The organism is Thermoanaerobacterium xylanolyticum LX-11 (assembly GCF_000189775.2).
In the GTDB taxonomy this organism is placed as follows: domain Bacteria; phylum Bacillota; class Thermoanaerobacteria; order Thermoanaerobacterales; family Thermoanaerobacteraceae; genus Thermoanaerobacterium; species Thermoanaerobacterium thermosulfurigenes.
Genome location: NC_015555.1, coordinates 2,405,831 through 2,463,501, shown reverse-complemented (window position 1 = coordinate 2,463,501; position 57,671 = coordinate 2,405,831). Strand labels below are relative to the sequence as shown.

59 protein-coding genes, 1 pseudogene and 2 CRISPR repeat arrays (2 of these 62 running past the window's edge) are annotated in these 57,671 nt (G+C 35.5%); of the genes and pseudogenes, 39 read left to right on the top strand and 21 right to left on the bottom strand.

The features are described 5' to 3' along the window. Window positions 1–3,019: a CRISPR direct-repeat array (repeat unit 30 nt; unit sequence GATTTAATCTAACCATAGTGGAATTGAAAC); it reaches 6,213 nt to the left of the window's first position. A 159-nt stretch (window positions 3,020–3,178) separates the two neighbouring features. From THEXY_RS11825 to tnpA (THEXY_RS11810), 4 genes are all read left to right on the top strand, one after another. After that, entirely contained in the window at window positions 3,179–4,552 is a 1,374-nt protein-coding gene (locus THEXY_RS11825) for an IS4 family transposase (RefSeq protein WP_013787204.1), read from the top strand. Between the two features lie 98 nt (window positions 4,553–4,650). Beyond that, window positions 4,651–5,509: a CRISPR direct-repeat array (repeat unit 30 nt; unit sequence GATTTAATCTAACCATAGTGGAATTGAAAC). A gap of 9 nt (window positions 5,510–5,518) precedes the next feature. After that, window positions 5,519–5,773, top strand: a complete 255-nt coding sequence (locus tag THEXY_RS11820) for a DUF6883 domain-containing protein (RefSeq protein ID WP_013789069.1) — start codon at window positions 5,519–5,521, stop codon at window positions 5,771–5,773. A 52-nt stretch (window positions 5,774–5,825) separates the two neighbouring features. Continuing rightward, entirely contained in the window at window positions 5,826–6,005 is a 180-nt protein-coding gene (locus THEXY_RS11815) for a DUF4926 domain-containing protein (protein WP_013789068.1), read from the top strand. A 184-nt stretch (window positions 6,006–6,189) separates the two neighbouring features. Continuing rightward, window positions 6,190–6,630: an IS200/IS605 family transposase gene (tnpA, locus tag THEXY_RS11810; RefSeq protein ID WP_013786953.1), complete on the top strand. Its 441-nt coding sequence runs from the start codon at window positions 6,190–6,192 to the stop codon at window positions 6,628–6,630. A gap of 117 nt (window positions 6,631–6,747) precedes the next feature. Here tnpA (THEXY_RS11810) and THEXY_RS12860 read toward each other — a convergent pair whose 3' ends face one another. The 3 genes and pseudogenes from THEXY_RS12860 to ytaF all read right to left on the bottom strand — a co-directional run bounded on the left by THEXY_RS12860 (window position 6,748) and on the right by ytaF (window position 8,646). Then, window positions 6,748–7,053: a copper amine oxidase N-terminal domain-containing protein gene (locus tag THEXY_RS12860; protein WP_268257789.1), complete on the bottom strand. Its 306-nt coding sequence runs from the start codon at window positions 7,051–7,053 to the stop codon at window positions 6,748–6,750. A gap of 360 nt (window positions 7,054–7,413) precedes the next feature. Further along, window positions 7,414–8,010 (bottom strand): annotated as a pseudogene (locus THEXY_RS12855) (metallophosphoesterase); the annotation flags it as partial. Between the two features lie 24 nt (window positions 8,011–8,034). Further along, entirely contained in the window at window positions 8,035–8,646 is a 612-nt protein-coding gene (ytaF, locus tag THEXY_RS11800) for a sporulation membrane protein YtaF (RefSeq protein ID WP_013789067.1), read from the bottom strand. 139 nt (window positions 8,647–8,785) lie between these two features. Here ytaF and THEXY_RS11795 point away from each other — a divergent pair, with 139 nt between their 5' ends. Further along, window positions 8,786–10,228, top strand: coding sequence for a M1 family metallopeptidase (locus THEXY_RS11795; protein ID WP_013789066.1), 1,443 nt, complete (start codon window positions 8,786–8,788; stop codon window positions 10,226–10,228). Here the strand turns inward: THEXY_RS11795 and THEXY_RS11790 are convergent. After that, window positions 10,225–11,205, bottom strand: a complete 981-nt coding sequence (locus THEXY_RS11790) for an ATP-binding protein (protein WP_013789065.1) — start codon at window positions 11,203–11,205, stop codon at window positions 10,225–10,227. The two genes, THEXY_RS11795 and THEXY_RS11790, sit on opposite strands and share 4 nt — an antisense overlap. Further along, window positions 11,198–12,169 carry a DnaD domain protein gene (locus THEXY_RS11785; protein WP_013789064.1) on the bottom strand — a complete coding sequence of 324 codons (972 nt, stop codon included), beginning with the start codon at window positions 12,167–12,169 and terminating at the stop codon, window positions 11,198–11,200. Before THEXY_RS11785 ends, THEXY_RS11790 begins: the two co-directional genes overlap by 8 nt. A gap of 181 nt (window positions 12,170–12,350) precedes the next feature. Here THEXY_RS11785 and THEXY_RS11780 point away from each other — a divergent pair, with 181 nt between their 5' ends. The 11 genes from THEXY_RS11780 to rlmH all read left to right on the top strand — a co-directional run bounded on the left by THEXY_RS11780 (window position 12,351) and on the right by rlmH (window position 22,774). Then, entirely contained in the window at window positions 12,351–13,556 is a 1,206-nt protein-coding gene (locus THEXY_RS11780) for a peptidoglycan DD-metalloendopeptidase family protein (RefSeq protein ID WP_013789063.1), read from the top strand. 133 nt (window positions 13,557–13,689) lie between these two features. Further along, a complete protein-coding gene (locus THEXY_RS11775) occupies window positions 13,690–14,505 on the top strand; it encodes a peptidase MA family metallohydrolase (RefSeq protein WP_013789062.1) in 816 nt (271 codons plus the stop codon). 6 nt (window positions 14,506–14,511) lie between these two features. Then, the gene (locus THEXY_RS11770) at window positions 14,512–15,207 is read left to right on the top strand and encodes a response regulator (RefSeq protein ID WP_013789061.1); all 696 of its coding nucleotides are present in this window, start codon (window positions 14,512–14,514) and stop codon (window positions 15,205–15,207) included. Further along, on the top strand, window positions 15,197–16,894 hold the full coding sequence (locus THEXY_RS11765) for an ATP-binding protein (RefSeq protein WP_013789060.1): 1,698 nt from the start codon (window positions 15,197–15,199) through the stop codon (window positions 16,892–16,894). Before THEXY_RS11770 ends, THEXY_RS11765 begins: the two co-directional genes overlap by 11 nt. Before the next feature lie 144 nt (window positions 16,895–17,038). Next, entirely contained in the window at window positions 17,039–17,434 is a 396-nt protein-coding gene (locus tag THEXY_RS11760) for a hypothetical protein (protein WP_013789059.1), read from the top strand. 12 nt (window positions 17,435–17,446) lie between these two features. After that, the gene (gene yycH / locus THEXY_RS11755) at window positions 17,447–18,691 is read left to right on the top strand and encodes a two-component system activity regulator YycH (protein WP_013789058.1); all 1,245 of its coding nucleotides are present in this window, start codon (window positions 17,447–17,449) and stop codon (window positions 18,689–18,691) included. Between the two features lie 15 nt (window positions 18,692–18,706). Next, entirely contained in the window at window positions 18,707–19,525 is an 819-nt protein-coding gene (locus THEXY_RS11750) for a two-component system regulatory protein YycI (protein ID WP_013789057.1), read from the top strand. 123 nt (window positions 19,526–19,648) lie between these two features. Then, window positions 19,649–20,899 (top strand): UDP-N-acetylglucosamine 1-carboxyvinyltransferase, encoded by a 1,251-nt coding sequence (gene murA / locus THEXY_RS11745; RefSeq protein WP_013789056.1) that lies wholly within the window; start codon window positions 19,649–19,651, stop codon window positions 20,897–20,899. A 124-nt stretch (window positions 20,900–21,023) separates the two neighbouring features. Further along, window positions 21,024–22,100 carry a S1C family serine protease gene (locus THEXY_RS11740; protein ID WP_432416178.1) on the top strand — a complete coding sequence of 359 codons (1,077 nt, stop codon included), beginning with the start codon at window positions 21,024–21,026 and terminating at the stop codon, window positions 22,098–22,100. 13 nt (window positions 22,101–22,113) lie between these two features. Further along, window positions 22,114–22,281, top strand: a complete 168-nt coding sequence (locus THEXY_RS12465) for a CxxH/CxxC protein (protein WP_013789054.1) — start codon at window positions 22,114–22,116, stop codon at window positions 22,279–22,281. 13 nt (window positions 22,282–22,294) lie between these two features. Continuing rightward, a complete protein-coding gene (rlmH, locus tag THEXY_RS11735) occupies window positions 22,295–22,774 on the top strand; it encodes a 23S rRNA (pseudouridine(1915)-N(3))-methyltransferase RlmH (protein ID WP_013789053.1) in 480 nt (159 codons plus the stop codon). A gap of 6 nt (window positions 22,775–22,780) precedes the next feature. On the opposite strand, the gene THEXY_RS11730 is transcribed toward rlmH, so the two are convergent. Next, entirely contained in the window at window positions 22,781–23,404 is a 624-nt protein-coding gene (locus THEXY_RS11730; protein ID WP_013789052.1) for a GGDEF domain-containing protein, read from the bottom strand. A gap of 158 nt (window positions 23,405–23,562) precedes the next feature. Between THEXY_RS11730 and THEXY_RS11725 the strand changes: the two genes are divergently transcribed. Next, a complete protein-coding gene (locus tag THEXY_RS11725; protein WP_013789051.1) occupies window positions 23,563–23,919 on the top strand; it encodes a helix-turn-helix domain-containing protein in 357 nt (118 codons plus the stop codon). A 172-nt stretch (window positions 23,920–24,091) separates the two neighbouring features. Beyond that, the gene (locus tag THEXY_RS12460) at window positions 24,092–24,226 is read left to right on the top strand and encodes a type II toxin-antitoxin system VapB family antitoxin (protein ID WP_083815345.1); all 135 of its coding nucleotides are present in this window, start codon (window positions 24,092–24,094) and stop codon (window positions 24,224–24,226) included. On the opposite strand, the gene THEXY_RS11720 is transcribed toward THEXY_RS12460, so the two are convergent. Next, the gene (locus THEXY_RS11720) at window positions 24,174–25,247 is read right to left on the bottom strand and encodes an ERCC4 domain-containing protein (RefSeq protein WP_013789050.1); all 1,074 of its coding nucleotides are present in this window, start codon (window positions 25,245–25,247) and stop codon (window positions 24,174–24,176) included. The two genes, THEXY_RS12460 and THEXY_RS11720, sit on opposite strands and share 53 nt — an antisense overlap. Before the next feature lie 520 nt (window positions 25,248–25,767). Here THEXY_RS11720 and THEXY_RS11715 point away from each other — a divergent pair. The 4 genes from THEXY_RS11715 to THEXY_RS11700 all read left to right on the top strand — a co-directional run bounded on the left by THEXY_RS11715 (window position 25,768) and on the right by THEXY_RS11700 (window position 31,397). Further along, window positions 25,768–26,430 (top strand): hypothetical protein, encoded by a 663-nt coding sequence (locus THEXY_RS11715; RefSeq protein WP_230197675.1) that lies wholly within the window; start codon window positions 25,768–25,770, stop codon window positions 26,428–26,430. A 122-nt stretch (window positions 26,431–26,552) separates the two neighbouring features. Beyond that, window positions 26,553–30,815, top strand: a complete 4,263-nt coding sequence (locus THEXY_RS11710) for a 2-hydroxyacyl-CoA dehydratase (RefSeq protein WP_013789048.1) — start codon at window positions 26,553–26,555, stop codon at window positions 30,813–30,815. A 46-nt stretch (window positions 30,816–30,861) separates the two neighbouring features. After that, window positions 30,862–31,068, top strand: a complete 207-nt coding sequence (locus tag THEXY_RS11705) for a hypothetical protein (RefSeq protein ID WP_013789047.1) — start codon at window positions 30,862–30,864, stop codon at window positions 31,066–31,068. 158 nt (window positions 31,069–31,226) lie between these two features. After that, on the top strand, window positions 31,227–31,397 hold the full coding sequence (locus THEXY_RS11700) for a zinc-ribbon domain-containing protein (RefSeq protein WP_014757372.1): 171 nt from the start codon (window positions 31,227–31,229) through the stop codon (window positions 31,395–31,397). Between the two features lie 40 nt (window positions 31,398–31,437). Here THEXY_RS11700 and THEXY_RS11695 read toward each other — a convergent pair whose 3' ends face one another. After that, window positions 31,438–31,875 carry a DMT family transporter gene (locus tag THEXY_RS11695; protein ID WP_013789045.1) on the bottom strand — a complete coding sequence of 146 codons (438 nt, stop codon included), beginning with the start codon at window positions 31,873–31,875 and terminating at the stop codon, window positions 31,438–31,440. A 142-nt stretch (window positions 31,876–32,017) separates the two neighbouring features. Between THEXY_RS11695 and mgrA the strand changes: the two genes are divergently transcribed. Further along, a complete protein-coding gene (gene mgrA / locus THEXY_RS11690; protein WP_013789044.1) occupies window positions 32,018–33,007 on the top strand; it encodes an L-glyceraldehyde 3-phosphate reductase in 990 nt (329 codons plus the stop codon). Between the two features lie 141 nt (window positions 33,008–33,148). Then, a complete protein-coding gene (gene hcp / locus THEXY_RS11685) occupies window positions 33,149–34,789 on the top strand; it encodes a hydroxylamine reductase (RefSeq protein WP_013789043.1) in 1,641 nt (546 codons plus the stop codon). 63 nt (window positions 34,790–34,852) lie between these two features. Here hcp and adhE read toward each other — a convergent pair whose 3' ends face one another. Beyond that, on the bottom strand, window positions 34,853–37,432 hold the full coding sequence (gene adhE / locus THEXY_RS11680; protein WP_013789042.1) for a bifunctional acetaldehyde-CoA/alcohol dehydrogenase: 2,580 nt from the start codon (window positions 37,430–37,432) through the stop codon (window positions 34,853–34,855). A 309-nt stretch (window positions 37,433–37,741) separates the two neighbouring features. On the opposite strand from adhE, the gene THEXY_RS11675 reads away from it, so the two are divergent. Genes THEXY_RS11675 through THEXY_RS11665 form a run of 3 tightly spaced genes read left to right on the top strand, consistent with a single transcriptional unit; the run spans window position 37,742 to window position 40,091 of the window. Further along, window positions 37,742–38,368: a tropomyosin gene (locus THEXY_RS11675; protein WP_013789041.1), complete on the top strand. Its 627-nt coding sequence runs from the start codon at window positions 37,742–37,744 to the stop codon at window positions 38,366–38,368. A 58-nt stretch (window positions 38,369–38,426) separates the two neighbouring features. Further along, window positions 38,427–39,404: an SPL family radical SAM protein gene (locus THEXY_RS11670; RefSeq protein ID WP_013789040.1), complete on the top strand. Its 978-nt coding sequence runs from the start codon at window positions 38,427–38,429 to the stop codon at window positions 39,402–39,404. A gap of 51 nt (window positions 39,405–39,455) precedes the next feature. Further along, window positions 39,456–40,091 carry a DUF438 domain-containing protein gene (locus THEXY_RS11665; protein ID WP_349265824.1) on the top strand — a complete coding sequence of 212 codons (636 nt, stop codon included), beginning with the start codon at window positions 39,456–39,458 and terminating at the stop codon, window positions 40,089–40,091. A 46-nt stretch (window positions 40,092–40,137) separates the two neighbouring features. On the opposite strand, the gene THEXY_RS11660 is transcribed toward THEXY_RS11665, so the two are convergent. Further along, the gene (locus THEXY_RS11660) at window positions 40,138–40,326 is read right to left on the bottom strand and encodes an H-type small acid-soluble spore protein (protein ID WP_013789039.1); all 189 of its coding nucleotides are present in this window, start codon (window positions 40,324–40,326) and stop codon (window positions 40,138–40,140) included. Window positions 40,327–40,506: 180 nt separating this feature from the next. Between THEXY_RS11660 and THEXY_RS11655 the strand changes: the two genes are divergently transcribed. The 3 genes from THEXY_RS11655 to tnpA (THEXY_RS11645) all read left to right on the top strand — a co-directional run bounded on the left by THEXY_RS11655 (window position 40,507) and on the right by tnpA (THEXY_RS11645) (window position 42,040). Next, entirely contained in the window at window positions 40,507–41,082 is a 576-nt protein-coding gene (locus THEXY_RS11655) for a glutaredoxin domain-containing protein (protein ID WP_013789038.1), read from the top strand. Between the two features lie 37 nt (window positions 41,083–41,119). Continuing rightward, window positions 41,120–41,404, top strand: coding sequence for a co-chaperone GroES (locus tag THEXY_RS11650; protein ID WP_041592273.1), 285 nt, complete (start codon window positions 41,120–41,122; stop codon window positions 41,402–41,404). Window positions 41,405–41,599: 195 nt separating this feature from the next. Further along, window positions 41,600–42,040 carry an IS200/IS605 family transposase gene (tnpA, locus tag THEXY_RS11645; RefSeq protein ID WP_013786953.1) on the top strand — a complete coding sequence of 147 codons (441 nt, stop codon included), beginning with the start codon at window positions 41,600–41,602 and terminating at the stop codon, window positions 42,038–42,040. On the opposite strand, the gene THEXY_RS11640 is transcribed toward tnpA (THEXY_RS11645), so the two are convergent. The 11 genes from THEXY_RS11640 to THEXY_RS11590 form a co-directional block, all read right to left on the bottom strand. After that, complete coding sequence (locus THEXY_RS11640; protein ID WP_013789036.1) at window positions 42,021–42,602, bottom strand: DUF5673 domain-containing protein; 582 nt, start codon at window positions 42,600–42,602, stop codon at window positions 42,021–42,023. The two genes, tnpA (THEXY_RS11645) and THEXY_RS11640, sit on opposite strands and share 20 nt — an antisense overlap. Before the next feature lie 236 nt (window positions 42,603–42,838). Next, complete coding sequence (locus tag THEXY_RS11635) at window positions 42,839–43,273, bottom strand: RDD family protein (RefSeq protein ID WP_013789034.1); 435 nt, start codon at window positions 43,271–43,273, stop codon at window positions 42,839–42,841. Between the two features lie 35 nt (window positions 43,274–43,308). Further along, window positions 43,309–43,491: a hypothetical protein gene (locus THEXY_RS11630; protein WP_013789033.1), complete on the bottom strand. Its 183-nt coding sequence runs from the start codon at window positions 43,489–43,491 to the stop codon at window positions 43,309–43,311. A 103-nt stretch (window positions 43,492–43,594) separates the two neighbouring features. Beyond that, window positions 43,595–44,158: a histidine phosphatase family protein gene (locus THEXY_RS11625; protein WP_013789032.1), complete on the bottom strand. Its 564-nt coding sequence runs from the start codon at window positions 44,156–44,158 to the stop codon at window positions 43,595–43,597. Window positions 44,159–44,371: 213 nt separating this feature from the next. Continuing rightward, on the bottom strand, window positions 44,372–44,638 hold the full coding sequence (locus THEXY_RS11620) for a hypothetical protein (protein WP_013789031.1): 267 nt from the start codon (window positions 44,636–44,638) through the stop codon (window positions 44,372–44,374). Further along, window positions 44,635–45,054, bottom strand: a complete 420-nt coding sequence (locus tag THEXY_RS11615; protein WP_013789030.1) for a TNT domain-containing protein — start codon at window positions 45,052–45,054, stop codon at window positions 44,635–44,637. Before THEXY_RS11615 ends, THEXY_RS11620 begins: the two co-directional genes overlap by 4 nt. Before the next feature lie 34 nt (window positions 45,055–45,088). Beyond that, complete coding sequence (locus tag THEXY_RS11610) at window positions 45,089–45,361, bottom strand: hypothetical protein (RefSeq protein WP_013789029.1); 273 nt, start codon at window positions 45,359–45,361, stop codon at window positions 45,089–45,091. A gap of 18 nt (window positions 45,362–45,379) precedes the next feature. Then, window positions 45,380–45,586 carry a hypothetical protein gene (locus tag THEXY_RS11605; RefSeq protein ID WP_013789028.1) on the bottom strand — a complete coding sequence of 69 codons (207 nt, stop codon included), beginning with the start codon at window positions 45,584–45,586 and terminating at the stop codon, window positions 45,380–45,382. 54 nt (window positions 45,587–45,640) lie between these two features. Then, window positions 45,641–45,958, bottom strand: a complete 318-nt coding sequence (locus tag THEXY_RS11600) for a hypothetical protein (RefSeq protein ID WP_013789027.1) — start codon at window positions 45,956–45,958, stop codon at window positions 45,641–45,643. Next, window positions 45,925–46,122 (bottom strand): hypothetical protein, encoded by a 198-nt coding sequence (locus THEXY_RS11595; RefSeq protein ID WP_041592147.1) that lies wholly within the window; start codon window positions 46,120–46,122, stop codon window positions 45,925–45,927. Before THEXY_RS11595 ends, THEXY_RS11600 begins: the two co-directional genes overlap by 34 nt. Before the next feature lie 289 nt (window positions 46,123–46,411). After that, complete coding sequence (locus THEXY_RS11590) at window positions 46,412–47,629, bottom strand: IS110 family RNA-guided transposase (RefSeq protein WP_013789026.1); 1,218 nt, start codon at window positions 47,627–47,629, stop codon at window positions 46,412–46,414. A 1,117-nt stretch (window positions 47,630–48,746) separates the two neighbouring features. Here THEXY_RS11590 and sufC point away from each other — a divergent pair. The 9 genes from sufC to THEXY_RS11540 all read left to right on the top strand — a co-directional run. Beyond that, window positions 48,747–49,499, top strand: a complete 753-nt coding sequence (sufC, locus tag THEXY_RS11580) for a Fe-S cluster assembly ATPase SufC (protein ID WP_013789024.1) — start codon at window positions 48,747–48,749, stop codon at window positions 49,497–49,499. A gap of 13 nt (window positions 49,500–49,512) precedes the next feature. Beyond that, a complete protein-coding gene (gene sufB, locus THEXY_RS11575) occupies window positions 49,513–50,916 on the top strand; it encodes a Fe-S cluster assembly protein SufB (protein WP_013789023.1) in 1,404 nt (467 codons plus the stop codon). A 13-nt stretch (window positions 50,917–50,929) separates the two neighbouring features. After that, window positions 50,930–52,096, top strand: a complete 1,167-nt coding sequence (sufD, locus tag THEXY_RS11570) for a Fe-S cluster assembly protein SufD (RefSeq protein ID WP_013789022.1) — start codon at window positions 50,930–50,932, stop codon at window positions 52,094–52,096. Continuing rightward, window positions 52,096–53,322: a cysteine desulfurase gene (locus tag THEXY_RS11565; protein ID WP_013789021.1), complete on the top strand. Its 1,227-nt coding sequence runs from the start codon at window positions 52,096–52,098 to the stop codon at window positions 53,320–53,322. Before sufD ends, THEXY_RS11565 begins: the two co-directional genes overlap by 1 nt. Beyond that, window positions 53,319–53,732, top strand: coding sequence for a Fe-S cluster assembly sulfur transfer protein SufU (sufU, locus tag THEXY_RS11560; protein WP_013789020.1), 414 nt, complete (start codon window positions 53,319–53,321; stop codon window positions 53,730–53,732). Before THEXY_RS11565 ends, sufU begins: the two co-directional genes overlap by 4 nt. A gap of 167 nt (window positions 53,733–53,899) precedes the next feature. After that, complete coding sequence (gene csx20, locus THEXY_RS11555) at window positions 53,900–54,295, top strand: CRISPR-associated protein Csx20 (protein WP_013789019.1); 396 nt, start codon at window positions 53,900–53,902, stop codon at window positions 54,293–54,295. After that, entirely contained in the window at window positions 54,295–55,590 is a 1,296-nt protein-coding gene (csx2, locus tag THEXY_RS11550; RefSeq protein ID WP_013789018.1) for a TIGR02221 family CRISPR-associated protein, read from the top strand. Before csx20 ends, csx2 begins: the two co-directional genes overlap by 1 nt. A gap of 9 nt (window positions 55,591–55,599) precedes the next feature. Continuing rightward, window positions 55,600–57,570: a Cas10/Cmr2 second palm domain-containing protein gene (locus tag THEXY_RS11545; protein WP_013789017.1), complete on the top strand. Its 1,971-nt coding sequence runs from the start codon at window positions 55,600–55,602 to the stop codon at window positions 57,568–57,570. A 15-nt stretch (window positions 57,571–57,585) separates the two neighbouring features. Next, a protein-coding gene (locus THEXY_RS11540; protein WP_013789016.1) for an RAMP superfamily CRISPR-associated protein crosses the window boundary here: on the top strand, window positions 57,586–57,671 show its 5' portion. Its footprint extends 466 nt past the window's final position; the window shows 86 of its 552 coding nt (coding positions 1–86); it begins with the start codon at window positions 57,586–57,588; its stop codon lies beyond the right edge, outside the window.

The following is a 57,671-nucleotide window of genomic DNA, read 5'->3' as shown; positions in this document are numbered from 1 at the left end:
AGACCAGATTTAATCTAACCATAGTGGAATTGAAACCTTTTTCTTTTAGAAATGGATGTTTTTTGTATACTTGGATTTAATCTAACCATAGTGGAATTGAAACAACAAAGCAGGTAGGCGGTACAATTTATATTGAATTGATTTAATCTAACCATAGTGGAATTGAAACGTATGTAAAACATGAACTGAAACTGCATTACTATATCGATTTAATCTAACCATAGTGGAATTGAAACGCATTTCCTTGCTTCTAAGTATGATTGATACAAATTGATTTAATCTAACCATAGTGGAATTGAAACAATTTATATTTTATAAGTCGTTCGTTTACGCCAAAAGATTTAATCTAACCATAGTGGAATTGAAACCAAATCCAATCCCCAAGTCGCTGTATCTACAAAACAGATTTAATCTAACCATAGTGGAATTGAAACCTACCATTATTGACGGCATACCTAAATCATCGAATAGATTTAATCTAACCATAGTGGAATTGAAACAATGTCGCAAGGCCATATTGTGCCAGTTCTGCTCCGGATTTAATCTAACCATAGTGGAATTGAAACTATGGTAGAGAAAAGCACAGAAGAATTAAACGAGGAGATTTAATCTAACCATAGTGGAATTGAAACGAAAAAATTCAAAAGCTGAAAAACAGTATAGCAGTTGATTTAATCTAACCATAGTGGAATTGAAACCAAATCCAATCCCCAAGTCGCTGTATCTACAAAACAGATTTAATCTAACCATAGTGGAATTGAAACAGCGAATTTAGACACCATCCCCTCGTTTTTAAAGGTAGATTTAATCTAACCATAGTGGAATTGAAACAAAAACTTTACAAGAGGCTTTGAATTCTCTGACGTAAGATTTAATCTAACCATAGTGGAATTGAAACAGTTCAACAAATGTTTCTCTAAGTTTGCATTTCGTAGATTTAATCTAACCATAGTGGAATTGAAACAAATAATCTACAACATTTTTTGCACCTAAATTATTAGATTTAATCTAACCATAGTGGAATTGAAACAAGAAGGTTATAGCTTATATACTTCCGACAGATGCAGCGATTTAATCTAACCATAGTGGAATTGAAACGCATAAGTGAGGCATTTCAGAAAAGAACTTTTAAAAGATTTAATCTAACCATAGTGGAATTGAAACCGTCAAATGTAGTAAAATCAGCTTTATCTTTATATTCGATTTAATCTAACCATAGTGGAATTGAAACAAGCCCATGTACATCGCTTTTTAATTCAAGCGTTCCGGATTTAATCTAACCATAGTGGAATTGAAACGCATAAGTGAGGCATTTCAGAAAAGAACTTTTAAAAGATTTAATCTAACCATAGTGGAATTGAAACATAGCCATGACGGCGGTTTCGCCGCTCTTATATATGGATTTAATCTAACCATAGTGGAATTGAAACATAATTTATCTCTTCCAATACCAGAGCATTTTGCTGATTTAATCTAACCATAGTGGAATTGAAACTTTGTTGAATTTATAAGTGTAACTGCTTCAGATTCTGATTTAATCTAACCATAGTGGAATTGAAACAATTTATACCCATCATCAATATTTCTCTTTTCCAAACGATTTAATCTAACCATAGTGGAATTGAAACATGCTGTAGTAAAATCTATTGCTGTTGCTGCCAAAGATTTAATCTAACCATAGTGGAATTGAAACGCAGATCTCATAAAAGTTGATACAGTAAAACCATTAGATTTAATCTAACCATAGTGGAATTGAAACTTGTATAAGTCATCAATCAACAATACTGTTGCATTTGATTTAATCTAACCATAGTGGAATTGAAACAAAACTTTATTTTCGCCTGTCCGCACACAATATCCGCGATTTAATCTAACCATAGTGGAATTGAAACACTTAAAGCTAAAGATGTACTTGCACAGGCGTTTTTAGATTTAATCTAACCATAGTGGAATTGAAACTGTAAAAAATATAATCTGATGTATAGCCATAATGGCGATTTAATCTAACCATAGTGGAATTGAAACCCAGTTGCATAATTAGGTTGTGCTGCACCCAGCGCAGATTTAATCTAACCATAGTGGAATTGAAACTACGATACAGTACATCACATAGAACCTATTAAGGTTAGATTTAATCTAACCATAGTGGAATTGAAACTTTTTCATGCAAATTTTCTAATGTCTCATAGAAATTGATTTAATCTAACCATAGTGGAATTGAAACTGTTACAGATCAAAATGGTCAGGTCATACAAGAAGGGATTTAATCTAACCATAGTGGAATTGAAACGAAAAGTACATGAGATCACGTCAGAAATTTTCGGTAGATTTAATCTAACCATAGTGGAATTGAAACATGCTTGCTACTGGTGCTACTATTGTAACTAACCAGGATTTAATCTAACCATAGTGGAATTGAAACTACGATACAGTACATCACATAGAACCTATTAAGGTTAGATTTAATCTAACCATAGTGGAATTGAAACTTTTTCATGCAAATTTTCTAATGTCTCATAGAAATTGATTTAATCTAACCATAGTGGAATTGAAACTGTTACAGATCAAAATGGTCAGGTCATACAAGAAGGGATTTAATCTAACCATAGTGGAATTGAAACGAAAAGTACATGAGATCACGTCAGAAATTTTCGGTAGATTTAATCTAACCATAGTGGAATTGAAACATATGTTAACGGTAGTAATTACTTATTTTCAGGAAGATTTAATCTAACCATAGTGGAATTGAAACTAGAAAAGGCAGGTGGTTAGTTTGGCAAAAGTAATAGGATTTAATCTAACCATAGTGGAATTGAAACAAAATGTTGTAATGGCTGTCGAACAACAAATAGGTAGATTTAATCTAACCATAGTGGAATTGAAACTTCATCGTTTAATTCTGCTTTCGCTAATGCAATATATGATTTAATCTAACCATAGTGGAATTGAAACTTGAAAAAAAAGAAATTACACCATTTATAATATTTACGATTTAATCTAACCATAGTGGAATTGAAACCACAAAAAAATTATTATACATAAATTACTCAAACTTCGCACTTATAAAAGTAGCTCTGTACCTTGATAATTCAATATTATTTGGCTATAAAATAGCATGAGACCTCCATTTTTGGTATAATTGAATTATCAAAAAATAAACCAATTGGAGGCTCATGCTATGAATAGTATAACACAAAATTACCAAATTGATAATAAGGTTTCTACTTCGATTAAAAGTTTCTTCAAAAAATATAGAATTTCGGCTGCTTTAAGGTTATCGAATGCTTACAAAAGCAAGGGTATTCCCGTTATTTCTATTTTCGAGTACTTATTCTGTATGATCTTTACCAATAGATCTATGTATATGAATATGCTAATGGGTACAAATCAGGTTGGTTTTAAGAAAGACACGGTTTACAGATTCTTAAACTCTATTCATATTAATTGGATTCGGTTTACCACTTGGCTTAGTGCACAGATTATAAATGAGACAATTACTGGGTTAACAAGTGACAAACGCGTAAATGTTCTTATTGTTGATGACTCTTTATTCGAACGCTCTAGCTCTAAAAAAGTAGAACTACTAGCAAAAGTATATGACCATGCTAAGAAAACATACAAATATGGCTTTCGCCTACTTACACTCGGATGGTCAGATGGAAATACTTTTATCCCAGTCAATGGATGTCTTTTATCTACTGAGAATCAAAAGAATCGTATCAATGAAGCTATACCTGTGGACAAGCGTTCCGCCGGGTATTTAAGAAGGAATCTATCCCAAACTAAAGCAACAGCCGTAGCTCTGGAATTAATAAAGACCGCTAAAAAAGCAATGATTCCAGCATCTTATGTATTGTTTGACACTTGGTTCTGTTCTCCCTCTTCTTTGATTGCTATTAAAGAAATAGGCTATGATGTTATTGCAATGGCAAAGAAAACATCAAAGATGCATTACCTATATAATGGAATAATGCAGCCGTTAACAGAAATATACAAGCAGAACAGAAAAAGAAGAGGCAGGTCTAGATACCTGTTATCCGTGGAAGTTTCCATTGAAAAAGACGGAAAATCTATTCCTGCTCGAATTGTATTTGTCAGAAACAGGAATAATCGAAAAGACTATCTGGCACTTATTACCACGGATATGAACCTTAACGAGGACGAAATCATTCGTATATACGGGAAGCGCTGGGATATAGAAGTCTTTTTCAAAGTGTGTAAATCATACTTGAAGCTCAGCAAGGAATGCAATTCATTATCTTACGATGCGATGACAGCACATACAGCAATCGTATTTACCAGATACATGATGCTTGCACTAGAGAACCGTCGATCATCAGATTTACGAACAATGGGAGAGATATTTTACTACATACAGGATGAAATGTCCGATATTACGCTGATTCAGGCTTTTCATCTACTTATGCAAGTATTCATAGATACAATAACAGATAAACTATCGTTATCTTCAGAACAGCTGGACCAATTACTTGATGCTTTTATGGCTGCGATTCCCAAAGAACTTAAGGAAAGACTTCCGAAGTGTGCATAATTGTGTAAATTACTATTACTTTTTTCTGGCAAAGCATTAAGTTTTCAAGGAACAGAGTAATTATTTATGTGCGAAGTTTTAGTAAATTATATTACATAGATTTAATCTAACCATAGTGGAATTGAAACTGGATATTGATTTTAGTTGTGTTAAAAGTGATTTAGGATTTAATCTAACCATAGTGGAATTGAAACAAAAGTATTGATTTTAGTAGAGCTGGCGAAAGGAATGATTTAATCTAACCATAGTGGAATTGAAACCTATTTTATGCAGCAGCAACAGCCACAACTGCAAGATTTAATCTAACCATAGTGGAATTGAAACACAGGTATACCTGCATTGTCTTTTAACATTTATGTTGGATTTAATCTAACCATAGTGGAATTGAAACGTGCTATTTCTGCATCTGTTCTTGCACGGTTGGAGAGATTTAATCTAACCATAGTGGAATTGAAACATGGAAATGCTATTCCTGCAAGTGTGCCGACGAGTAGATTTAATCTAACCATAGTGGAATTGAAACGGAGCACCTAATAAAATATCGCCAGCCGCAGCTCCGATTTAATCTAACCATAGTGGAATTGAAACTACTGCTATCATTGGATTAGCAATAACAGCTGCAAGATTTAATCTAACCATAGTGGAATTGAAACGAATATCTGTGCTGTCGTATTAGGTTTCTCATATTTTTGGATTTAATCTAACCATAGTGGAATTGAAACCTGTCTATTTCTTCTTTTATTTTTTTAGTGCAAATGTCCCGTATTTCATATACCTTGCTTACTGCTTCGTCGATTTAATCTAACCATAGTGGAATTGAAACTATAATAAGAATTGCGTCTTTATCTGGCATACTTTCAGATTTAATCTAACCATAGTGGAATTGAAACATGTGGATTAAGTTCGCTTCCTCTACTGTCAAGGCTCGATTTAATCTAACCATAGTGGAATTGAAACAAAAATAAAATGTCGGATTATGCTTTAAATAAAAAACATCTTATAGATCTTAGGGGCAAAGATAAAGTTATTGTTTTCGAGAAGGCGTGGGAATATAATAAAGACAATTATAAAGATTTAATCAAGGTCGTTAAGGATAATCCTAATAATTACCCAGCTGTACCTAAGGGTGAATTAGAGTATGGTAAATCATATGAAATTACTATGATGATTAAAGGATCTAATGGTAAAACTGTGAAAATAAAATTGTCGGATAATAAATAAAGGTTCAGATATATCACGAGTGACAACAATTTATGTTGATTGAGGTAATAATATGGAAATAGATGAGTTAGATGTTGTAAAATTAAAAGACGGACGAGAGGGGACGGTGGTTCATAAATATCCTGCAGGTATCTTACTGCAAGCATATGAAATTGAATTTGATGATGGTGAAACTGAAACGATAAAAGAAGATGAGATAGATAAAGTATTATGGATAGCAAAAGCTCATTAAAAAAGCCGTAAGGCGGGATAGGCCAAAGCGGCTTTTTATGCTAAAAATAAGGATATGGTAAAATAGCTGCTTTTTTAATGTCTGTATAATGGGGTTAAATCCCTCAGCTTAAGCTGAAACCTTTAGGTCAACGAATAAAAATAAATAATCACTTCTAGTAAAAAATAAACTAGAGGTGATAAATATGCAAAATTATAGAAAGTCGTCACATGCTACATATGATCTAAAATATCATATAGTATGGATAACAAAATATAGAAAACCGGTATTGGTTGGGAAAATAGCTGAAAGGACAAGAGAACTAATAAGAATGGTATGCAAAAATAATGAAGTAGAAATATTATCAGGACATGTATCAAAAGATCATATACATATACTAGTGTCGGCACCACCACATTTGTCAGTAAGTAAGCTAGTGCAATATATAAAAGGATATAGTTCGAGAAAGCTGCTAATGGAGAATAAGGAGCTTAACAAACAATTTTGGGGACAACATTTATGGGCACGAGGATATTTTGCAGCAAGTAGTGGCAATGTAACAGATGAAGTGATAATAGAGTATATACAAAATCAAGACATAGAAGAAAATCAAAAGAATGATAATTTTACTTTAGGCGAGTTTTAAGCTGCTTAAGCGGCATATCCAACCCACCTGCTTTAGCAGGTGGTGGTTGAGTTCTGCATTAAGTTATAGAATAGATGAATGTCGTCTTACTAATAAAAACACAGGACTTGCCAAAATTTATTTGACGAACATCAACATGTTTGTATTTGAATCGTATTTGTAGTTGAAGCCAAAGAGAGTTGTTAAATCATCTGTCGATATCCACGTTAAGCCATTGTTTAATACTATTGCGTCTGGGATTTCCAATGTTTTGTTGTTTAATCGTGCTTTAGTGCTGCCTATGTTCAAGTTTGCCTGTGTTTTTCCATATGTTATATTTATTGTGCCATCTGTGTTCCAGTCTACGTTGCTGCCTAAATATTGCATAAACGCTCTTACAGGTACGTACCATTTGCCGTTTATTTGTTTAGGATTTGATGGCATAAAAGGCTGCTGAAGCATGTTGCCATATATAGCCAACATAGTTGCATTGTATTTTGTTGGAACGACAGTCTCTGGAGAATCTGTTTCTGTTCCATTAGGATTTTTCGTTATTGAATACGTGTCGATAGGTGTTCCATCCTGCTTTACAGCTTTTATTGTAAGCGTATTGCCATTAATTGTAGATAAAATGTAATTTGGCTGGTCTTGTGGGTCGTAGAAAAATGCATCCCATACTTTCTGTGAAAGATCTGGATAATACTTGTTGCCACTTCTTCCTGTAACAATATACACAGTTCCGTCTGCAGGTTTTTTTACATATTGATCGTTTTTGATTGGATATGTCCTTGAATAACCGTGATCGTGACCGTTAAAAACCACATCTACATGGTATTTATCAAATATAGGTTGAAATGCTGCTTTTATCTGTTCATTTGAACGAGTAGCTTTATTGTAATACGGTGTCTTATGGAAAAAGACTATTTTCCATGTTTTATTGGTGTTCTTTAGATCTTTATCAAGCCATGCTTTTTGTGTTTCTAATATGTCGCCTGAAACACCTTCTTCTTCATCTTCTTGGCTGTCAAGCATCACTATATGTGCATTTCCGTAATCAAAAGAATAAATTTACCCTTTTAAGCCGTCGGGACCATTTTGTGGGACTGGAAATAAATTTACAAAATCTTTTGGTTTGCCTGAATCGTAGTTTGATAATTGACATGTTTCGTGATTGCCTTCAACAGGCATTTCTGGTATTGTATCTATCACGCCTTTTGCTGCATCAAACCAGTTATTCCAGTGTGTATACAATTGACCAATCTCGACAAGGTCTCCTACATTTACGAAGAACTTTGCATCTTTATTTGCGCTATACGCATTATGTATCGTAGTTTTCCATGGACCATATTGTGGATCTGTTGCTACTCCACTTTGATTATCATGGTAAAATTTAAAAGGCATCATTGTCGATGCCTTTTATAAAGATTATATTATCTGTTTTATGCCTATAAGTATCAATATCAGTCCTGCAATCACTGTTGCTTTTTTTCTAAAGTTCCATCTATTTAAAAAGTCTGTCACATAGTTTCCAATCCACAAGGCAATGAAACTTATAAGAGCAGACAGAAATCCTATAAAAAAGGAGTTAAGGCCTATCATGCCAGCGCTTAATCCGCCTCCGATATTGTTTATAGACAAGGCAATGCCGAGAAATGTAGCTTCTTTAAAGTCAATGTCTTTAGAATCATCCACATCGGCTTCCTCAGGCTTTTTCAATATGTCATATATGTTTTTCGCTTTATCGTTCATATCATAAGGGCTATTGCTATTTTTTTTGAAATATGGCTCAATAGCTATCCAAAGTCCTATAGAGATAAAGAGAATCATGCTTAATATGGAGCTTATGTGCTTACTAAGTACTCCAGATATTATATTGCCAGACATGGCGGCGATGGATGATATTATAAATGTTATCAGGGATATCCACAAATTTTTTACTGCGGTGATTTTTATTCCTCTTACGCTGTAGGCTATTCTGACGCTTATGTTGTCTATGTTGTTGGCTAAAGCGATGAACAGTGAATAAATAAAGTGCATATTTTATCCCTCCTCTTTTAGATTCATAATCAATATATGTTGGGGAAGTAAATATGTGTTTTGCTTAATCAAATTATGTTCTAATATTTGTGGTTTCGTATTAATATATAGTGAACAATAATATGGGGGAGCTGATTTAATGAAAAGCAAAAAATATATATGGCTGGTAATTCTTGTTGCTGCCATTGGGCTACTTATCTATTTTGCCCCTATAAAAAACAGCAACAGGACGGTGTACAATATGGATCTTAAGTACAACGACAAAGACAAGACCATTATAGGAACAGAAGTGGTAGACTTTATAAACACATATGATGTGAATTTAAGCGAGGTGTACATGCATTTGTATCCCAACGCATTTAAAGATAAAAGTAAAGTTCCATTTACAAAAGAAGAAATAGGGTTGGCATATCCAAATGGATTTAAGCCAGGGTATATAGAGATAAATGGAGTGACTTTTGGTAAAAATGAAAAAGCTACATACAGCATTGATCAAAAAACAGGTGAGATTTTAAAGATACTTCTCCCTAAAAAATTGGAGAAAGGCGACAGGATAAGCTTCGCTATAGGCTTTAAAGTTCAGATTCCTCCATCTTGCGGCAGATTTGGTTATGGAAACAATACCATCCAGGTGACAAATTTTTATCCTATTTTGTCGGTGTACGACCAAAACGGCTGGAACAATGATCCCTACTATGCATTGGGTGATCCATTTTACAGCGATGTATCAAATTATAAAGTGAAACTTGCTGTGCCAAAAGGAATGGAAGTGGCGACAACAGGTGTCGTGAAGTCTAAGGCGAGACAAGGCGATATGGATGTATTAACTATAGATGCTCCAAATGTGAGGGATTTTGCCGTCGTCATGAGCTCTAAATTTAAAGTAGCGGAAGGAGATGTTGACGGCATTAAGGTTAAGTCATATTACTTTGATGAAGATTCAGGATTAAAAGCCTTAAAGTACGCACAGGATGCTATAAGATTTTACAATAGCTACATAGGCAAGTACCCGTATAAAGAGTACAGCGTAGTAGAATCGGATTTTTACATGGGTGGGATGGAGTATCCAAATTTGGTGTTTATATCAAAAGATCTCTATTCAAAAGACAATTTGTTTAATTTAGAATACGTTATAGCACATGAGACAGCTCACCAGTGGTGGTATGGCGTCGTTGGGAATAATGAGGTAAGGGAAGCGTGGCTTGATGAAGGGCTTACAGAGTATACGACGATAATGTACATTGAGCGGTATTACGGAAAAGCCACTGCAGATGCGGTATTTAAATCCATAATTTCAGGAGAATTTTATAAGTTTTCCAAGACCAACAAAGATGATGGAATGGTGAAGACATTAGGGCAATTTAAGGATTGGAATGATTACACTAATATCGTGTACAACAAAGGGGCAATGGTATTCAATGAACTTAGGAACCTTATAGGAGATGAAAAATTTAAAGAGGTCTTAGATAAGTACTATTCAGATTACAAATATAAAAATGCCACTACGCAGAACCTTATAGACGTAGTGGACAGTGTGACTGGAAAGGATACAGGAGGATTTTTCGAAGAATGGCTTGATTAATTTATAGTTTTTCTCTTAATCCTTATGTCATCTCCGTAGAAGTTTAAAAGTTTGAAATTCCCAAGTATTCTTGAACACAGTCTTTCTGGGTAAATATTCATTACTTCTGATAATGGCAAGTTTGTAGATATAATGAATTTCTTGTTGGCCAAAAGCCTTGCGTTGACGATGCTGAAGATTTCCTGGAGGCTGAATGGCGTAATAGGTTCAGTCCCCAGGTCGTCTATTATAAGCAAGTCGCATTCTCTAAGCAAATCTGTGTACTCGTAGTACGAATCATTGTCAGAATTCAACTTATTAAGTCTTAGTCCTTCCACAAGGTCTGGAGCTGTCCTGTATAGGACTACTTTGCCTTTGTCTAAAAGTTCTTTTGCAACGCAGTGGGAAAGAAAAGTCTTGCCAAGTCCAGAGTCCCCGTAAAAAAACAGGCTTTCCTTCTCCACATCAAAGTAGTCGATAAAGTCTTTGGCTACTTCTACTATGCTTTTAATGTTTTCCCTAGGAGACATTTTTCCTTTGTATGGTTTGTCTGAGTAAAGGTGATAGTCAAAGTTGTCAAAGTTTTCGATCTTAGTTATTTCTTCTATGCTGGACTGCTTGTAGTATAGATTGATAAGTTTTTGTTCGAAACACCTGCACCTTTTGTTGTTTACAAAACCTGTATCTTTGCAAATGTTGCATTCATATTCTTGCTCCATGTACGTTTCAGGATAACCATTAAGCTTAAGAAGTCCAGCTTTTTCCTTTTTCAAATAGATAAGCTTATGCCTTAAGTTTTCTAAAAATTCTTTTTGGTTTTGGGGATTTAGAAAAATGGCTTTTGATATTTCGATGCCGATTTCTTTTATTTTATCGTCTATTTGAGATATCTGCGGTATCTTTCTGTAGACTTCTTCCCGCCTACTGAGGGCTTCTTTCAAGGACTTGTCCCTCAACATGTCGTATTCCCTTAAAACCTCTTGAACCAAGTTATTCACCAAATTCACCTCTTGAATGAGCTAAAAGTTTCTTTTCCAGCTCGTCTACATCGTATGTCCTCTGAGAGTATCCATTGAAGTAATTTTTAGGGACTTTGTAGTTGGGAGTAGTCTTTTTAGTGTATGGTTTTTTCTTTATTTTGTCTAAGTCATTTACAGTTCTTATGCCGTCGTTGTACCAATTGATGAGTATCTGATTGATGTACGGAAAACTGGGTTCGTTTATCTTTAAGACGCATTCGTCACACGCTTTTATGATGACATCGACATCAAAGCCTAAATCGTCCATCCACCTGTCCATCATGGCTTTGTGGGCTTCCATCACATCGTCATCTTTTAATCCCAGTGCTCTTAAGATTTTTTTGTACCTTATCCACTTTTCGCTTTCCGATTTTAAGTATGCTTCTACATCAAGCGCTGTCTTAAGCCCTGCATCATGCCATGCAATTGCTACCTTTTCCATGTACTTAAGAGACGTCTTGTTTTTTGACACACAGTAACTTATAAGCATTGTCAAAATCTCCAGAGAGAATCCATACTCATCAACCCAGCTTAGGTAAGTGTTCATCTCAGTTGGTGAAAGAGGTCTGCCTATCATTTTTTCTACCGTTTCAAACATCTGCTTGACTTCAGTATCGTCAATCGACAATGTGTGTACATCATCAGATTTTTTGACAAGTGGAAGATATTCTATGTAATATTCGTTGTCAGAATACCTAAGCCTAATTACGCCAGATCTTTCCCAGAATTTCAAAGCTTTGTCTATGTCATTTTCTGACATAAAAAGCTTATCTGCCATTTCTTCCATTGAGAAGCTTTGGTTGTAATATGAATATTTAAGTCCTAAAAGGTATACTTTTACGTATTCACCTGGTGCTTCTAACATATAATGATTTATAAAAAAATTGCTAACGGGGGTGCTTCCCATATCATCAAAATCATTAGAAAAATTACATCTGCTCATGTACACCACCTCAAGTTTAATTATAACACGATGTGTCATAACCATCAATTTAAAAGAATATAATATATATTACGACAAATTTGTCTATTTTTTAAGTTTGATATGCATAAAATTTGCAAAAAAACAAAAAATAATAACGCATTTTTGTATGCAATCTATGCGCAAATGAAAGGAGAAGACGATGGATAACGAAGATAAGTCAAACCCTTTTAGTTGCAACTTAATCAAAAAAGTTTCAATTAAAAGGCGATTTATATTAACTGCCACTTTGACGATTTTGTTTGCCGTAGTTTTCTACATTGGCATCGACAAAAGTGCATTTTTTAGTACGGAAGATCAAAGCTTAAATCATTTTGCATATAGCGTAGAACAGGGAAGATTTGTGCGCATTGATAGACCCACAGCGATTGTAGTTGACGGCTTTAATGTAGTGACGCTAAAGAATAGAGAAGACGCATTGTGGGTACTTAATGATATCCTTGACAAGTACAAAAACGGGTCTATGAAAGTCTATTTCAAAAATGATGTGAAACTGGTTGAGGTAGATAGCCCTGCAGTTAAAATCGAGACAGTTGGAGAAGCCTTAAAAAAGCTGGAAGGTGATGATGTTGAGACTTACACTGTAAAAGACCATGACACTCTTTGGTCAATCTCGAGAAAATTTAGCATCTCGTTAGACGACATATATAAATTAAATCCTATGGTTACCACTACAATTTTTAAAGGGCAGATTTTAAAAGTAAAAGAGCTTAAACCTGTTTTGACTGTAGTATCAGAGAGAAAAATCGTGTACATGGATGACATTCCGCATGAAACCGTTTATCAAAAAGATGGTGACATGTTTGCCAACGCTTCCAAAGTTGTAGCAAATGGAGAAGATGGTGTCAAAATAGTTACTGCCGTTTTGAAGTATTACAATGGGCAAATATCCGAAAAAGATGTGATAAACGAAGAGGTGGTAAAAGATCCAGCAGATGAGATTGTATCTGTAGGGACTAAGAATCTTTCAACTGCAATCGCTCTTGATTATCCAATACGAGGGCATATAGTGATAACGTCCAGGTACGGGCAAAGGTGGGGAAGACTTCATGCAGGCATAGATATAGCAGCATCTATGAATGATCCTATATATGCAGCGGATGGAGGTACTGTCGTATTTGCAGGATGGGAAAATGGTTATGGAAATCTTGTTGAGGTCGATCATGGAAACGGATATGTGACGTACTATGGCCATGCCAGCAAGCTTTTGGTGAAAAAGGGAGACAAGGTTAATAAAGGACAGGAAATCGCCTTAGTGGGTATGACAGGAAATACTACAGGACCACATGTTCACTTTGAAGTCAGAAAAAATGGTGTGCCAGTAAACCCTATGATGTACTTAAAATGAGAGCCGAAATACGGCTCTTTTTTGTTCCTTAAATTTACTTTGCAATGTGCTTGACATTGGGTTATAATGTAATTGTATTACCTCATATATTTAAGTATATACATATTTTTAGTATTTTGTGAGGTGATACACTATGAAGAAAAATAAAATCATTGTGGCGATTGTTTTTATTGCTTTTGTGTTGGCTTTATTGTTTAATGAAAGCATATTGACAAAGGCATATCCGGTTTATAAGGTGATTGGCAAAGACAAGATTGAAGAAAGCGTAAAAAATTTTAAGACTAAGGAAAGCAAACATTTTATTGTTAGATATCAAGATTCAGATAGCAAATACGTTTCGCTTATCATAGATACGGCTGAAAAGCACTATTATGGCGTCATAAAAGATTTAGGATATGCACCTAAAGATAAGTCGGTTATCATAGTTTATAGCAATCCTGATGAAATGAATAAGGACTTTTCCCTTGCAAAAGGAGAAAATGCCATGGGAATATATTTAAACGGTGTAATAAGCATAGAATCTCCAGCCCTTTGGATACCTTCAGGGCAGGATGTGACGAAAGTTTTTCAATACGAAGGTCCTGTTGTCCATGAGTTTACGCATCTTGTTGTAGACGACATCGCTAAAGGCAATTATCCGACGTGGTTTACAGAAGGCATAGCCCTTTTAGAGGAGTACAGACAAGATGGATACGAATGGGGCAAAGACTTAAGCTATAATGGGAAACCATATACTTTTGACCAATTGGAAAACAATTTTGACTCACTTGATGAGATGTTGGCGTATAAAAGGGCTTTTCAGGTGACAAAGGCCATAAGCGATAAATTTGGCATGGAGACTATAAGAGAGATGCTTAGAGATTTAGGAAGCGGAATGAGTATAGAGTCAAGCTTTTACAAAGAGACTGGCTTAAAGCTTGATACATTTGTCAACAATGTTAAGGGGTGATGGCATTTGAGCAGAATCCTGATAGTAGACGATGAAAAGCCAATTGTCGAGATCTTGAAGTACAATTTAGAAAAAAATGGATACAGCACGATAGAGGCATATGATGGGGAGGAAGGTCTTAAAATGGCTCAAGAGAAAAATCCTGACCTTATCCTCCTTGACGTCATGCTTCCAAAAATGGACGGTTTTACAGTTTTAAGGATATTGAGGCAGACTATGACTACACCCATATTGATGCTTACGGCAAAGGAAGAGGAAGTAGACAAAGTATTGGGATTGGAACTGGGTGCCGACGACTATGTGACGAAGCCTTTTTCTATGAGAGAGCTTATTGCCAGGGTAAAAGCTAATTTAAGAAGAAGCGGTATAAGCAATGGTGAGACTATGTCAAATGTTTTAAGTGTAAATAGCTTAAACATCGATTTGTCAAAATACAGAGTAGAGAAAAATGGAAAACCCATCGAGCTTACATCGAGAGAGTTTGACCTTTTAAAATTTTTGGTAGCCAACCGAGGGCTTATATTTTCGCGAGAGATGCTTTTAGAAAAGGTTTGGGGTTATGAATACTTTGGCGATGTAAGGACGGTGGATGTTACAATAAGGCGACTTAGAGAAAAAATTGAGGATGATCCGGCAAACCCAAGGTATATACATACCAAAAGAGGGGTTGGTTATTATTTTAGCGAAGAAAGTGAACTATAAAAGCATACAGTGGAAGATAATACTCATATATGGCCTTTTGATACTGGTGGCGATGGAGATAATATGGGTATACCTTTTCAAATCTTTAGAAAATTATCACATGACGAATTTCGAAAACTACATTGAAGCACAGGCTACAGGCATCGCCTTCACATTGAAAGACAACATGAATTCCAAAACAAGTTTAGACAATATAATAAACATGTATTTAGGACCTAATGCCTACATAAAATACTTATACATACTTGACAAATACGGCAATATCTTAGCCAGTTCTACAGGAGAAAAAGGTAAGATGTTGACACCTGCAGTCATAAAAGCATTGTCTGGCAAACAGGGGATGGAGACTACAAATGACAACAATTCAAACGGCAAATTGAGAAGCATTGCCATGCCTGTAGTTGACAGCGATGGGAAAATATCAGGAGTTGTATATGTTAGCGGTTCTTTAAAAAGCGTATACGATACACTGTCTGATGTGAATTTCATCTTATTAAGTGCAACATTTATAGCGGTGATAATAACCGTCATTTTAGGATATATATTAGCAAAGACCATCACAGATCCCATAAAAGAAGTGACGAAGTACGCTAAAGAGATGGCGGAAGGAAATTTCGACGTTCACATAAACATAAGATCTGATGATGAGATAGGCAAACTTGGCAGCATGTTTAACTTCATGTCTAAAAGGCTTAAGACTACTCTAAATGAGATGGAAAATGAGAAAAGCAAAGTAGAAGCCATAATAAGCTATATGTCAGATGGAGTAATTGCGACAAATGACTTAAATAGGATCATACTTTTTAATGATGCTGCAGAAAAAATGATAGGCGAAAAGTTAGCTATGGATGAACCTATAGAGAAGATAGCCCAAGGACAGCTAAAAAACACTGAAAGCCTTATTTTCTGTAATGGCAAGATTTTAAAGTCGTTTGTAAGCCCTATAAAAGTAGACAAAAACATAGATGGCAATGTATTTGTGCTGCACGACATAACAGAGCAGCAAAACCTTGATAACATGAGAAAAGAGTTTGTGGCAAATGTTTCACATGAATTGAGAACTCCTCTTACAACCATAAAAAGCTACACAGAGACCCTTCTTAATGACGGTGTTGACGATGAAATGAGGAACAGGTTTTTGTACATAATAGATAAAGAAGTTGATAGAATGACGAGGCTGGTGAAAGATCTTCTTCTTTTATCAAGGATGGATTCAAATGGAAAGTTAAATTTAACTGAGGCAAATCTCAATGAATTTGTGGAAGAAGTTTTGTACAAAATAAAGATAGAGGCACAGAAGAAAAATCAAAAGCTGTTATTCTGTGCAGGAGAAGAAAAAAGAAATGTAAATATAGATAAAGACAAGATGGAACAAGTGATTTTAAACATAGTTTCAAATTCTATAAAGTATACGAATCCGGGTGGATATGTGAGAGTTTTTACAAAATACCTTGACGATTACGCATATATAGTCGTTAATGACAATGGGATTGGCATACCCAAAAAGGATCTTCCGAGGATATTTGAGAGGTTTTACAGAGTTGACAAGGGAAGGTCAAGAGAGCTTGGAGGAACTGGCCTTGGCCTTGCCATTGCAAAAGAGATCGTCACCGCTCATGGAGGAGAGATAAATATAGAAAGCGAAATTGGAGTAGGCACTACTGTAACCGTAAAACTTAAGTATTAGTCAAACCGTAACTATATTTTAATATTTGTGTAACATTGTTGTAATAATGATGCTCTATAATCAAGATATAGAATAATGGTTATATTAGGTATCATGTGCAAAATTTTATATATTTATGTCAGTTTATGATGAGGAGTGGTACTTTTGAAAAAGGTTTTAGCCCTTGTTATTGCCACGATGATGTTTATGATATTTTTTATGACTTACGGGTTTGCCGATGATTTGATCACCGTCAAATCAGATATAAGCGATGTCACCACAAACAACAAATACTTTGTCATATCAGGCAATGGGCAGCCAGATACTTACGTGGAGCTTATATTAAATGATAGTTTAAATGACAAGTGGGTTATAGGAGATACTGGTCTTTTTGCCAAGCTTATAACGTTGGCTTTAGGGGACAACTACGTAACTTTAAAGGCTGTCAAAGACGGACAGGTGCAGGTGGTAAAGGGTCATATAGTATTGCAAAGCAACAATGGCATTATCCAGATTACGGTTGATACGTTGGAAGGCTTGTGGAATAAGCTTTTTAAATAAAGCGGTGCGATTATGAAAGAGCATATTAAGACTGCTGTACTCATATTGCTTGTTTCTACAAGCCTTTATTTTAGTTACACACTTTGGACATCTTTTCCTCAGAAAAGCTTTTTTATGACCAAGTCTACACCAGTAAGTGTAGATATATCCGATATATTGAGGCCTTCTTCTATCATTGTAGAGTCAAGCGGCACATTTATGGATGTAACGTCGTCAAACGATATAAATTCAGTGTGGATGAATACGGTAAAGATTTTAAAAGAGATTAAGAATACAACACTTTTACAACTTTCTAAGAATGACTTAAACCGAAAAGGGGATTTTGTGCATATTTATTTTGGGAAGGGCATAACAGAGGATTTGTTTAAAAATGCCCTAAAATTAAATGATTCACCTATCTTGAAAATAGGGCAAGACACTTTGATAAAAGAGATAATCATAAAATTAGGTGTAAAACCTCAGATCATCTTTACGGATTACAGCAGTTATTATGCCATAGATCTTAAAAATTCCAGCTATTTTTTAAGCCTTATAAGCAAGCAATTTCAAAGCTCTATAAATTATTCTATTACTACCGCAGGCGATGTATACAGCGAAAACAAATTTGCAGTAAAAAGTTTTCCATTAAAAAGATATGTAAGTAGAGGCTTTGAAAATGACACCGTATATAGGACTATTACCAAAAATGTGTTTGTTAATATATCTGTAGTGCGGGAGATAAAAGAAAACAGTGGTTCGTACATATACACCGATGGTGTAAGAGGATTAAGGCTTTACCAAAATGGATTAATAGAGTATTTTGATACAACTACCACATCGTCAAAATTAACTTTAGGTAGAGTAGAGTCTTTAGATAAAGCAGTGGAATTCATAAAAACCTTAGGCATAGATGAGAAAAATGTTTACTTGACAGGCGTCAGTGGCAGCGGTGGAGATTACAGCTTTGCCTTCAATTACGATTATGATTACCCTATGTATGTACTGAGAAACGGTGATATCAAAGACCCAATTTATGTATTTGTATCAAATGGGACAATTAAATCTGCGATTGTAAACTATATGAATATTTACTACGCAGGTCAGTACAATGGCGGATTTTACGATATAGGCAAACTTTTGAAGGACCACAAAATAGATGACGTACAGTTTGTAGATATGGTGTATGTTTTTGATGGCAATGAGCTTATACCTGCTTGGCATGTAAAAACTCAGGCAAATGAGTATTTTTTCAGCGCTTTAGATGGGAAAATAATGTGATGATGGTGTTTTAATATGGACTGGTCAAAAGCAAAAACGATCTTGATTATTATATTTGCTGTGCTAAATTTAATACTTTACATGGGAAACTTAAGTATAGCAGAAACTAATAATTCTGTTCCATCTTCTTTTGATATGAGCAAAATGAAGGAGATTTTAAGAGAAAACAATATTGTTGTTAATGCTAAGATACCTTACGATTACAATCCTATGCCTATGCTTCTGGTAAAGCTTAAAAGCTACAGCAAAGCATACATAGATGAAAATTTTTTAAAAGGCTTAAAGTACGTATCAAATGGCGATGGTTCTCTTTACACATTTACTAATGGTTCATTAGAAGTTAAAAACGGCTTTTTATATTTTCAGGTTAAAGACGAAAAGTTTGCCAAAATGAATAGTGATGAAGCTTTTCGCTACATAACATCCTTTGTAAATGACAAGAAACTTAAAGAGGAGTATTCCATTTTAAGGCAGTACATAGATGGTGATAAATACACTGTTGAATATACAGAAAAATACAATGGGGTTAATGTCGATGTAAGCTACATGAAAGGTGTCATATCAGGCGATACATTTTCCTTTGAATCGACGTGGCTCATACCTTTAAGAGAAGAAAATGACAAAAAGGAGATCATACCTCCAATAAGCGCACTTTTAAAGCTTTTAGATGTGAATGAAGGCAGTAAAAGCGTCGTAGTAAGAGACATAAGACCAGTTTACTATTTTAGCTGGAGAAATGCTGATACCGGCGAAGCAATACCTACGTGGAGGATAACGACGGAAAACACGGTGTACTACATAAATGCGTATACAGGTAATTTTGAAGAGAGGTAAAAATTACCTCTCTTTTTGCGTAAGATGTTTTCGTAAAAATGCTTGTAAAATTGTTGAAATTGTATTAAAGTATATATGTATGATTGTGAAGTTTTTTAGATTCTGTGAAGGGAAGATTAAACAGTGGATAAGTTTGTTATAAATGGAGGAATACCTCTTAAAGGAACAGTTGAGATTAGTGGGGCGAAAAATTCTGCTGTTGCCATACTTCCTGCTGCTCTTTTAGCAGATACTCCCAGTAGTATTGACAATTTGCCAGATATAAACGACATAGAACTGCTTAGCAAAATGATTCAATATCTTGGTGGAAAAACCATCAAAAAAGAGCATGAGATTACGATAGACCCTGAAGGCATCAATTCATTTTGTCCGCCGCATGAGTTGGCAAGCCAGATGAGGGCTTCATACTATCTTATAGGTGCTCTTTTAAGCAGGTTCAAAGAGGCCGCTATAGCCATGCCTGGTGGATGTAACATAGGTGTGAGGCCAATCGATCAGCATATAAAGGGGTTTGAAGCGTTAGGTGCAAAAACGACTATAGAACACGGAATAATAAGGGTAAAAGCAGATAAGTTAGTGGGGAATCATATATATTTTGACGTTGTAAGTGTAGGTGCTACTATAAATTTGATGTTGGCTGCCTGTAAAGCTGAAGGCACTACAATACTTGAAAATTGTGCAAAGGAACCTCATGTCGTTGATGTAGCAAACTTCCTAAATGCAATGGGTGCTAATATAAAAGGCGCTGGTACAGACACCATAAAAATCATTGGAGTAGACAAGCTTCATGGCTGCAGGCATACAGTAATCCCTGATCAGATAGAAGCTGGGACGTACATGGTGGCTGCAGCAGCAACACATGGGGATGTCATCGTAAAAGGCATAATACCGAAGCACTTAGAGTCTATAATTGCGAAGATGTCTGAAATGGGTGTGAAAATCGAGGAGTATGATGAAGAACTGAGAGTTACCACAGATGGCAGGTTAAAAAGAGTAGACATTAAGACGCAGCCGTATCCAGGTTTTCCTACAGATATGCAACAACTTATGGCGGTATTATTGGCTCTTGCGGATGGGGTCAGTGTTATAACCGAAAATGTGTATGAAGGCAGGTTTAAATACTTAGATGAACTTAAGAAGATGGGTGTCAATGCAAAGGTGGAAGGCCGCATAGCTGTCATAGAAGGAACTCAAAAGCTTACTGGCGCACCGCTTACAGCTACTGATTTAAGGGCTGGGGCAGCTATGGTGATAGCTGGTCTTGCTGCCAGCGGCACTACAGAGGTTAAGAATATCTACCATATCGACAGAGGATATGAGTCGATGGAGAAAAAACTGCAAAAATTAGGCGCAGACATAAAAAGGGTAAAATAAGTCCTCATTAGGACTTATTTTTGTACATAAATTAGAATAAATCACCTCATAATACACATGATAATTATGAGGTGATATGATGCAAAGCGGCGATGATAGAAATGCAAAAAGACCGTCTTATCTTATGACAGTCGTAATAATAGCTGTGATTACATCACTTGTTTTTACATACATTGCTCCAAAATTTCTGTGGGGGAAGGTGATACCTCTACCGTACACCAATACTGCTCCGCTGAAAAAAGAAGTTATAATACCTAAGGCAGAACCTTCTACGATAGCAGAAGCTGTAGCCAAAAAAGACACACAGGCTGTCGTAGGGATATCATCTATTGAGTATGAAAGGCAGTATTACGTGTTGGAAAAACAAGTAGAAGGCGTAGGCTCTGGATTTATTGTGGACAAAAACGGATACATTATTACAAATAACCATGTGGCAAGTCCAGAGTCAAAGAAACTTACCATCTATTTAAGCGATGGAAGTACGCTACCTGGAAAGGTTTTGTGGTCTGATTCCACATTGGATCTTTCGGTTGTCAAGATAAACGCCAAAAATCTTCCAACCATACCTTTGGGAGATTCAGATAAGGTTCAAGTTGGTCAGACGGTGATAGCCATAGGCAATCCTTTAGGGCTTCGCTTTGAAAGGACAGTGACATCTGGCATAATAAGCGCGTTAAATAGAAGTCTGCCATTAGAAGAAAATAACAAACAAAAAATCATGGAAGATTTGATACAGACAGATGCATCGATAAATCCCGGCAATAGCGGTGGTCCTTTAGTGGATGCTCAAGGAAATGCAATAGGCATCAATACGGCGAAAGTAACGACAGCGGAAGGATTGGGCTTTGCCATACCAATCAATATTATAAAGCCTATCATTAAAAAAGTGATTACAACAGGTACATTTAAAGCACCTTATTTAGGAATAGTAGGGTACGATAAAGAGATAGCCAGCTATATAAATGCAGATATAGTTATAGCGGAAGGGATATACGTTGCTGACATAGATCCTGCAGGGCCAGCAGAAAAAGCTGGTATCAAAAAAGGATATATACTTTTAGAGGTTGATGGTAAACCTGTTGATACAATGGTGCAGCTTAAAACTGTAATATATTCAAAAAATATAGGTGACAAAGTAAGTGTGAAATACAGGACATTGACGGGGAATATCGGGATGACTACAATAACGTTAGGAAAATGAGGAGAATATTGTTATGTATGTTGTTTGTGAAAAACATTTGGAGGATGCCATTGAAGAGTTTGTAGATGTATATGAGCAACCGCCAGATATATACATGCTTGACGATGTATCATTTACTGATTGGTTGGCACCTCATAAGTGCGATTTTTGCGATGACATTCCTAAGTATCTTGTCGTATAATGGAGGGAGAATTTTGAATATAGACGTAATTGCAGTTGGAAAGATAAAAGAGAGATTTATAGAAGATGGAATACAGGAATACGCCAAAAGATTGAAGCCATACTGCAATATAAACATAACTGAAGTAAACGATGAAAAAGCCCCTGAAAGCTTAAGCGATAAAGAAAAAGAAGCCATTATGTTAAAAGAAGGCTCTAAGATCATCGATAAGATCAGAAAAGGAAGCTTTATAATATCCTTATGCATAGAAGGTAGACAAATGGATTCGGTAGAATTTGCCCGCTATATAGAAGATGTCATGACGGCGGGCAATTCTAATATAACATTTGTGATAGGAGGATCATTAGGCTTACACGACGATATAAAATCTATGTCGGATCTAAAGCTATCATTTTCAAAGATGACATTTCCACACCAGCTCATGCGGCTTATATTAGTAGAACAAATTTATAGGGCATTCAAGATAATGAAGGGTGAGACGTATCATAAGTGAGGCTTTTCACATCTGTAAACATACAACAGTGTTTTTTTGCTTTTTGGCTATATATAGCGCCTTATCAGCTATTATAACAATATCTATAGCACTTACTTTATAATTTGTAACTGCCACACCTACAGAAACTGTAACAGTAACATTCGTTTTAAAAAAATGTTTTTCCACCGCTTTTTTAATTCTCATTGCTACCACTTCTGCTTCATTGTAATTTGTATTAGGCATAATTATAGCAAATTCTTCTCCTCCATACCGATAAGCAGTATCACTCTTTCTTATATTTGCTTTTAGAATATCTGCTAATTCTGCAAGTACAGCGTCACCTGTTACATGTCCATATGTATCATTAATTAATTTAAAATTATCGACATCACAAATCAAAAGAGCTAAATTAGCCCTACCTCTTAAACGCTTTAATTTATCCGATAAAATATAGTCAAAATATTTCCTGTTGTATAAACTGGTTAGCTTGCCTATTCTTGCATTGTTTTTAAGTACATATGTATAAATACTTATTGTAATGCAAATAAAGAACTGTATTAGTATAAAAACAATACTATTAGCAGTATAGTAAGTAATTAGAGTAATTAAAAATGATAAAATGATGACATAAAAATCTATAATTTTCAATTATATCACCTTTCCCCTATACACTTTTATACAAAATTATAAGGCAATTATATAAAAAAGTAAACTATTAAGCAATAAAAATATGTGCGTTTTAGTTTATTTATAAAGTTTGTAATACAGAATAATATATATATGTATTAAATTTTTGTGGAAGTTGAGTGAATATAAAGGTGAATGGTGATTTTGATTTAAAAAAAGTAGGAATGCGCATAAGAGCAGAAAGAGAACGAATAGGATTAACGAGAGAGCAGTTTGCAGAAGCAGTAGGCGTTTCTGCTATGTATATTGGGCATATAGAGCGTGCTCAACGAGTAATGAGTTTAAAGACATTTGTACGTATTGCAAAGAGTCTTCATGTAAGTACAGATTATCTTTTATTCGGGATAGGGGAAGCGGAAAATAAAAATAACGATGGAAAAGAAGATGCGCTAATAGAATTGCTTAATAAATGTACTGACAGGGAACGTAAAATTGCAGAAGAAATATTAAAACTTTTGGTTACATATATAAAATAGTCAAGGTGCAGTTACTACACAATAGCATCTTATTTTTTTGTATCTTTTATTAAAGATTTAAACATATAGTGATGCTATAGAGTTTTAAAACATGCGTGATTTTACATGTGCTTTTGTGCAGTTGACATAAAGTATATGTGTATTAAAATTCATGTAAGAAGGTGTATAATTTGTGCATACAAATATTGTTATAGATGATAAGCTTATTAAAGAAGCCTTAAAGATAACTGGGATAAAAGCAAAGGAAGAAATTGTCAATGTAGCTTTACTTTTATCCAAGTGCTGCCTTTACCTCTACCAAAATTAATTATTAAACCCTCTTTTTTAAGGTCGTTTAGTACCTTTCTAATTGTAGAGTCGGAGGCATTACTAAATCTATTTCGTAAGTCGCTTATTGTAAAATCTCCATCAATATTTTCAAGAATTTCTTTTCTAATGTCGTAGTAAATTCCACCTGTAAAGTCATTCTTCGTTTGATAATCTGATATTTCTTCTGCGACTACATCAGGTATTGATTCGCTTTCGTGTGATATAATGGCTTGGAAAAACCTTAATGTCCATTCATTAGCCAATTTTCTATTGCCTGCAAAGATTACTTGAAATTTTGGATGAAATGCAAAAATCTCAGCTATCACCTTTGACATATACGATGGCGTATAGACGCCTAATTTGTAAGGGTTTAAGTAATCAGAATAGTTGGCTTCAATGACAAGAGCCGAATGCTTGTATTTTTCCAATTCACCCAGCTTCTGATGCAAAATTGGCAAATTAGCCATGTCGGCTCTAAAGTTTTCAAAACTTTTTCTTTCTACGACGGCTTCTATTTCGTTATTGTAAAACAATGCGTAATCACCTGCTGGCAACTGCACTCTTTCAACAATGCAATTGTTAAATTTCCAGGGATATTTTTCATTTGCATCAATTAATATGTGAAGATTATTGTTTCCTTTTGCAGTCAATTTAACACGAGGCTTGTGCTCCTTTAAGCCTTGCTGTGTTCTCCAAAATATCTGTTCGTATTCCCCTTCTTTATTCTTGTATTTCTTTTTAAGAAAGAGAAATTCACATCTTTTATTTACACCACGATCTAAAACTACAGATAGACGCTTCCCATATCGATCAATTGATATAATTGGAACTTTTTCAATGACTTCATAATCATTGGATTGTTCATTGGTATCTTTAAGGCAAAATATCTGACTTCCAGCACCAGGCCATTTATTCTGCACAAACAGCGATAAAAGCACCGTATCGTCTTTTTTGATACTAAGCCTGTATGGAAATTTATCGCTTTTTGTTGATTCAAGTACCCATAAAAGATTGCTCATAATGACCCTTTCCTAAATATGATTTTATTACATATCTATTTTATTATAAGAAGGAGGTCATTACAACTTTTTTATACAATTAATGCCATTTTAGTACGAAAGTATTAAAAAAATTAGTACTTTTGATCAATTGACATATTTATAAATTGGATATATTATGAAATAAGAGATTTACCGGTAAGTTCTCGAATGTAAGAATTGGATTTTAATCGAGTATAATTAAAAACGATTTTTTATTACTGCTGATCAAAGAAAGTACAGATATAAATTGTAGAGCCTTTAATATGCGCTTTTAAAAATATAAGTTATAGCATGTAATAAAGCCAAAGATTTACTGATAATGTTTGCGAAATATTTTCTTTTGTAAATGATGGACCACAGATTGGCTCTCCCATATTAGGCGATTTTACGGTTAGACTAAAGTAAAAACAATTCAAAGATAAACAGATAAAGGCCTTTCATTTTAGCGAGGGGCCTGTATTATGGTGATATATATTTGGTGGTGGTATGATTGAGAAAAATGATATATATATTGGCATTTATCGCTGTGGCTTTGTTTATCGTCATAGCTTTTGACTTATCAAATGTCTATTCTCAGAAAGAAACTAAAGATACAAACGTTAACAATGTTTTAGTAAAGACAATACAATTAAAATATGGACATATAGATGTGTCGCATGACCATGTCAATATTTCTAAGCCAAAGTTGGATTCCGATGGATTTTCAAGGATTGAGGTTTATGACAAAAATAGTGGAAAATTCATTGAAGCTTATGGCGTAAAAGAAGAGCCTTTAGATGTATCGAGTTATACTAATAAAGTATCAAAAGTGACAATTTACAAAGAGCGCAAAGATTATTCTGCAGTAACAAGGCTTTACGTGGTTTTGACAGTTTATTCTGACAGCTTAAGACAGATAAAAAGCATCGATAAGACGTATTGGCAGAAAGTCGATGATGGCGATTGGCAGTTGAAAAATCCACATGCAGTTGCGATTTCTACAACTGGCATCTTTCCTTCAAAGGAAATTGAGGCAAGCGGTACCGCAACGATAGAAATGAAAGCTAATATATTTACGGTAGGTATCTTAAATAAGTCTGGGTTTAATGTTTTTCAATCAGGTGAAAATGGATATTATTTAAGAAAGACAGTAGAGTTGGGCTTTAGATACAGCTTGGTTTAATATCTTAATAGAAATTTTGTTTTTAAACTAAATAGTGCTAATATAATTTTTAAGAAGTATTCAAAAGTAAATCTATCTGTTATATAATAATTACAATACATATATTTGAAGGAGAAATTGAAGTGAATAGAAATTTGCACTATTTAGGAGTAGATGTAGGTTCTACTACGGCCAAAATAGTTATCTTAAATGAAAATGATGAGATAATCTATAGTAGATATGAGCGGCACTTATCCAATATAAAAGATACTATTGTAAACTTGATAGATGATGCGTATTCTAAAATCGGAGACCTTGTTGTATCTGCTGCTGTAACAGGTTCTGGCGGTATGGCAGTAGCTGAATGGCTTAATATGCCGTTTGTGCAGGAAGTGATTGCAGGTACTAAGACAGTGGAGAGGTTTTTCCCGGAAGTAGATGTTGTCATAGAATTAGGCGGCGAGGATGCTAAGATTACATACTTTGACGGCACTATTGAGCAGAGGATGAATAGCAGTTGCGCTGGTGGCACAGGTGCTTTTATAGACCAGATGGCATCACTATTAAAGACTGATGCTTTGGGTCTAAATGAGCTTGCCAAGAATTACAAAGTCATATATCCAATAGCTGCAAGGTGTGGCGTTTTTGCAAAGACAGATATTCAGCCTCTTTTAAATGAGGGAACCGCAAGAGAAGATATAGCAGCATCAATTTTTCAAGCAGTTGTAAACCAGACAATAAGTGGTCTGGCCTGTGGCAGGCCTATAAAAGGCAACGTGGCATTTTTGGGTGGGCCTTTATATTTCCTTCCAGAGTTGAGAAAGAGATTTATTGAAACATTGAACTTGAAAGATGAAGAAGTTATTGTTCCTGAAAATTCTCAATTGGCAGTTGCAATAGGTGCGGCACTTTCTGCAAATAATGGTGAAATAACTACATTAAAAGATCTAAGAGATAAAGTACATACGATTCCATACAAAGTGAAAAATGACGTGGAGAGATTAAGACCGCTATTTGTAGACGAAAATGAGTACAATGAATTTAAAGATAGGCACAAAGGCATTGATGTTTTAAAGAAAGACATAAAAGATGCTAAAGGGGGTCTTTTCTTAGGAATAGATGCCGGTTCTACTACTACAAAGTTAGTTGTGATAGATGAGGATGGTGCAATTGTCTATTCTTATTACGGCAGTAATGAAGGAAACCCTCTAAATTCTGTTATAAAAGTTCTTTTAGATATATACGAAAAGATGCCTGAAGGTGCATTTATAGCTAATTCTACTGTAACAGGATATGGCGAAAACCTTATTAAAGCAGCTTTGATGGTAGACATAGGGGAGATAGAGACAATCGCTCATTACAAGGCGTCAGAGCATTTTTTGCCTGGTGTCGACTTCATACTTGACATAGGTGGGCAAGATATGAAGTGCATAAGGATAAGGGACGGAATAATCGACAGCATAATGCTAAATGAAGCATGTTCATCAGGGTGTGGCTCATTTTTAGAGACATTTGCATCATCTCTAAATATGTCAATTGATGAGTTTACGAAAGCCGCACTGGCAGCTCAAAACCCAGTTGATTTAGGTTCTCGCTGCACTGTCTTTATGAATTCAAGGGTGAAACAGGCACAGAAGGAAGGAGCATCATTAGGAGATATATCTGCAGGGCTTTCATACTCTGTTATAAAAAACGCTTTGTATAAAGTCATAAAGATAAGAGATCCGAAAGAGTTGGGAGAAAAGATAATCGTTCAAGGCGGGACATTTCTCAATGATGCCATACTAAGAAGCTTCGAGCTAATAACAGGCAGAAACGCCGTTAGGCCTCAGATTGCAGGGCTAATGGGTGCATACGGTGCAGCTCTTATCGCAAAGGAAAGGTACAGTGGTGGAGTCAGTACAATATTTACGAAAGACAAGCTTGAAAGTTTTAGTGTGGAAGTGTCAAGCGGCAGGTGCAATAAATGCACAAACAGATGCCTTTTAACTATAAATAAATTCAATGACGGCAGAGTATTTGTATCTGGAAACCGTTGTGAAAGAGGAGCAGGAAAAGAGATAACTAACAACGATATACCAAACCTCTACGACTATAAATACAAGAAAATATTCGGATACAAGCCATTAAGCGAAGACGAGGCGTATAGAGGTACCATTGGCATGCCGAGAGTTTTAAACATGTATGAAAACTATCCTTTGTGGTTTACATTTTTCACAAGGCTGGGATTCAGGGTCGTACTGTCTGACAGGTCGTCAAAGAAGCTTTATGAGTCAGGTATGGACACAATACCGTCTGACTCTGCATGCTATCCGGCAAAAATCGTCCATGGACACATAGTCAATTTGATAAATAAAGGCATAAAGACGATATTTTATCCATGTATACCTGTCGAGCAAAATGCTTATGAAGATGCAGACAATCATTACAACTGCCCCATTGTGTCGTCATACGCTGAAGTAATTAGAAACAACATGGATGTGCTGAAAGAAAAAGAAATCTTATTCTTAAGTCCATTTTTGGCTTTGGATGACAAAGAGAGGCTTGCTAAAAGGCTCTACGAGGAATTGAGAGTTTTCGGCGTATCAAAAAGTGAAGTGGAAGATGCCTTAAAAGAAGCTTTTGATGAAGATAAAAGAGTAAAAGACGATATAAGGAGAAAAGGCGAAGAAGTCTTAAAATATCTGCGAGATACGGGAAAAAGAGGAATAGTTCTTGCAGGCAGGCCCTACCATATAGACCCAGAGATAAACCATGGCATACCCGAGATAATAACGTCATTAGGTGTGGCAGTATTGACAGAGGATTCTGTAGCGCATTTAGGCAAACTTGAGAGAAAACTTAGAGTAGTTGACCAATGGATGTACCACACGAGGCTTTATGCGGCGGCAAGCTTTGTGGCTGACAGCGACAACTTAGAGCTTGTACAGATTACTTCCTTTGGATGTGGCATCGATGCTGTCACATCTGATCAGGTTCAGGAGATCTTAAGCTCACGGGAAAAGATATTTACGCTTATAAAGATAGATGAAGGTACAAATGTAGGCTCTATAAAGATACGCATAAGGTCATTGATAGCTGCTATCAATGAGAGAAAAGATGAGAAAAGAAGCAAGACTTCATATACGATGAAGAGAGTATTGTTTACGGACGAAATGAGGAAGAAACATACTATACTGGCACCGCAGATGTCGCCGATACATTTCCAATTTTTGCAGGAAGCCTTCAATGTATCGGGATACAATTTGGAAGTTCTTCCATCTATAGATAAACCGGCTGTCGAAGAAGGGCTTAAATATGTCAATAACGATGCGTGTTTTCCTTCTATAATAGTCGTTGGGCAGCTTATTGAAGCATTGAAATCTGGCAAGTATGATTTAAACAATACGTCTGTCATAATCACACAAACAGGCGGTGGCTGCAGAGCTACGAACTACATAGGTTTTTTAAGAAAGGCTTTGAAAGATGCAGGGTTTGAAAATATACCTGTCATATCATTGAACTTTGTTGGGATGGAGAAGAATCCGGGATTTAAGATAACACCGGGACTTCTCAATAAGGCATTTATTGGCCTCGTATATGGTGACCTTCTGCAAAATGTGCTGCTTAGGGTGAGGCCATATGAGAAAATACCTGGTTCTGCTAATAAACTTTACGAAAAATGGGTGGCTAAGTGTATAGAGTCTGTAAAAAGTGGGGATCTGAAGTTATTTAAGAGAAATGTCCATCAGATCGTTCAGGATTTTGAGAATCTTGAGATCAATAATGTTGTTAAGCCTAAAGTCGGTATTGTAGGGGAGATACTTGTGAAGTACCATCCTACCGCAAACAATAGTATTGTTGATGTGCTTGAAAAAGAAGGGGCAGAAGTGATACTGCCGAATCTTATAGATTTCTTGATGTTTATACTGGATCATGCAAATGAAAAGTATAAGTATTTGTCAGGCAGCAAGATAAGGCAAGTTTTACAAAATATCGGCATTGCAGGACTTGAGTTTTATCGAAAAGAGATGAGAAAGGCTTTAGAGAAAAGCAAAAGATTTATCTCTCCAAAGACTCTCAATGAGCTAAAGGAGTTGGCGTCACCTATAGTATCTCTCGGTAACATAACTGGCGAAGGTTGGTATCTTACTGCAGAGATGGTGGAATTATTAAAAGAAGGCATATCAAATATTGTCTGCATACAGCCTTTCGCATGCCTTCCAAACCACATAACAGGGAAAGGTGTTATCAAAGCCTTAAGGGAGCTTTATAAAGAAGCAAACATTGTGGCGGTTGATTATGATCCCGGTGCAAGTGAAGTAAATCAGCTAAATAGGATAAAGCTTATGCTGTCTGTGGCTTTCAAAAAATTAGAGAAAAGCAACGAAACATTGGAGCAAATTGCTGCCACCGAAAAAATATAGTTTTTTAGAATGTGGGCATCATAAATAGTACGGGAGGTTTTTATGAATGGATAAGATTTCTTATGGAGTGAAACTTATTAAAGATGGCTATAAACCGTACTATTTTAAGCCCAGCAAAAACATACCGGCGACATTTGATTCTAAGCTTACTCTCATATCAGAAGATGGTGACAAAAAGACTATTGTTTTTAACGGAATGGAAGTAAGCGCTGCTGACAAGGTGTTTATGGACTATTTTACCAGCGAGGAATAAGAAATATTTGGTTTTCATAAACAAAAGTATTGCATATTGTGATGAAACGTGGTATACTTTAATTCGTAGTTAAAAAAGAGATTTAACAACATTTCCCCTTTTTAGGATGGAATTTGGTTTGTTTAAATCTTGTAAATCTTAAAAAGGAGGAAAGTGTTGTGGCTGATAAGACATTAGTATGCAAAGACTGCGGTAAGGAATTCCTCTTTACAGAAGGCGAGCAAGCTTTCTATAAAGAAAAAGGCTTTGAAAATGAGCCTCAGAGATGCCCTGAATGCAGAAAAGCAAGAAAACAGCAGTACAATAACAACAGAGGTTACAGAAGATAACCAGTGTAAAAAACCTTATAGAAAAACCTATAAGGTTTTTTTATGCTTTTATTAACCTTACACCTATTATGAGAAGCACAACACCTATTACTTTGAACCAATTGATAGGAGTTTTTTCTAAACCAAATAGCCCAAAATTGTCGATAAGTATAGCAGCAATCATTTGTGCTGAGACTATAATAGATGCAAAAGTAGCTGCGCCAAGCTTTGGAATCAGTATGATTGACCCTAAAACGATAATAGATCCTAATACGCCACCAAATAAAAGGTATGTTGGTGCTTTAAATAAACTTGCAAATTGTCTTATACTGCCGTCTGATATGCTGATGAGGACTAATATTATAAGTCCAACTAAATTATTTAAGACTGCAGAGTTTTTTGGTAAAGCTATTTTGCCAAGAGCTGAATTCATCGGCGACTGCAGTCCTAAAGCAAGTCCAACAATAATGGCTCCTATATAAAGCATTATCGAATTCATTTGATGCTCCCCTTTCAAATAGTTTACTTATTTAATATACCATATTTTTAAATTGACAAAAATTAAATTAACTTTTAAATATTTTGTTTTTAATAATAATTATTATATAATTAAAATAGAAACCGATTTAGGAGGGAGAAAAATGACCTACATACCAAACGAAAATAGATACGAAAAAATGATATATAGAAGGTGCGGAAGAAGTGGCATAATGCTTCCTGCAATTTCACTTGGGTTATGGCACAACTTTGGCGGTTATGATGTGTTTGAAAATATGAGAGAAATGGTTAAAAAGGCATTTGACCTTGGAATAACACATTTTGATCTTGCAAACAATTACGGGCCGCCTCCAGGATCTGCTGAGGAAAACTTCGGCAAGATTTTAAGGACGGACTTAAAAGGCTACAGAGATGAATTGTTGATTTCCACAAAAGCTGGTTACACCATGTGGCCTGGCCCTTATGGTGACTGGGGCTCAAGGAAATATTTGCTATCAAGCTTGGACCAAAGTTTAAAGAGGATGGGTATAGATTACGTTGATATATTTTATTCACACAGAAGAGATCCAAATACGCCATTAGAAGAAACTATGTCAGCGCTGGCACAAGCTGTGAGGCAAGGAAAGGCTTTATACGCTGGCATTTCAAATTACAATGCTGAAGATACCAAGAAAGCCGCTGAAATCCTAAGGCAGCTTGGAACGCCGCTTTTAATACACCAGCCCAGCTACTCCATGTTTAACAGATGGATAGAAGATGGGCTTACAGATGTCCTTGAGGAAGAAGGCGTCGGAAGTATAGCATTTAGTCCATTGGCACAGGGACTACTTACTGATAAATACTTAAATGGAGTTCCTGACGATTCAAGAGCTGCTAAAAAGAACACTTCATTGAGAGGGAATCTCACAGAGGAGAATATAAATAAGGTAAGAGAACTGAAAAAAATCGCAGATAGAAGAGGGCAGAGCATTGCACAGATGGCTTTGGCTTGGGACTTAAGGAAAGTGACGTCTGTTATAATTGGCGCAAGCCGAGTAAGCCAGATAGAGGAGAATGTAAAGGCGCTTGACAACCTGGAATTCAACCATGAAGAATTGGAAGAAATAGATGAGATATTGTCTAATAAAATATGAGGGGAAAAACCCCTCATATTTTTGCTATTGTGATATTTATCACAGAAAAAGTCGATTTGCAATTGTATAATAATAAACGTACGAAATACTGTATACAATTCGCACATCGGCGAATTGAAATAAATGAAGGAGGAAAATGATATGGGAATGTTTTGTTACCAATGTCAAGAAGCTTCAAAAGGCGTTGGCTGCACATTAAGAGGTGTGTGCGGCAAAACTGATGACACAGCAAGACTTCAGGATTTGCTCATATACACATTAAAGGGGATAGCAATAGTAAATCAAGAAGCCAGAAAACTTGGCTTAAACAGTGAAAGCACAGATTCATTCATCATCGACGGATTATTTTCAACAATAACAAATGTCAATTTTGATAAAAATTATTTTGCAGGAAAGATTAAAGAAGGCTTAAATTTAAGAGAGTCCATAAAAAGCCAATTAAGCGCAAATGGAGTACAGTTAAACGGATTGCATGATGCGGCTACATGGACAAAAGATGAAAGCGAATTTGATGAGAAGGCTTTATCAGTTGGTGTTCTTGCTACTGAAAATGAAGACATAAGATCATTAAGGGAACTTATAACTTACGGCATAAAGGGTATGGCTGCTTACGCATTCCATGCTGCAAACCTTGGCTTTAAAGATCCTAATATATCTGAGTTCATCGAAAAAGCATTAGTTGCTACATTAGATGACAGCTTAGGTGCGAATGACTATGTGTCACTGGCATTAGAGGCTGGTAAATACGGCGTTGATGTGATGGCACTTTTGGACAAAGCAAATACATCCACATATGGCAATCCTGAGATCACAAAGGTAAATATAGGCGTAAGAAACAATCCTGGTATCTTAATTAGCGGACATGACTTAAAAGATTTGGAAGAGCTACTGGAGCAGACAGAAGGAACAGGCGTTGATGTATATACACACGGTGAAATGCTTCCTGCCCACTACTATCCAGCATTTAAGAAGTATTCACACTTTGCAGGCAACTACGGCAATGCATGGTGGCAGCAGGATAAAGAATTTGAAAGCTTTAACGGTCCAATACTCATGACAACAAACTGCTTGACGCCTCCAAAGGATTCTTATAAAGATAGACTTTACACGACAGGCGTCGTTGGATTTGAAGGTGTAAAGCATATTGATGCTGGCCCAGATGGAAAAAAAGACTTTACAGAGATAATAGAGCATGCAAAGAGATGCAAACCGCCAGTTGAAATTGAGAGTGGAGAGATAGTAGGAGGATTTGCTCACAACCAAGTATTGGCTTTGGCTAATCAAGTAGTTGATGCAGTAAAGACTGGAGCTATAAAGAGGTTCTTTGTAATGGCAGGCTGCGACGGCAGGATGAAGTCAAGAGAATACTACACAGAATTTGCAAAAGAACTTCCAAAAGATACGGTCATATTGACGGCAGGATGTGCAAAGTACAGATACAATAAATTAAATCTTGGCGATATAAACGGCATACCGAGAGTGCTTGATGCAGGACAGTGCAATGACTCGTATTCATTGGCAGTGATTGCGCTTAAGCTTAAAGAAGTATTTGGACTTGAAGATATAAATGAGCTTCCAATATCATTTAATATAGCATGGTATGAGCAAAAAGCTGTAATAGTATTACTTGCGCTTCTGTACTTGGGGGTAAAGAATATTCACTTAGGACCGACACTTCCAGCATTCTTATCGCCAAACGTTGCAAAAGTTTTAGTTGAAAACTTCGGCATTGGCGGCATAACAAACGTGGAAGACGACATAAAGATGTTTATGGGGAATTAAATATAGATAAAAAAAGACGGCTTATAAGTTTTAATTAACTTGTAAGCCGTTCTTTTTTATTACTTATGCACCGTATGCTTTTCTGTAGATCTCTGCAATTTCTTTTGTGAGAGGCATTCTTGGATTTGTTCCTGTGCACTGATCGTTGAAGGCGATGTCCGACATTTCTTCGATTTCTTTTTCGAATTGTTCTTTGTTTATGCCAGCGTCTTTTAGAGTCAGCGGAATGTTAAGCTCTTTCATGAGATTCTTTATAGCTTCGATCAAGCTTTCTACGCCTTCTTCAACGGTTGATGCAGGCAGTCCTAAGAATTTGGCGATTTCTGCATATCTTTCTGCTGCCTTTGGATATTCGTACTGTGGGAATGCCACAAATTTTGTAGGCTTTTCTGCATTGTATCTTATTACATATGGCAGAAGTATTGCATTTGCTCTTCCGTGTGGTATGTGGAACTTGCCGCCCAGTATGTGTGCCATGCTGTGGTTTATTCCAAGGAATGCATTTGTAAATGCCATACCAGCCATACAGGAAGCATTGTGCATCTTTTCGCGGGCTTCTTCATCATTGCCGTTTTTATAAGCTCTTGGCAGGTACTCAAATACGATCTTTATGGCCTTTTCTGCCAGCGCATCTGTGTAGTCTGATGCCATCACTGACACGTATGCTTCTATGGCGTGTGTCAACACATCCATACCTGTATCTGCTGTTACAGATGGTGGCACTGTCTTTGTAAGGTCAGGATCTATTATGGCTATATCAGGTGTAAGTTCATAGTCTGCAAGTGGGTACTTGATATTTCTCTTTTTGTCGGTTATTACGGCAAATGCTGTCACTTCTGAGCCTGTACCGCTTGTTGTCGGTATTGCGATGAACAGCGCTTTTTTGCCAAGCTCTGGGAACTTAAATGCTCTCTTTCTTATATCAGCGAATTTAAGCCTCAATGTTTCAAACTCTGTGTCAGGATATTCGTAGAAAAGACACATTCCCTTTGCTGCATCTATTGCAGAACCACCGCCTACAGCGATTATTAAGTCTGGATTGTATGAATTCATTATTTTTACGCCGTTCATGACTGTGTCAACAGATGGATCTGGCTCAACTTCTGAGAATATTTCGTAGTCGATGTTTGCCTTGTCTAATTGATAAGTTACTTTGTCTACGAAGCCAAGTTTAACCATGAATGGATCTGTGACGATAAAGGCCTTTTTCCTTTTGACCTTGCATAAATACTGCAGTGACCCGCTTTCAAAGTAAATCTTTGGTGGAATCTTGAACCATTTCATTCTATCCTTCCTTATCACGACACGCTTAATATTCAAAAGATTGTTGACACTTACATTGTCTGTTGTTGAGTTTCTTCCCATAGAACCGCAGCCTAATGTAAGTGATGGCGTGTTTGTATTATATATATCTCCTATTGCTCCCTGTGATGATGGTGAATTTACGATAAGTCTTCCTGTGCGGACTCGTCTTGCAAATTCATTTATGACGTCTTGGTTTTCAGAGTGTATTACAGCGGAGTGGCCTAAACCTCCAAATTCAGTCATTTCCTCGCACTTTTTGATTCCTTCGTTGTAATCTTTGACAGTGTAGCAAGCAAGAATTGGACTTAGTTTCTCCCTTGATAGAGGATATTTTGGACCTACTCCTTCGTATTCTGCCACTAATATCTTTGTGCCTTCAGGAACTTTGAAGCCTGCCATCTCGGCAATCTTCGTGGCTGGCTGACCTACCACTGCAGGGCTCATAGCACAGCTTTGCTCGTCGATTGCGAATTTTTCAAGCTTCTTGATTTCATCTTTATTTAGGAAGTAGCAGCCGTACTCTTTCATAAGTTTTTTGACTTCATCTGCTATTTCTTCATCTATTATTACAGCCTGCTCTGATGCGCATATTACTCCATTGTCAAATGTCTTGCTTAATATGAGGTCTGATACAGCTCTTTTTATGTTTGCTGATTTCTCAATGTAGCATGGCACGTTGCCAGGACCTACGCCTAATGCTGGCTTTCCTGAGCTGTATGCTGCTTTTACCATTCCTGCACCACCTGTTGCAAGGATTAAAGATACGCCTGGATGTGTCATGAGAAGCTGTGTGGCTTCTATCGATGGCGTTTCTATCCAGCTTATGCATCCTTCAGGTGCACCTGCCTTTAATGCAGCTTCGTACATGACTTTTGCTGCTGCGATGCTGCACTTTATTGCCTTTGGATGGAAGCTGAATATTATGGGGTTTCGCGTCTTTATGGATATTAAGCATTTAAACATCGTAGTAGATGTCGGGTTTGTGACAGGTGTGACACCGGCAATTACGCCTATCGGCTCTGCTACTTCCATGTAGTTTTCTTCTATGTTTTCGTTTATGATTCCTACAGTCTTTTCATTTTTTATGTCGTGGTATACGTACTCTGTGGCAAAGAGATTTTTTATAATCTTATCTTCGTACACACCCATTTTTGTCTCTTCGTATGCCATCTTTGCCAGCTCTACGTGTTTGTCTACACCTGCTAAAGCCATTGCCTTTACGATTGCGTCGATTTGCTCTTGTGTATAAGACATGAATTTTTTTTGAGCCTCTTGTGCTCTTGATACAAGTAAATCTATCTGCTTCTGAACGTCTAATTCCGTTTTTGTCGTTGCCATGATAAACACCTCCGTGTTAATTTATTAACAATAAATCTTTGTGTTTGGGGTGATTGTACTTATTATTCAAGCATTTTAATAGGAAATTTGCCTGAATGGATTGAATCTTGGACCGTATGATGTAAATAATTTTTGTTATTCATTTAACAATCACCTTACACTTATATGATATATTATCACTATTAGTTTGTCAATATAGAAAATTTTTTATAAACGATTAACTAAAAAATTTTACTCAAATTATTTCATTGCTTGTGATTTTTGGGTGTGTTATAATGGACACAAAGGTAAAAGGGGAGGGAAAAAACCTTGACAAATGAAGAGTTCATGACTTTGGTGCTTCAAAGATTTGACTCGATTGACGTAAAACTGGAAAACATGGACGGAAGACTTGTCAGCGTTGAAAAGAGATTGGACGACGTAGACAAAAGACTGGACAATATGGATAAAAGATTAGACAACGTAGAAAAAAGGCTTGATGGTGTTGAAAGTAGGCTTGACAGCGTTGAAAATAGACTTGATGGGATGGATAAGAGGCTTGACAGCGTTGAAAATAGACTTGACGGCATGGATAAGAGGCTTGACAGCGTTGAAAATAGACTTGATGGGATGGATAAGAGGCTTGACAGTGTTGAAAATAAACTTGATGGCATGGATAAGAGGCTTGACAGTGTTGAAAGTAGACTTGACGGCATGGATAAGAGGCTTGATGGCGTTGAAAATAGACTATACAACCTTGAAAGGCAGCAAAGTGATGTTGAGTACATCTTAAAGCATACATTTGAAGAAGTCACAAAGCACACAAGCCAACTTGGCAAGTTTGAATTGAATTTTAAGAGAATAGATAAAAAGTTTGATGTTTTGAATGATCACATACTTGAAAGAGAAGCAGATGTGAAGCTGCTTTTAGATATACACAAGCTTAATGATGTTTAAATGGCGCTATGGGCGCTTTTTTGTTTATCTTTATAAACTTTGAGAGGATGAGCGGCATATGAAGTTTTCTCATGTTTACGTTGAAAAAGATGTTTTAAATTACACTACTACAGAGAAAATATTAAATGCATTGAAAAAAAGTACTGTTGTTGAAATCCAAAGGTATAGCGACTTGTTTTTAAGGCAAAGGCAGAATTATGTCATGCAAAAGAAATATCCAAATATAATACTGGCAAAGAAAAGGTACGATTTTATATACAGAGGTTCTGAGATGTGCGAAAACTTTGGGATTGATGAGTTTTACCATACTTCGAATGTCTTAAACTGCATTTACTCTTGTGATTACTGTTATCTTCAAGGCATGTATCCATCGGCTAATATCGTGTTTTTTGTCAATTTAGAAGACTTTTTTGATGAGGTTGACAAACTTTCTTGTGACAAAAGGATATATTTAAGCATATCATATGAGACAGACTTATTGGCGTTTGAGCCGTTGACAGGCTTTGCGTCTATGTGGATTTCATACGCGATGACTAATGAAAACTTGTTGATGGAGATAAGGACAAAATGTGCTAATGCGGAGTTTTTTGAATCTACAGCGATTCCTAATAATGTAATATTTTCGTGGTCCCTTTTACCTCAGGAAGTGATTTCGATTTATGAGACTTCTACTCCGTCCCTTGACAAAAGGATAATGGCCATAAGAAAGGCTATTGAAAAAGGAGTAAAAGTGAGAATATCGTTAGAACCTATCATGTATGTTGATGGTTTTGAAAAGATATATTCGGATTTTATAGATAAATTGTACGAAGAATTGCCACTTCAAGATATATACGACTTTAATATAGGTGCATTTAGGATGGTAAAGGAGCAGGCTAAAAAAGTGGAAAAGCTTAAAGAAACATCATTTGTATTTTGCTACGATACGAAGGTAAAGGATGGAGTATTTACATATAAAAATGAAAAGTACATGAAAGAATTTGTGTACGATAGATTGGCAAAGCATGTAAGCAAGGATAAATTATTTTTAAAGTAGTTATCTATATCACAGCAATAACTGTATTTTGAGGTAAAATTAAGCTGAGACATCTGTTTAAATAAGAAGATAGACGGCATTACGCATACAGAATTGTCTCAGATAGAACAGGAGCTTATGAACGAAGGACTTTCGGTGAAGGAAATTCAAAGGCTTTGCGATGTTCATGCGGCTGTTTTCAGAGAGTCATTGGAACAAGTAAAGAAACCTGAGACTATACCCGGACATCCGGTTCATACATTTAAGGAAGAAAATAGAGCAATCGAAAAGAACATAAATGAAAATTTAAGACCGGCATTAGAGGATTTTAAACGCAATGGCACACAAGAGAGCATATCAAAGCTTTTGGGAAGTATAAATCTTCTCATGGATATTGATAAACATTATTCAAGAAAAGAAAAGCTTTTGTTCCCATATTTGGAGAAGTACGGAATAACAGGCCCGCCAAGTGTCATGTGGGGTATGGACGATGAGATTAGAGAACTTTTAAAATCCACCATCAGAGATTTAAAAGAATACAATGAGTCTAAAAAAGGTGCAGTTGAAGATAAGCTAAATAAGCTTATCAATAAGATAATAGAGATGATATTCAAAGAGGAGAACATACTTCTTCCAATGGCATTAGATACACTTACGGAAGATGAGTGGGTAAATATTTTAGAAGGGGAAAAGCGACTTATGTCGTAAGACAAGAGCAGCTATTTTCTGCGATCGAAAAAAGCTGCTCTTATTTTTAGCTTAATTTTTTGCCTTCCACCAAAAAGCCGACAGGTACGTCTATGATGGCATTATCGTGCAAAAATTTGATATTAGCGTATTTTTTATTGGGATTTAGAGAATTTATCCATACTGCCTGACCATCGTAGATAACTTCATAATTTGATGGAGAATTGTATATTTCTTCAGCTCTTTTATATTTCATAAAAACAACTCCTTTCCTTATAGATAGTATACATTAGCTTATATAAACATATACTTTTCTCGTGATATTTGATATGTTGACATTTTACTGCAGTGTGAATATAATATATTGTAGATTAAACCAGTTACCATTGGGGGGTATAAACCCGCGACTTATATATAATTGTAAGAGGTGTTGCGTATGTTAAGCTTTATAAAGGATAGGAGTGAATTTGAAGACATAAAAAAATCAGCAGATTTCTTCATGCTGTTGTTTTACTCCAATAAATCTCAAAAAAGTTTAGAGGCGTTAGATAATTTAAAGAAATTCAGCGATAAAAACAAAGATGTAAAAGTCTATGCAGTAAATGCGTCAGAGGTGGGATTGCATACAGAATTTGGCATTACTGCTGTACCTGCTTTAATTGCTTATGGCGATGGGAAAGTACAGCAGATAGTCTACGGTGTACAATCAGAAGATTATTACGAAAAGTTGCTTACTACATCGCCTGTAAAGTCAAGCGATGGATCAAAAAAATATCATAGGGTTATTGTCTACACATCGCCTTCATGCCCGTGGTGCAGTGCCACAAAGTCATACTTGAGGCAAAACAATATACCATTTAGAGAAGTAGATGTGACCAAAAATCCTGGTGCTGCTGAGGAGCTTGTAAGGAGAAGCGGGCAAAGAGGCGTGCCACAGACGGACATAGATGGTACAATAGTAGTGGGATTTGATAAGGCCAGATTAAACACACTATTAGGTATCCAAGGATAAAAAATATTTATAATATAATGGAGAAAGGATGATGTACATGGAAAAGATACAACCAGTAAATGGGAACGCACTTATAAGGCTTGAAGAAGCTGAAGGTGACAAAAAAGTTGGCGGCATAATAATACCAAGAAACGCACAAGAAAAGCTTCATGAAGGAATTGTAGAAGGCCTTGCAGCTGGTGCCACAGACGAGATATCAATAGGCGATAGAGTCATATACAAAGAATTTTCTGGCACGAAGATAAAGCACGGCGATACCGAGTATTTGATAATTCCTGTTGACGATATAATAGCTAAATACGTGGATGTAGATGAAATATAACCGAGAGTAAATCTCGGTTTTTTCTTGGCTTGTTATTTTATTTGTTGATTGACGTTAGCGCTTTATATACTCTTTTAATAAAAGTTTAATGTCTGTATAATGGGGTTAAATCCCTCAGCTTAAGCTGAAACCTTTAGGTCAACGAATAAAAATAAATAATCACTTCTAGTAAAAAATAAACTAGAGGTGATAAATATGCAAAATTATAGAAAGTCGTCACATGCTACATATGATCTAAAATATCATATAGTATGGATAACAAAATATAGAAAACCGGTATTGGTTGGGAAAATAGCTGAAAGGACAAGAGAACTAATAAGAATGGTATGCAAAAATAATGAAGTAGAAATATTATCAGGACATGTATCAAAAGATCATATACATATACTAGTGTCGGCACCACCACATTTGTCAGTAAGTAAGCTAGTGCAATATATAAAAGGATATAGTTCGAGAAAGCTGCTAATGGAGAATAAGGAGCTTAACAAACAATTTTGGGGACAACATTTATGGGCACGAGGATATTTTGCAGCAAGTAGTGGCAATGTAACAGATGAAGTGATAATAGAGTATATACAAAATCAAGACATAGAAGAAAATCAAAAGAATGATAATTTTACTTTAGGCGAGTTTTAAGCTGCTTAAGCGGCATATCCAACCCACCTGCTTTAGCAGGTGGTGGTTGAGTATTTTCCTTATCTTCTTTTTTGACAATTAATTTGATTTTATTAGTGGTGGAATTTAAAGCAATGACTAAAAAATTGTCTGTAAAGCTGTAGCTTTGAATTTTATCCCATGTGTAAAAAGTGCCCCAATGAAATATGCCTTTTTCATTTATTCCGTCTTTTAATATAGAATGAAGAAAGGGGATTAGTCCACATACAAAGATAATTGAGATAAGCATGATGTGCAGAGAGCCTTTAGAGTTGTTGCTTAAATTCGGTATTAAGATACAATACAAGCTGATTGTAAGCAGTAATGTATTATTGCTTGATTTTACTATCCATTTTGCTTTTCCAAAATATTTTTTATCTTTGAAAAGAAAATATGCATCATATATTACAACAAGTATTGCTGTAACTAAGAGAACAGAAAAAATTTTTTCTAAGATGTTATATCTGCTTAATGATCCTATAATTAATCCAAAGGCCATTATTAACACAGCAATAATTATTGTTATAATGTTCTTTCTATGCATTTACAATGACACTCCTTCAGAAAAATTTTAAAATTTTTACTTGATGAGTAAGCTAATAAGCATATATGCTATGAAATAAACTAAGAACATAAAGACGAATTGCTTTAGACTTTTCTTTTTAAAGTCGCTTTTTTCTCTCTTAAATAACAAAAACATTAACAGTGTAAAAATTAGACTAGAAATCAATGCCCTTATAAAAAGTTTAAACATTTTGTTCATCCCTCCATTTGAAAAATTCAACTTTTTATTACAAAAGTACCAGCAATTATATCATGCAAAGCTTGCTTGTATCTTGTCCAGCCAGCCATAGCAAAACCTATGAAAATTATTAAAGTGGATAAAATTTTTGAAAAGTATCTGACTGTTGCTTTTTTGAAAGAAATTTTTTTGCCATCGTAATCTGTAACTTTAATGTTTAAAACTACTTTACCTAATGTTCCCTGAAGATTTGATGATTCCATTAACGAATAGTACAACCAATTACCAACTATGAGTACAATTAAAATAAACATTCCAATAGCCGTATCAGTCTGACTACTACTTTTATCTAAATTTCCTGCCAATTGTAAAATTACTTCAAAGATTAAAAGCAAGATCATTTCAGCTATGACGATGACAATGTAATCTACTAAAAAAGCGATGAACCTTCTCCAAAAACCAGCATATTTCATGAATGTTACCCCCTTAGCGTTAATTAATTTTTTTATTACTTGAATTTGGTTTGTTGGTTAAAAGTTTTGTAAAATTCGTAAGAGAATGTAATGAATATTGCAAATAAAAATATTTTGTCTATAACACCTTTAACGATAAATACCTTGATAATTCCATATGATGCAATTAACAAATATAATAGTCGATCAATTAAAATTCTAATTAATGGATTTTTCATCATCATACCCCCTGTTTTTGCATAATTTAAAAAATAAAAACTTAACTTTATTTTATCAAAGATTTTATATTGATAAAAGTAAAAGAAATAAATTTTTTAATTGTTAGTCAAAAATAAATTTTTCGATATTCAAAATATCTTGGCCATCGAAAGTAAAACAAACAATAAATGGCATAAGATCTTTGATTTTTTCAAATTCAGCATAATCGAATTTTTTATTAAAATAATTTATTATCGTACTTAAAGCAGTTCCATGAGAAGATATCGCAATATTATGATTCACATTTTCTTCAAGTATATTCATAAGTGCTTTTATATTTCTCCTTTGAACATCATTTAAACTTTCTCCCCCAGGCAATTTATAATTAAAATTATGCCATTGTTCTTTTGCAAATTTATCAAAATCTTCTATCCAGGCATTGCCAATCTTTCTTTCTTTAAAATCGTCAATAACATTAATCTTTAAGTTTGCACTTTCTGCAAAATCTTTTATAGTGTCAATGGCTCTTTTATAAGGACTTGAAAATATCTTTGAAATATTTTTATCTGACAAAAATTCTGTAACTTTTTTGCAGTCTTTTTGACCATCTTTAGTGAGTGGACGCATTAAATCATCTTTAATTGAAAAATCTGGTTTACAATGTCTTACAAAATATACTTTTGTCATATGATTTACTTCGTTATTTATAGAATATTATTGCTTTTTTGCACTATACTGATAAAAAATTTGCTTCATGTGGCAATGAAATATTTCTAAAACAGCACACCATAGCTTAAAACTATGGTGCTGAAATTTATAAGTCTTTGCCTTTACCTATATAAGGTTTTGCTTTTTCATACTCTTTAGTCACTAAATCGTAAAAAAAGTCACAAGCTTTTTCTATTTATCTTTTTTTGTTCGCTCTTTACCCCAATTGTATTTTTCGATAACGTAATTATAGAAAAATTCACATGCTTCTTCCTCGTCCAGAAAAGTTTTTATTATCTTTTTATTTCCTCTTTCGTCTTGATAATATACCACCCAATTCCATTCCTTATTTTGCTCCAGCCAAAAATTAGAGAAGGGAGCAAATTGGTCAGGCACACCCCATATATATTGAGGGATTTTTTCTTGTATTAATTTTTCTTTTAATTCCTTTAGATTCATTCTGTTTTTACCTTCTTTATATATCCTTCATTTATTAATTCTTCTATTGTCTTTGGCATTTTGTATTGTATTCCTCCTCCTGGCTGGTCAAACCATGGTGATATCTTACCTTCCCATGCCTCAAATGGTTCTATTACTTCATATATGTTATATGATTTTGTAATCTTATATTCTGATGGCAAAGATCTCATTTCAAAAGGTGTACCTATCAGTGCTGTAAAATATCTACCCATCTCTTTTCCATATTTATCAAACCTTTCTCCTGGTTTGAATACTTTCTTTACTGGTGTACATTCAAATCCGTCATTTGGCGGCCATATATATTTGCCATTTTTATCAAGCCATTTTGATGCAACTTTTGAGGAACTTGAAGTGGCTTCTTTTACAGTGGTCGTTTCTACTTTCTCAGCAGTCATAGAAACCTCAGTTTTAAGACTATGGAGCTAAGTTTTACAAATCCTTTCCTTTACCTATATAAGGTTTTGCTTCTTCATATTCTTTAATCACTAAATCGTAAAAAAAGGCACAAGCTTCTTCTTCTAATGTAAAAGTTTTTATTGTATATTTGTTCCCTCTCTCATCTTGGTAATACATTATCCATGTTCCATCATTGTTTTGTTCTAACCAGAAATCAGAAGAAGGAGCAAATTGTCCCGGTATTCCCCACCACTCTTGTGGTATATTATTTTTTATCAGTTTTTCTTTTAATTCTTTTAAATTCATATTACTTCTCCACCTTTCTTATATATCCTTTAAATAAGAGTCTTTAAAAAATAGGCTAATACAGAAATCTCTTCCGTCTATTTTGTGAGGTCCTCCTATGCTCATGTACATTTTTTCATCTTGTCCGGTATAATATCTTGTTTTTTTGAACTCTTCAAGACTTAATTTCGGTGATAATACTAAATCTGAGTTTACTATTATCTCCCCTGTTTTTAAATCTATCATTTTTACCTCTCCTTTATGGACTAAAAAATCTGCCAGGATTACCCTGGCAAATTTTTAGTCTTTTAGCTGCCTTCCATACATTCTCGCAATATCCCAAAGTTTTCTCTCTATCTGGGGTTCCACTTTCCACCCATCTGTGAAATACCATGGATACTCCAATGCCCTTTTGTTCTTAGGTGGTAATCTGTTCTCTACTGCCATTTTCCTTAATTCTTCTAATTCTTTTTTTATAAACTCGAGTTGGTTGACTTTTCCATATCCTGGTATTCCTTTTTTTCTATCCTCTATCTCTTTTTCCAACTCTGGCATTACATCATCTATTGCTTCTATTAGTTCTTTTACTTCGTATAGCTTGTTCCTTTTAAGTACCATGTGTTTTTACCCTCCTTTAACATTTCCGGATTTGGCACAAATATTTGCCTTGCCCCTCCCGGTCTTCCCCACTCTTCATGTGGTGCTACTGTTCCATCTAATACTTTTGTGCCTTTTGGAATTATCCACTCCTGTACTTTTTCTGCTTTATTTGTAGGTGGCAATGCAAGTTCATTTTCCGGGTCTTTTAAAAGTCTGTCTGTTACCCATTGCCCTCTTGGTCGAGCTTTACCGCCGTAGTATCTGAATGTTCTAAAATCTTTAATCCATTTTTATCCTCTTCTTACTTTATTTTAAGACGGCAAAACTATATAGAAATATATAAATTAGCCTTTTTAGTAATTTTATGTTATTTACTATGAAAACTTATTATATAAGTAGCTAAAAAAGCGCAGACTTCCCCTACAGCTTTAAAAATAGACTTTTAAAGGGAATTAATGGTAATATTTATATTTATTGTGTGTCAATTTCAGGTTCCCATCCTAATGCATATAGTTTTTTTAGGTAGGAATTAATCTTTCGCTCCTTGTTAAACTGATTATAATAATCTTCTCCAAGCTCTTTATACGGTTTATTTTCTTTAAGCATATGGTAAATGGCAATCAACATTGAGTGAGCTACTGCTACAATTGCTCGGTTCTTTCCGCGTCTTACAACTAAACGTTGGTATTGTGCATAAAAGAATGTTCCTTCTTTTTTTACTGCAGATTTTGCACATTGAATTAAGGTGGTTTTTAATGTCTTATTCCCCTTCGTCGTTTTGCTGTTTCGTCGTTTGCCTGCACTTTCATTGTTGCCTGGGGAAAGCCCTGCCCAACTTGATATATGCGCATCACTCGGAAAGCGCTTCATTTCTAATCCAATTTCCGCTAGAATCGTTTCTGCACTTTGTATTCCTATGCCTGGAACTTCATCAATCTGTTTAATTGCTTTTTGATATTTGTCCAAGTAATTCGAAATTAGTTTATCCATATCTTCTATACGTCTACTCATATCATCTATATGGTCAATGATATTTTTAATTAATTGTTTCTGAAGGGGAGTAAGTACACCATCCACTGCTTTCATAATTTCAGGAATTTTTTTATGCATTGAACCGTGAAGCAATTCTTGAAGTTGTTCTTCATCTAATTTCTTGCCTTCTAAAAGAGCATTTAATATTCTCCTGGAGCTTTTGCCATTGATATCGGAAGTAAAGCTAGATAATTTGATATTAGCTCCTTCTAACATTTTTTGCAGTCGATTCAATTCACGTGCTCGTTCCTCAATTAGGCTTTTGCGATAGCGAGATGCTTCACGCAATTCTCTTTGCTCTCTATCAGGAACATAGCTAGCCTTGAGCAAACCATGCTGGAGAAGATCTGCAATCCATTCTGCGTCTTTTACATCTGTTTTCCGTCCAGGAACAGCTTTCATGTCTCTTGCATTTACTACTATAGCATCTAATCCGGAAAGCTCGAATATGTTGTATAATGGTTTCCAATAAGAAGCAGTGCTTTCCATAGCTATCATTTCACACTTTTCATTAAGTAGCCATGCAGTGAGTTCTCTTAATTCTGCTGTTGTTGTTCCGTATTCACGGATTTCCTGATCATTGCCACGTTTAAAGCAAGCAACTATCATTTTTTTGTGTACATCAATCCCACAACAACGCTCGTATAATCTATCCATAACCTTTCACCTCATAAAGGAAGATTTTACGGCGTGGCTCCCTTATATTTCCTTATTTTACTATGCGTCCTTTTGAACATTTTGTTCTGGACAGATGGTGGTACAAAAAGGAAGCCCGATCAGTTTATTTTACGGGTTTGAAAATCCCAAATAATATCCGGTATCTGTGCCGTATAATCTAATTATATCACGATTACTGCTGTCTAACGTGATAGTTTTCGTTTATCGTGATGCTGTCAAAGCATGATGTTTATTTCGGTTATTTTTTTATCAACTTTAGTTATGTCTTTGGAAAATTTTTCGCAAATTTCGACATTTTTTAAGAAATTACGTGCTGTTAAAAATTTTTATTGACAAGAAAGCATTAAAACAATAAAATTTAAGTTAATAAATTTGATAAAGAATAAACGGTATTAAGAGATAATTTAAAGCGGTGGTCTAATGGTTAATATATGACATTTAAACTCTATTCCAGGACTTTTAGCTTGGTTGACAGATATTTATCATATTGGTTGCGGATTTATAAAAGGATGGAATAATTACGGGTATTAAAAGTTAAAAATAGAAAGGGTGATATAGGTATATGGCATATGTATGGTTTTTCATGGCATTAGTTATAATGATTCAATTGATAAGAGGAATAATAAAGAGAAAAATTGATATGATAGGTGTATATTTAATTACAATATTATTCTTTGTGTCAATAGGAATTTTACATTTTTTTAACTTAAGTAAAAATAAGCTTAATTCTCTAGAAATACATATTTTTATTGCATATATAATTTTAGTTGTTTTATTTTTTACATATTGGATTCATCGTTATAATAAAAGGAATGGTATTAAATTAGTCTTTAAAAAACTAAACAACAATAAAAAATGAAAAATGCTTCAACCTAAATCAGAAAACGAATCGGTATAACATACTGCAACAATTTTCGTGGTATGTTATTTTTTAAATTCATATTATTTTTCTCTGCTATAGATAGTGGCTTACGAGGTAAAAATAAACAATGATTATATTTTTCATATATTTATTGATTTTTTTTAATATTAGGGTATAATTAAAGCATGGAAGTAATCCCATTAAAATAGTAGGAATTAAAAAGGGAGTGTAAATATGAAGGATAATTTGTTAGAAATAAAAAATGTCAAAGCAGATGTTGACGGCAAGGAGATATTGAAAGGACTTAATTTGACTATAAAAAGAGGAGAAATACACGCTATTATGGGACCTAACGGCAGCGGGAAAAGTACCCTCTGTAATGTAATAATGGGAAATCCACATTACACAGTTACAGACGGTGAAATACTTTTTGAAGGGGAAAATATCGTAAACCTCAAAGTAAACGAAAGGGCTAAGAAAGGCATATTTTTATCGTTCCAATCTCCTGAGGAAATCCCGGGGATTACGGTAGATAATTTCATAAGGACTTCTTTAAATGCAGTTACAAACAAAAACATGCCTATGCTGCAATTTGCAAAAAGCATGAAGGAAAAGATGGATATGCTGGACATGAAGCAGGAGTACAGGACGAGATACTTAAACGTAGGTTTTTCTGGCGGAGAAAAGAAGAAAAGCGAGATCTTGCAGATGGCTATGTTAAATCCGAAGCTTGTCATGTTGGATGAAATAGATTCAGGTCTTGACATAGATGCTTTAAGGATTGTTGCTGAGACAGTCAGGAAATTGAAGACAGAAGATATGTCAATACTAATTATAACCCATTACAATAGGATATTGGATTACTTGGAGCCAGACGTAATATCTGTGCTGGCACATGGAAGAATTGTCAAAGAAGGAGATAAAAATCTGGCGAAGGAGCTGGAGAAGACAGGATACGAGTCTATACTTGACGAAGTTCTGTCATAAAGGGGTGAATCAGATGAAAAAGACCATTGTAAATGATATAGATTTTTCCAGATACAACATAAAAAATGAAGTCAGGTATTCGTACAAGACGGAAAAGGGGCTTTCTAAAAAGATCGTTGAGGAGATATCCGAAAGAAAAAATGAGCCTAAATGGATGAGAGATTTTCGCTTAAAATCTCTTGAAATATACGAAAACAAGCCAATGCCTACATGGGGTGTAGATTTAAGCCAGCTTGACATAAACTCCATTGTAGCATACTTAAGCCCTGACGCTAAATTGAAAAATTCATGGGATGAAGTGCCTGAAGACATACGAAACACATTTGAGAAGCTTGGCATTCCTGAGGCAGAGAAAAAGGCTTTATCTGGCGTGGGTGCTCAGTACGATTCGGAAGTAGTTTACCACAGCATAAAAGACAATCTTGCAAAACAAGGCGTAATATTTGAAGACATGGACACGGCTTTGAAAAAATACCCTGACGTAATTAAAGAGTACTTTATGACGAAAAATGTTACGCCAAATGACCACAAATTTGCAGCGCTACACGGAGCCATATGGAGTGGTGGCACATTTGTATATGTGCCTGAAAATGTGAAAGTAGAAGTTCCGCTTCAGGCATATTTCAGGATGAATGCACCGGGAACAGGGCAGTTTGAGCACACGCTTATAATAGCCGATAGAGGCAGCGAAGTTAGATTCATAGAAGGTTGTTCGGCACCACAGTATGCAGTATCCAATTTACACGCGGGTTGTGTGGAACTTTTTGTAAAAGAAGGAGCAAGGCTTATCTACTCTACTATAGAAAATTGGAGCAAAAATACCTACAACTTGAATACAAAGAGAGCTTTAGTCGATAAAGATGGTGTCATAGAGTGGATATCTGGCTCATTTGGAAGCCACAAGACGATGCTTTATCCGGCATCTGTATTAAGAGGCAAAGGAGCTAAATCTGAATACACTGGTGTCACATTTGCTGCAAAAGGGCAGCATCTTGACACGGGCTCAAAAATGATACATTTAGCACCATATACATCATCGAAAGTATTGGCAAAAAGCATATCCAAAGACGGGGGAATCACAAATTACAGAGGACTCTTGAGGATAGGTCCTAATGCAGAAGGTGCAAAAGCATCTGTACAATGCGAAGGTCTTATGATAGACGAAATATCAAGATCAGATACAATGCCTATAATAGAGGTTTTAAACGATAATGTTGACATAGGGCATGAAGCAAAGGTAGGAAGAATCAGCGACGAGCAGATATTTTACTTAATGACAAGAGGATTAAGTGAAGATGAAGCAAGGTCCATGATCGTAAGAGGATTCGTAGAGCCTGTAGCAAAATCACTTCCGCTTGAGTACGCCGTTGAGCTTAATCGCCTTATAAAACTTGAGCTTGAAGGAACTATAGGGTAAAGGAGATGTTTCTATGATTAAGTTATTAGATTACAATACAATACAAGATATCATTAGGGAAGGCGGAAGTGGAGAGAAAGAGCTTAGAGTAAAAGGTTACGAGGTATTTTCAAAAGTGCCAATGCCTATGTGGAAAAGAGTGAAGATAGATGATGTCCATCTTCCATACTATAAAGAGTATAAAAGTGCAGTCATTGATAATGATGCCCAAGAAGGACTTGTGGTAAATCCTTTGACAAAAGCTTTTGCAGATGATGATTTAAACGCAATAAAATCTGTATTGGCGCGTAATTTTGGCGTGGATGAAAAGTTTAAGAATATGGTTTTGGCATTTTACAATACAGGCTTTAGCGTAAGAGCTCTGCCAAATTCAAATGTTAAGCTACCCGTTACAATAAACTATAGAGCAGTTGGCGATGACGACACTATAATAGATTTAAACCTCATTATTGCAGAGAGACTATCAAACTTGACAGTTGTTTTTGATTTAGCTTCTGACAAGAGAAGCTTTCACAATGGATTTACAGCCGTCATAGCGAAAGATGGAGCAAGCGTAAATATAGTGAAGATTCAAAGGTTCAGTGATGATTCATCGAATTTTGACAATAATATAATAATAACAGGGAATGATGCAACAGTAAAATGGACGCAAATCGATTTAGGCTCAAAAGTAAATGCCTATGATGTGACTGCAGAATTAGAAGGAACTGGTAGCAGCGCTTACTTTAGCTCTATATTCTTAGGAGCTTACGATCAGAGTCATGATATGTCTTACAGGGTTAATCATATAGGGATGAGGACAGAAAGCAGTGTTGATGTAAAAGGCGCATTGAAAGATAAATCAAAGGCGGTTTTTAGAGGCAACTTAGACATGAAGAGAGGTGCAAGAAAGGCAAAGGGCAATGAAAGCGAAGTTGTCCTTTTGCTGGATAAGACGGTAAGATCTGACGCTATACCTGCTTTATGGTGTTCTGAAGATGATGTGCAGGCAAACCATTCTGCCAGTGCGGGGCAAATTGATGAAAACAAGCTTTTCTACATGATGTCAAGAGGTTTAAGCATGGAAGAAGCAAAGCTTTTGATGGTGGAAGCAAGCTTTAACCCAGTAATTGATACATTGCCAAGTGATGCTCTTAAAGAGACAGTTAAAAGTCACATTGGAAGGAGGATTTCTGGTTGATGCTGGATGTTTTAAAGATAAAAGAAGATTTTCCTGTATTAAAGACAGCTCCACACGGGAAAAAGCTCATATATTTTGACAATGCAGCTACGACTCAAAAGCCAACGTATGTGATTGATGCGCTATCTAAGTATTACAAAGAGTACAATGCAAATGTGTATAGAAGTCCTCATTATCTAAGCGCATTGTCAACAGAGGCCTACGAGGAGGCAAAGGATGCTGTAAGAAGGTTTATAAATGCCAAATCGTCTGAGTCAATAGTGTTTACGCGAAATGCCACAGAGTCTATAAATCTTGTGGCATATACATGGGGCCTTAAGCATATTGGTGAAGGTGATGTGATAGTATTGACGATAGCCGAGCATCACAGCAACATCCTTCCATGGCAGATGGTGGCGGAGAAAAAAGGTGCAAAGCTTAAATACGTCCACCTTGATGAAAATTCCAGGCTTGACTTAGACGAGCTTAAAAGCATTTTGAAAGATGAAAAAGTTAAACTTGTCGCTTTACAACATTCGTCAAATGTCTTAGGCATCATAAACCCTGTCTATGAAATTGTTAATTTATCGCATGAAAATGGTGCTAAAGTATTGATAGATGGTGCACAAAGCATACCAAATATGAAGATAGATGTAGAAAAGCTTGGATGTGACTTCTATGCATTTTCAGGCCATAAGATGATGGGCCCTATGGGTATAGGTGTCCTGTATATAAAGGAAGATCTTCTGGATGACATTCCTCCGTTTTTAAGCGGTGGAGAGATGATAGACGAGGTTTTTGAGGATCATTCTACATTTGCACCATCACCACTTAAATTTGAAGCAGGTACGCCAAATGTTGAAGGTGCTTACGGCCTTATGAAGGCTATAGAGTACGTAGAGAAAATAGGCCTTGACAATATTTTAAAGCATGAGCAAGAGCTTACGGAATATGCTTTAGAGAAATTGTCTAAGATAGACTACGTAAAACTGTACGGACCTAAAGATGCAAAAGATAGGACAGGTATAATATCATTCAATGTGGAAAACGTCCATCCACATGATGTAGCCACGATACTTGATCAGGATGGCATAGCAGTAAGAAGTGGTCATCACTGCTGTCAGCCTCTCATGAGGTACTTAGGTGTTCCTGCAACTGTGAGGGCAAGTTTCTACGTTTACAACGACAAAAGCGAAGTAGATGCTTTTGTAGATGGATTAAAAGATGTCAGGAAGTGGTTTAGATGAGCGATTTAAATCAGCTTTACTCAGAGATAATAATGGAGCACTACGAAAACTCCCCTAATAAAAGGGAGATAGAAAACCCTACCATAAAAGAAAGAGGCCACAATCCTCTCTGCGGTGATGACATAACATTGGAGCTTAAGATGAACGGCGATGTGATCGAAGATGCCTCATTTGTAGGTCATGGCTGTGCCATAAGCCAAGCTTCTACATCCATGATGTGTGATCTTATAAAAGGGAAAGACAAAAAAGAAGCTTTAACGCTGGTGGAGAAATTTATAGACATGATACACAAAAAAGATGTGGATATAGACGACCTTGGCGATGCACAAGTCTTGCAAGGAGTGTCAGACTTCCCAGCGAGGGTAAAATGTGCTTTGCTGGCATGGAAGACACTTGAAAAGATAATATAACTATAAGCGCTTTAACTTACGTTAAGGCGTTTTTTTTTATTTTTTAAGCAGGAAAATTTTGATTTGTGTAGAAATATCTATATAAATGTCATATTTAGCCTACCTATCAGGATTGTCATTTCTTTTAGTCTATATCCCTTGATAATTATAAAAGAGGTCATGATAAAATGAGAAAAATGCTTTTAGTGTTTTCACACCAATTGACAAAAGACCAAATGGAAGATGCTTTTCACACTTATGGTGTCGGTGAATTTACATATCTTCCAGATGACCTTAAAAAAGTATGGGCATCTATACCGCCTGAAGCAGAGTCTATACGCTTTTGTGTAGGAAAGATTGCTGAGTGGATAAAGCAAAATTCTAGAAAAGGTGATTATGTCCTTTTGCAAGGGGATTTTGGAGCTACATTTTTATTGGTAGATTTTTGCTTTGAAAGCGGATTGATACCTATATATTCTACGACTGCAAGAGATGCGGACGAAAGGACATTTACTGACGGTACTGTAAAAGTGCATAGGACATTTAAACATGTAAGATTTAGAAAATATGAGAGGTGGAAGTGATGGCGACAAAGTTTTTTTCATTTTTAGGTACAGGCAAATATGCTGAATGCAATTATTCGCTGGATGACGTAAAAATCGACGCGATTTGCTATGTTCAAGAAGCGCTTATAGATATCTTTTTAAAAAAAGGCATCAAAATAGATGGCATTTACATCTTCAAGACAAAAGAAGCGACTACAGCTAATTGGATTTCAAATGCAAAGCATCCTGAGAAAAGTGGGCTTTCTGGTGTGCTTAAAAAGTATGAAGGCATAGTAGATACTATAGAAGCCGTAGATATTCCATCTGGGGAAATAGAAGAAGAACTTTGGGATATATTTGACAAAGTATTAGGAAAGATAAACTACAAAGATGAGATAATCTTTGACATAACGCATTCATTTAGATCACTGCCTGTCTTAGCACTTATAATATTGAATTATGCAAAATTTGTAAAGAAATGCGAAATAAAAGGAATGTACTACGGAGCTGTAGAAGCTCTCGGAGTCCCATCAAACGAAATTGAAGACAGACTAAAATTAGAAGATAGGAATGCGCCTATATTCAATCTCACTCCTTTTATCAACCTTCTTGATTGGACAGTTGGAATTGACCGCTTCATAGAGGACGGCGACTCAAGGTACATAAGTAAGCTTATAGAGCGTGGGAAAGGCGAGCTTTTAAAAAAGGGTATGAAAGATGACAAGAATATATTAGAGAAGGTTGGTAAATCGATACAGAATTACACAAACAATGTGGCAGTTTGTAGAGGTAAATTGGTATCAAGCGATGGAATAGAGCTTAAGGAAAAGATAGACTTCGCTTATAACATATCAGAAAAAAGCTACATAAAACCTATGACACCGCTTATAGAGAATATAAAAAATCACTTTGATAATTTTACTGATGATGAAGACAAAAACATGATACAGGTGGTGAAATGGTGCAGAGACCACAATATGATACAGCAAGGGCTTACGATATTGGAGGAAGGCATAATAACATATTTCTGCAACAAGTTTGGAGTTGACAAGTGCAATCAAAAAATCAGAGATGCTATAGGTCAAGCATTTTACATAAAAATGAATAATCCTCCCAAAGAAAAGTGGAAAAATGAGGCAAAACTTTATGAAGATATTGTAAATAAAGTGTTAGAAAGCGAAAATAGCGATAAATTTGCTAAATTGATTTACAACATAAAAGATTTTAGAAACGATATAAATCATGCTGGATGGAGAGATAACAGCAAACCGTATAAAACTTTTGTAAAAAAACTTAATACCTTTATAGATGATGTAGAAAAAATTATAGAGTGAGGTGATAGCGTGTACATAGATTTTGCAGATGAGAAAGTTAGACATGAGAAACTTCCCAGTGGATATATAAGCTGGGTAGACATTGTTACTGGCACAAATTACTGTATGAAGATGGATGAGTACGAAAAGAAAGTTAAAAAGATAGCTCACGATATATCCATGATGGATAGCGACGAAATATACGAGTACTTAAAAAACGATGTAGACGAAATACCGTACATTAGGCCATACATTGAAAAAAAAGATGTTAAGGCGCCTTCTTTAAAAGATGCTGCAACATTGGCTGTTTGCTTTGCGTACACATTGGACAGCAGGAAAGAAGTAAGACTTAACATGTATCGTCATTTTTTTGACGTAGAAATTTCTCAAAGTGAAAGTGTAAATGCTGCTTTAAAGATGGTAGATATGTTGGCAATTGGAGAAAAGATAGATGATGAGATTGGGAAGGTGAATGTAAAAGTAATAAAAGGCGGTGTATACAAGACAAAAAAGTACATTGTCGAGAACAATGATATAAAGTGCTTGAGAGGTTCTAGCTATCTTTTAGATAACATAAACAGAGTAAGGATACCTGGCTACTTTAAAGAGAAGTTTATACCAGAAAGCATTATTTACTGCGGTGGAGGAAATGTCTTTGCCGTGGTGCCTGATAATGATATTGATATAGATTATGATTTAGAAAGACTTTATGAAGATGTGACAATAACAGCTCAAAGCGCCTTTATATCGCACAAAACAACATTAAAAGATTTGATTAACGATTATAAGGAAGTCATAAGAGATTGCGAAGAAATGCTGGAAGATAGGAAAAAGTTAAAGCTGTACTTAAATGTTGATCCTAATTATGGCGATGTAAACAAAGGAATAGTAGAAAAAGACATGGTGATAGATGAGATAACCCACAAACCGCTAGAAAGCGGATCTAAATTGATATGCAAATTCTGCAATTTGAGGGATGCACATTATACAATTCAGACAAGTGAAGGGGAGAAAGGTGTATGCTTAAGCTGCCTTCACAAAATTGAAGCTGGGACTTACGCCAAAGGTGGATTTCATGAGGAGTTTCAGAGAATGCATTTAAAAAATTTTGGCGAGAAACAATACGGTGGAAAAAAGGTACAAGGATTAGACGAGATTGGGGCCTTTAAAAACAATGGATACATGGCATTAATATACGGTGATGGCAATAATTTTGGAAACATAATAAAGAACATAAAAAATGTGTATGAGATGATGTATTTCAGCAGAAAAGCGGAAAGTTCTGCTTTTAAAGCGACATTGGAGGCTATATGGAAAGGGTATGAGGTAGAAGGAGAGGAGATTCCATTTGAAGTTATTGAGCTTGGAGGCGATGATATATTCATAATAACCCCTGCAAAATCCAGTTTTATAATGGCGTCAAAGCTTATTGAAACATTTGACAAAGAATTTCAAAACAAGTCTGACATTGATAAAAGTGCAAATGTGACAATGTCGATTGGCGTCGCAATAAGCAAATATTCCACACCTATACGGAATATGTTTGAATTGGCCAATAAGCTTTTGAAAAAAGCTAAATCATATTCGAAAAAGATGGACAACAAAATTGGGACTGTTTCATTTGCAGTTTTAGAAAGCAATATGTATTTGGAACTGGATAAAGGCAGCAATTATGACTTTATACATCAAGGCATTTTAAATTACACGTGGAGTGACATGACTAAGCTTATAAACTTGATACTGAAAATGAAAGAAAGCAAAAAGATTATGAAAAACCACATATACAAACTTAGGGATGCTGCAAGCATGATGTTGCCATTGGAGTTTAAGCTTTTCTACATGTACGACAGGTCAAGGTCAAATATGGAAGATATTGAAAAAGGACTTGTGGAGATTGCCAATGGCTGTTTTGAAGAGGGTCTTTTTAGGCTTTCAGGTGAAAATGGCATGGAATATCACTCACCGTGGTATGACATTACCGAGATTTGGGATTATGTATAGGATTGAGGTGATATTTTGAAAAAGAGATTTGATATAGTCGTAAAATTAAAATCTCCAATGTGCATTGCTACAGGCAATAGCATTGGTAGTCTTGTAGATAA

What these genes read in the sequence shown, in the direction of transcription:
- THEXY_RS11825 (WP_013787204.1), top strand. Translation starts at nt 3,179, where the DNA reads ATGAATAGTATAACACAAAATTACCAAATTGATAATAAGGTTTCTACT.
- THEXY_RS11820 (WP_013789069.1), top strand. Translation starts at nt 5,519, where the DNA reads ATGTCGGATTATGCTTTAAATAAAAAACATCTTATAGATCTTAGGGGC.
- THEXY_RS11815 (WP_013789068.1), top strand. Translation starts at nt 5,826, where the DNA reads ATGGAAATAGATGAGTTAGATGTTGTAAAATTAAAAGACGGACGAGAG.
- tnpA (WP_013786953.1), top strand. Translation starts at nt 6,190, where the DNA reads ATGCAAAATTATAGAAAGTCGTCACATGCTACATATGATCTAAAATAT.
- THEXY_RS12860 (WP_268257789.1), bottom strand. Translation starts at nt 7,053, where the DNA reads ATGCCATCAAATCCTAAACAAATAAACGGCAAATGGTACGTACCTGTA.
- ytaF (WP_013789067.1), bottom strand. Translation starts at nt 8,646, where the DNA reads ATGCACTTTATTTATTCACTGTTCATCGCTTTAGCCAACAACATAGAC.
- THEXY_RS11795 (WP_013789066.1), top strand. Translation starts at nt 8,786, where the DNA reads ATGAAAAGCAAAAAATATATATGGCTGGTAATTCTTGTTGCTGCCATT.
- THEXY_RS11785 (WP_013789064.1), bottom strand. Translation starts at nt 12,169, where the DNA reads ATGAGCAGATGTAATTTTTCTAATGATTTTGATGATATGGGAAGCACC.
- THEXY_RS11780 (WP_013789063.1), top strand. Translation starts at nt 12,351, where the DNA reads ATGGATAACGAAGATAAGTCAAACCCTTTTAGTTGCAACTTAATCAAA.
- THEXY_RS11775 (WP_013789062.1), top strand. Translation starts at nt 13,690, where the DNA reads ATGAAGAAAAATAAAATCATTGTGGCGATTGTTTTTATTGCTTTTGTG.
- yycH (WP_013789058.1), top strand. Translation starts at nt 17,447, where the DNA reads ATGAAAGAGCATATTAAGACTGCTGTACTCATATTGCTTGTTTCTACA.
- THEXY_RS11750 (WP_013789057.1), top strand. Translation starts at nt 18,707, where the DNA reads ATGGACTGGTCAAAAGCAAAAACGATCTTGATTATTATATTTGCTGTG.
- THEXY_RS11740 (WP_432416178.1), top strand. Translation starts at nt 21,024, where the DNA reads ATGACAGTCGTAATAATAGCTGTGATTACATCACTTGTTTTTACATAC.
- THEXY_RS12465 (WP_013789054.1), top strand. Translation starts at nt 22,114, where the DNA reads ATGTATGTTGTTTGTGAAAAACATTTGGAGGATGCCATTGAAGAGTTT.
- THEXY_RS11720 (WP_013789050.1), bottom strand. Translation starts at nt 25,247, where the DNA reads ATGAGCAATCTTTTATGGGTACTTGAATCAACAAAAAGCGATAAATTT.
- THEXY_RS11715 (WP_230197675.1), top strand. Translation starts at nt 25,768, where the DNA reads ATGATATATATATTGGCATTTATCGCTGTGGCTTTGTTTATCGTCATA.
- THEXY_RS11705 (WP_013789047.1), top strand. Translation starts at nt 30,862, where the DNA reads ATGGATAAGATTTCTTATGGAGTGAAACTTATTAAAGATGGCTATAAA.
- THEXY_RS11695 (WP_013789045.1), bottom strand. Translation starts at nt 31,875, where the DNA reads ATGAATTCGATAATGCTTTATATAGGAGCCATTATTGTTGGACTTGCT.
- mgrA (WP_013789044.1), top strand. Translation starts at nt 32,018, where the DNA reads ATGACCTACATACCAAACGAAAATAGATACGAAAAAATGATATATAGA.
- hcp (WP_013789043.1), top strand. Translation starts at nt 33,149, where the DNA reads ATGGGAATGTTTTGTTACCAATGTCAAGAAGCTTCAAAAGGCGTTGGC.
- adhE (WP_013789042.1), bottom strand. Translation starts at nt 37,432, where the DNA reads ATGGCAACGACAAAAACGGAATTAGACGTTCAGAAGCAGATAGATTTA.
- THEXY_RS11670 (WP_013789040.1), top strand. Translation starts at nt 38,427, where the DNA reads ATGAAGTTTTCTCATGTTTACGTTGAAAAAGATGTTTTAAATTACACT.
- THEXY_RS11660 (WP_013789039.1), bottom strand. Translation starts at nt 40,326, where the DNA reads ATGAAATATAAAAGAGCTGAAGAAATATACAATTCTCCATCAAATTAT.
- THEXY_RS11655 (WP_013789038.1), top strand. Translation starts at nt 40,507, where the DNA reads ATGTTAAGCTTTATAAAGGATAGGAGTGAATTTGAAGACATAAAAAAA.
- THEXY_RS11650 (WP_041592273.1), top strand. Translation starts at nt 41,120, where the DNA reads ATGGAAAAGATACAACCAGTAAATGGGAACGCACTTATAAGGCTTGAA.
- tnpA (WP_013786953.1), top strand. Translation starts at nt 41,600, where the DNA reads ATGCAAAATTATAGAAAGTCGTCACATGCTACATATGATCTAAAATAT.
- THEXY_RS11640 (WP_013789036.1), bottom strand. Translation starts at nt 42,602, where the DNA reads ATGCATAGAAAGAACATTATAACAATAATTATTGCTGTGTTAATAATG.
- THEXY_RS11635 (WP_013789034.1), bottom strand. Translation starts at nt 43,273, where the DNA reads ATGAAATATGCTGGTTTTTGGAGAAGGTTCATCGCTTTTTTAGTAGAT.
- THEXY_RS11630 (WP_013789033.1), bottom strand. Translation starts at nt 43,491, where the DNA reads ATGAAAAATCCATTAATTAGAATTTTAATTGATCGACTATTATATTTG.
- THEXY_RS11625 (WP_013789032.1), bottom strand. Translation starts at nt 44,158, where the DNA reads ATGACAAAAGTATATTTTGTAAGACATTGTAAACCAGATTTTTCAATT.
- THEXY_RS11620 (WP_013789031.1), bottom strand. Translation starts at nt 44,638, where the DNA reads ATGAATCTAAAGGAATTAAAAGAAAAATTAATACAAGAAAAAATCCCT.
- THEXY_RS11615 (WP_013789030.1), bottom strand. Translation starts at nt 45,054, where the DNA reads ATGACTGCTGAGAAAGTAGAAACGACCACTGTAAAAGAAGCCACTTCA.
- THEXY_RS11610 (WP_013789029.1), bottom strand. Translation starts at nt 45,361, where the DNA reads ATGAATTTAAAAGAATTAAAAGAAAAACTGATAAAAAATAATATACCA.
- THEXY_RS11605 (WP_013789028.1), bottom strand. Translation starts at nt 45,586, where the DNA reads ATGATAGATTTAAAAACAGGGGAGATAATAGTAAACTCAGATTTAGTA.
- THEXY_RS11600 (WP_013789027.1), bottom strand. Translation starts at nt 45,958, where the DNA reads ATGGTACTTAAAAGGAACAAGCTATACGAAGTAAAAGAACTAATAGAA.
- THEXY_RS11590 (WP_013789026.1), bottom strand. Translation starts at nt 47,629, where the DNA reads ATGGATAGATTATACGAGCGTTGTTGTGGGATTGATGTACACAAAAAA.
- sufC (WP_013789024.1), top strand. Translation starts at nt 48,747, where the DNA reads ATGAAGGATAATTTGTTAGAAATAAAAAATGTCAAAGCAGATGTTGAC.
- sufB (WP_013789023.1), top strand. Translation starts at nt 49,513, where the DNA reads ATGAAAAAGACCATTGTAAATGATATAGATTTTTCCAGATACAACATA.
- sufD (WP_013789022.1), top strand. Translation starts at nt 50,930, where the DNA reads ATGATTAAGTTATTAGATTACAATACAATACAAGATATCATTAGGGAA.
- THEXY_RS11565 (WP_013789021.1), top strand. Translation starts at nt 52,096, where the DNA reads ATGCTGGATGTTTTAAAGATAAAAGAAGATTTTCCTGTATTAAAGACA.
- sufU (WP_013789020.1), top strand. Translation starts at nt 53,319, where the DNA reads ATGAGCGATTTAAATCAGCTTTACTCAGAGATAATAATGGAGCACTAC.
- csx20 (WP_013789019.1), top strand. Translation starts at nt 53,900, where the DNA reads ATGAGAAAAATGCTTTTAGTGTTTTCACACCAATTGACAAAAGACCAA.
- csx2 (WP_013789018.1), top strand. Translation starts at nt 54,295, where the DNA reads ATGGCGACAAAGTTTTTTTCATTTTTAGGTACAGGCAAATATGCTGAA.